Raw genomic sequence first — 57,671 nt, forward strand, 5'->3', positions numbered from 1 at the left:
CACCCCACGCACACTCTTCACCACCACAGCCTCCCAGCACGCCAAGACCACGCGCAGCAGTCAGCGGAACACGCCCCAACCCCAGCCCGGGCCGCGGCCGCGGCGAACGCCGAGGCATCCGCGACCGAGCGCGGTCGACGCGGAACAGCCCGCTCCCGACCGACGACCACGACCAGGAGCAGCGACCCAAGCGACCCGCACCGCCGACCAGGACCGGCGGCCGCCCGGGCATCAGCTTGATGGCACGCGCGAGCCATCCCCCGACCACCCCCACAACGACCGCAAGACGCGGCGGACGGGACAGCCCGCCGTAGGCGCCGCGTCAAACTGCTTGGAGCAGGTTGAGGTCGGCACCGGCGGCGACGAGGTCGGCAGTGGGGTCCGCGCCTCCGAAGTGATTGACAGGGTTGCCGACGGGCAGGCCGAGGAGGTTGCCGTTCACCGACCCCGGGCCCGCGGTGGTGGCTCCGACGGCGTGGGCACCGGCGCCGTGGTTGGCGCAGTCGGTGCCGAAAGCGGGAGAGAGGAAGTCCCCGACACCTCCGGCGGCAGCGGGAGTGGCAGCCAGGACACCGCCGCCGGCGGCGGTGACAGCGAGGGCGAGGGCGGTCAGTGCCCGGTGAGAAGTCATGGGCTGTCAACGAGCGCAGCGGCAAATTGGCACGTGTACGCACCAATCCCCGGATACAGCAGGCCCAGCCGTGCACCTCGACCCCCACGGGCACCTCGACCGGGACCATCTCCCAGGCCTCGCCCAGACCCAGACCGGACCACGGCGAGGCGGACGTCCACAGGCGGCCAGGACAGCGGCGAGCCGCACGGCGCCCGAGCAGGACGGACCCGGCGCAGCGGACGGCCCGCGAGCAGGACACCGACCAGCCGCCCCGGACAGGACCGCCGACACCCGGCCTGACAAGATCACCACCCGGTGCGCGTCACACCCCATTGCCCGTGACGCGCACCACCCCGGCGGCGCGGCATACCCAAGCCGAAACTCCCGAAAACCCGGCAGAAAACAAAACCCGGCAAAAAACACGCCCAAAACACTTCCGGAAACCCGCCCAAACAACCCGTCAAAACCCCACCCCGACACGCCACACCAGTTGCATGGCATGCCCACGGCGAACACCCGCAGCAACCAAACCAGGCGCCGCCCCACACGAGCGAAACCGGCGGAACCCAACACGCGACCCACCCGACATTGGTCCAACCCAACCCAGGCAAAACCCGCAAAACACCAAAACACCAAGCTGACCTCACGCAGGTCACACCCCGAAAAAGGCGCCGGGACGCAGCAGCATGGACACGACCTCCTAATTGATCGTTTCAGAATGACTTTCGAAGGCGTCGGAGGCAGATGATGCTGCAGGCGAGGTCGAGTAGTCCCTGATGGAGATCGGCGCGTCGCTCGTAGCGGGTGCGGAGGCGCAGCAACAGAGAGGCGTCCCGGCTGGTGGGCGTCCACGAGCGGACTGGACGCGAGTGGCGCAACGGCCGGACGGACCCGAACAGGTTCCGGGCGCCCGCTCGACCCGAGCGGGCGCCCGCGTGCGCGTCCGGGCCCTCCCGGTACCTGCGCGAGGACGAGCGCATCCACATCGCCGACCGGCTGCGGGAGAAGGCCACCATCCGCGCGATCGCCGCCGAGCTCGGCCGCAGCCCGTCCACGGTCAGCCGGGAGAACCGGCGCAACTGCCATCCCGACAGCGGCCGTTACCGGCCCCACGCCACCCAGGCCCGCGCCGATGCCCGCCGGCCCCGGCCCAAGCCCGGCAAGATCGGGCAGAACCCGCAGCTGCGGGAGTTCATCCAGGACCGCCTGGAGCGAAAGTGGAGCCCGGAGCAGATCTGCCAGGCTCTACGGGACACCTTTCCCGAGCGGCCGGAGATGCACGTGGTTCCCGAGACCGTCTACCAGGCCCTCTACGTCCAAGGACGGGGAGAACTGCGCCGCGAGCTCGCAGCGGCCCTGCGCACCGGACGCGCCCGGCGCAAGCCGCACCGCCAGGCCGCATCTCGCCAGCCCAGGTTCGCCACTCCGATGGTCATGATCAGCGAGCGCCGGCGGAGGTCGAGGACCGGGCCGTTCCCGGGCACTGGGAGGGCGACCTGATCATCGGCCAGGACGGCGCCTCCGCCATCGGCACCCTGGTCGAGCGCGCCACCCGCTACGTGATGCTCCTGCACCTGCCGAACGGCCGCACCGCCGAACACGTGCGAGACGCCCTCGTGGCAACCGTGCAGACCCTGCCCACCCACCTGGTCCGCTCGCTGACCTGGGACCAGGGCGCCGAGATCGCGGCCCACGGCTCGTTCACGGTGGCCACCGACGTCCCGGTCTACTTCTGCGATCCGGCCAGCCCCTGGCAGCGCGGATCGAACGAGAACACGAACGGCTTGCTGCGGCAGTACTTCCCCAAGGGCACCGACCTGTCCGCCCACGGCCCGGAGCACCTCCTGGCAGTCGCCGCCGAACTCAACGGCCGCCCACGCAAAACGCTCGGCTGGGAAACCCCAGCCGAGCGCTTGCATAAACTGCTCGCGGCCTGATCAAACCGACCACGTGTTGCAGCGACCCCTAGAAACCGCCAAGTTCGGCGGGGCTCTGATCTCTGCCACACATTGATCTGTTGCTGTAGTAAGGGTACGTCAGCCGCCAGAGCCGACCCTCACCCTTTCAACCTCAGCAGGTCAGGCGGGGAATCCCTGCGGCGTCGAGCAGCTGATGCATGAGGGGCGGCGGCAGCGCCGGATTGGCCGCCGCCCGAATCGACGTCTGCGAATCCTCGTCCCCGAGCAGTTCCGCCATCCGCCCGTAAGGCAAATTCGGATGCGAGGCAACAGAGCGTCGAAATCGGACATCGGAATCGTGACTGAGGCGCAGCAACAATTCGGCCGGGGCCTCGGGGTCATGGGTAGCGAGATACCGTTGTGACGACTCAGGGGCATCGCCGAATCGCCGCGCGAGCCCGACGCGCGGAAAGTTTGGATGATCCAGAAGCATGCTGCTCAGCGGACCGGTCCAACGGCAAAAAGTTTCGAGAACAACCTCGCCATCGACGGTGGGCTGGTTCTCGCAGAGCAGGATGCGTACCGGGAAGTCGTCATCGCGGCCAAGGAGATCAATAACGTCCTGAGGCAAACGCCTGTTACAGGCGGCACTGCGACGGAGCAGCGCGTTCGCGGACGCTGCGCACCGCCGTAGCACCTCGACATCAGTCGAATCAAGAACCCAAGGCACCGCTCTGAGTCGATCGGATTCCGACACGCGATAGTCGATCTCTGCACGCTGTTCCTCTGTCAGATCCGGGCGCGAAGCAAACTGTAGGCGAACTGTGTGCTCCGGGTCGTCAGCAAGGAGACGTGCCGTGTCCAGCGCAACCGTTGGATTGCCGGCAATGGCGGCGCGTTCATGCTTGTCACCAGTCACGGCCAAGCGTCGCGCCGTCGCTGGGTTCAACTCGGCCCTCATGAGCACCTGAGCACGCTGGACAGGCACGTCATCTGTGAACAGAAGGTACAGATCAGTGGCGTCGGCATCGTGAATGCTCGCCTCCTTCGCAGCGTCGCCCCGCACAGAGGATGCAGGGTCCACCAACAGCAGTCTTCGGCGCTTGGGATCGAGATACTCCCAGGCCCGACATGCAGCACGGCGCCGCTGGGGGTCGGCGTCCAACGCCAACGCGGCTAGTGCACGGGAAGGCGGGAGGCTCTCCTCCGCTCGTGAGCGTACTTGCGCATCCCGGTCGCGAAGCAAGGCATGCTGAGCCCACTCCGGCAATGAATCCACCGGGTTCCTGAACCACCGCGGTCCAATCGCCACTGCGGCTCTCACTGTCGGATCAGGATCATTCACAAGCCGTGCTCGGCAATCACCGGAAGCGTACTTGTTCTCTGCGAACGCCGCACGCAACTTCACGTGTGGAGAAGCCACGATCCCATCGACGACCTGATCGGGCAACAACCGCCAGGCTAGGGTTTCCCAGACACCCGATGCCTCATCAGAAAGGAACCGCAGCAGCACATCCGCAGGAGCTGCCGGATTTTTGACGATTCCACGGATCATCTCATGGTTCTTCATTAGCGCTCCATAGGACTATGGCAGGTCAGCGAACGGGTTTGCTCCACCAACCCACGTGATGCGGTCTCGGACTGACTTCGGTGCCGCCTTGATCTGCCCCAGCTCCCATCCCGTGAACTGATCCGACGGGTTGCCTGCAAGGTCGCTTGCACGCATACTATCGGCCCATTCTCTCGCACCTGCGGATCCTCCTTCGACATCACTGAGGTCGAATACGAGGTTCGTACCACTATCCGGCTTCAGGGCAGCCCTGAAATGATTGAAGAAGTCAGCGTAGTCACCGGCCGGCCCGGACCCACCAAAGCCGTCGGAGTAATCGTGGAACGACACCGCGCCGGGATCACTGCCGAACTTATGTTCCGCAATTAGATGGGCCAAGCTATCGCCATCGACTCCGAGCACGATCGTCGAAGGACCACAGCCAGCGTTATGGACGAGGACAGATGTGCCGCCTGCGACCACATAGTACGTGTGGAGGTTGGCGACGGTGAGGTTGTAGGCCGATCGCGGGTTGGTGCGGTAGGTGCTGACCTGGAGGACCGAGACGGTCTTACCGTCTGAGGTCAGCAGCTGTTCGCCGGTTTTGACGTCTCCTGCATCAGTCCAGCGCAGTGTGGTTTCGTCCCAGTAGGGGTGGCCCTGGGTGGAAGTGATGGTTGATGTCTTATTTGGATTGGTCGGATCAGCGACTGTCAGATCAGTGAAGTCGCGGTCGTCTGATCCTGTGATGGTGTTGGTTACCGGTTCAGCACTGGTGGTGCCGGATTCTGGGTCGGTGGCGACGACCTTGTCCCCGGGTCGCACTTCGCTGATGGGCTTGACAGTCCCGTCGGCGAGGAGGACTGGCGTGTCGTACGGGAAGCTGTTTCGACCGCCGCATGCCAGCATTCGCGCCGCGGTTGCGGTTGTCGCTACTCCTGCGCCTGCGAGGGCTGTGCTGCCTGCTGCGGCATCGCCGGATATGAGGTCAGCGGCGATTGCGCTGCACTCGATGATGGCGGCGAGGCATGTCGGGGCCACGGCGGCGGCAACAGGAGCGGCGACGACTGCGAGGCTGATGATCGCGACCGCGCCCACGAGCACCTTCTGCCAGCCAGCCAGCTTGATGGCGCCGTAGTCAAGCTTCATGTAAGTCGACGGGTAGTTCCAGTTCGTCGACTGCAAAGAAGGTTGTGGACAGTTCCCAGTTCCCATGGCGTAGTGGCAGGCGGGCGGTTTCGGGATTGGGGTCCGGTCCTTGGCTATGGCGGAGCGGGACGGGTGGCTGAAGTTGATGTACTGGGTGGTGGTGACGAAGTCGTTTCCGTCCACCGCTGCGGAGATGTTGGCGTACTGCCAGTTGCCGGGGCCGCCGGCCCAGAGGTCGATGCTTCCGTCGACGTGGGCGCAGTCTCCGCTGCACTTGCCTTCGGGGCGGAGTCCGCTCGGGTCACTGAGGTTGACGGGGTTGTTGTTGCTGTAGGCGTAGGCGTTCCACTGCTGTGGGGACGCGAGGTCGATGATCGGGTCGGGGCTGAGGAAACGGCCGGTGGTGGGTTGGTATTGGCGCGCGCCGAGGTTGGTGAGGCCGGTGGTGTCGTCCTTGGTGCCGCCGACGTAGCCGTGGTCGCCGGCCCAGGTGGTGGGCTGGGTGCCGCGGGGGTTGCCAAACGGGTCGGATGGGCGCCGGGTCTCGGTGAGGGTGGTGCCGTCGATGGCGAGGGTGCCGGTGCCGTGGTGGTCGGCGATCTGGTAGGTGGAGTTGCCGCCCTGGCGGACCAGGGTGGTGGCGCCGGGGATCTGGTAGTAGCGGGTGCCGGTGACGGTGTTGGTGTTGGTGTTGTAGACCAGTTCGTCACCACCGAGGGTGATGGTGGTCTTGCCGGGGTCGCGGCGGATGAGCTGGTTGCCGCCTGCGTCGTAGAGGTAGGTGGTCGAGCCGGGTGTGCCCGTCTTGGTGTAGGAGGTGAGCTTGTTCTCGCTGTTCCAGGCCAGGGTGGCGGTGCCGGAGGTGTCCGTGACGGCGGTGGTGTTGCCCGCCGCGTCGTATTGGGCGCTGCTGCCGGTGGTGCCGGTGGGCGCCGTGGTGGTGGAGCCTGCCAGGGTGTGCGGGCCGCCGGTTCCGCCGCCCGTGTTGGCGGCGGTGGTCGGGGTGTTGACCGTCCCGGGGGCCGGGAAGGCCTGGGTGGTCGTGCTGTCCTTGCTGGTGTCACCGGACGGGTCGTGCTGGACGAGCTGGGTGCGATTGCCGGTGAGGTCGTAGCCGTAGCTCTGCCAGTAGGCGGCGGGGCCGCCGACCGTGGTCCTCATCGGGGCCTGTACGCCGCTGGTGGGCGTGGAGTTGGCGCACGCGCCGATCCCACCGACCGTGGGCTGGGCAGCCTGGGTGAGCGCACCGGTGTCGGTCCAGGCGTTGGTCAGCCGACCGAGGTAGTCGTAGCCGAAGCACTGGAGGTCGGTCGACGACGGGGTGTTGTCCGGGATGTTGCGTACCCCGGTGAGCTGTCCGGCCGGGTTGTAGGTGTAGGTGAGTTGCTGGACCGCGCCGGTGGCTGCAGTCTGCTTGTCGACGAACTGCGACACCTGTCGGCCGGTGGGCTCGTCGTAGGTGTTGGTGACGACGATCTGGGTGCCCCACGGGTTCATGGTGGAGCGGATGTTGCGGCCGTAGGCGTCCCAGTCCGAGGACAGGTCATAGGTGGCGCCTCCGCGGGCGCCGTAGGAACGCAGCGGTCCATTGCGGTCGTAGGTGTAGTCGACAACCTCGTTGGGAAGGTCGCCGACGGCCGATCGGCTGTCGGTGATCACGGCGCCCGTGATGGGGTCGTACTTCGCTTGGTACGTGTAGGTGAAGGGGGTTGTGCCCTGGCCGATCTCGGTGCCGGGGATCGTGATGGTGGTCTTGGTCGGGTGGTAGACGGTGTCGTACGCCAGTACGGAGCTGGTGTAGGCGATGCCGGAGGATCCGTTGACGTAACGGGTCGAGGTGGCGGGCTTGCCCTTGGCGACCGTGTCGTAGGTGAAGCCGGTCAACTGGTGGTCCGGGCTGACCGATCCGGAGTAGGTACCCGTCACACGGCCGAGCAGGTCGTAGCTGTAGGAGACAGTCTGGCCGCGCGCGTCCGTGACAGTGGCCAGGCGACCGTCGGGATCGTAGGTCTTGGCGCTGGTTCCGGCATCCGGGTCGGTCCCGGTGACCTCGCGCCCACGCTGGTCGTAGCCGTGGCTCCAGGTGTTGCCGGCGGCGTCCTTCTGCGTGGCGAGGTGGCCGTCGGCCGTGTAGGTGTACGAGGTGACGTCCGCGTCGGCCTGGTTGCCGGTCGCGGTGGCAGTCCGGTACTGCCAGAGCTCGGTCTTGTGGCCGCGTGCGTCAGCGACGGTCGAGGTCGGTGTGGCGCCCGCGGGCGGGGTGACATCGGTCCGGTCGACGCCGGGATAGGTGGTCGTCGTCGTGGTCTGGGTGACGCCATAGGCGACGAACTGCCTGGTCACGGGGCGGCCGAGGCCGTCGTAGACGGTGTAGGTCTGCGCCGGGACCTTCTGCGTGGTGGTCTGGAACGCCGTGGTGCTGGGCGCCGCGTCGTTGTTGTACCAGGGGCTGTTGGCCCTGGTGACACGACCCTGCGAGTCGTACACGGTGTCGGTGATCAGGCGCCCGGTGTAGGCGGACAGCGCCGGGGTCGCCTGAGACTGGACGATCCGCCCTGCGCCGTCCATGATGTCGATCTTGACGGCGTAGACACCCTCCATCAGGAGGTCGGAGGAGACCACGGTCGGCGGTGCAGCGCTGCCGTTGGCCACGCCCGGAAGCGTGTAGGCGAAGGTCTTGCTGGCGCTGGCCTTGGTGTCCCGGCCCGGCAGCCATACGGCGGTCGCACGGCCGAGTGCGTCGTACGCCTCGGTCGTGGTCCGGCCGTTGACGTCGGTTGCCGTCAGCGGCAGCGAGCGCGCCGTGTCGTACGTGGTGGCGGTGACCCGGCCGGCGGCCGCGTCGCTCGCACCGGCGGGTGCCGGGCTGGTGGTGGTGACGCCGCTGGGCAGTTCACCCGGGCCCGCGGACGTGTAGGCCGTGGTGACGGTCGCGCCGTTCGGGTGCGCGCTGTCCTTGGCGTTGGGGTCGGTCGTGCTCGCGGTGCGTCCGTAGCTGTCGTACGTCGCGTTGGTCGCGCTGAACTGTGGAGTTCCTGCGGAGTCGAAGTGGTCGAGAGTCAGGGCGCTGGTCGCATCGTGCACCGTTCCGAGCTGTCCGAGAGCGTTGCCGTCGTAGAGGGCTCGTGTCCACGAGACCGTGTTGGCGGCCGTCGGTGTGGCGGTGCAGGCGTTGGCACCGGAGACCGAGATGACCTCGGACTGCAGGGCCGAGACCTGCGGGTCCGAACCGGCCGCGTAGGTGGTGCGGGCGCAGATGTCCGGCAGGCCGTCCGCGGTGTCGATCGAGGTGGCGGTCCGGTTGCCGTGGGCCGGGTCGGTGGTGGTGGTCCTGGCGGTCGTCCGCCAGGTGCCGTCGGCCTTCAGCGACCGTGACGTGGCGGTCGCGCTGGTAGACGTGTACCGGGCGATGAGAGCTGGCATGCCGCCGCTCTGGTTGTGCGTGGCGGTGGTGACCGGGCCGCTCATGCTGGTGACCGAGTATCCGACAACGTTCCCGCCCGCCTGGGCGTAGGTGTCCGACTCCAGGACCTGCCCGGAGAGCCAGTCGGAGTCGGTGGCCTGACCACCCATCGGGCCGGTGACCTGGACGCTACGGCTGGTGCCGTTGGCCAGTACGTCGCCGTCCATGCCCTGGTAGTACGTCGTCGACCTCTGCGACCGCGGCCCGTCATTGCCGCTTCCGGAGACAGCGGTGACGCTCGCATAGCCGCGGAACTCGTCCCAGGTGCGGCCCTTGTCCTGGACCGATGCGGAATCGTTGCGGTGCCAGGCGGCCTTGCCGTAGGTGTAGTTGGTCACCATCGGCACCGAGCCGGGGGTTGCCGGGTTCATGGTGACGCTTGTGACCGGGTACTTCAGGAACCAGTCGTCCACTGGTGCCGAGCCGACGATGGAGCCCGGAGGGTTCCATTTGACGTTGTAGCAGGAGCGGGTGTCACGGTCGGCGGAGGCAGGCATGACGTTGTTCGCCCGCGAGCAGTCAGCGGCAGCGTAGTTGACGCCGATAGTGCTGCCGGTCTCCGTGGTGATCAGCTGGATACGCGGCCGGTTGTAGGCCGGTGGGGCGGGGACCAGGTTGGTGCCGTCCACGCGGTTGGGCAGCAACTGGGCGGTGAAGGACACCGGGGGCAGTGTGATGGAGCCGCCGGAGGCTTGGGGGTCCTGGCCGGTGCGCTGGATGGAGGCGAGCCAGGGAACCTGGGTGTTCTCGGTAGCGTTCTGTACGTTGATGAACGTGTGGTTGAGCGCGTAGGAGTCCACGGTCTGGTAGGTGCCGTTGACCTTCACCTGAGTGGCGATTGAGGCCAGCCACTTGGTGGTCCAGAACGTCGGCCCGTAGTTGGTGCACGGGCTGGTGGCGTCGCACTGCTGGTCCAGCGGGACGTCGGGCCAGTTCGCCGCGTTGGCCGCGGTGCGCTGGGACGGGTCGCAGGCTGCGGTGGAGGTGACGCATCGTTCGGAGGTGTTGAAGACGATCTTCGCGGCGGGGTTGTAGGCGCCGTTGTTATTCAGCTGGTCCGAGAGCAGTTGGCCGTACCCGATGGTGGCGGGTACGCCGGCGCGGGTGTACGCGGTGCTGGTGCCGTTACCGTTGTTCTGGGCGCCGCCGCGGGAGTAGTAGTTGGTCTCGGGGGTGTAGGTGTAGGTGGTCAGGTTGCCGTGTGGGTCCACGACGAAGTCGAGGTTCCAGCGCCAGGCGCTCAGGCACCACGATCCCTTGCCCTTGGCCGGGTCGTAGCAGGGGTCACCGCTGTTGGGCGAGTAGACCGGGACAGTCCACGCCGAGCCGCTGTCCGCGCCCAGCGTGGTCGGGTTGCCGTTCGCGTCCGGCAGGTGGTTCAGCCCGAAGTAGTAGACGGTCCCCGCGGTGTCGGTGAGCTTGATGTAGGAGCCGTTCCAGGTGCCGTTGGTCGCACCAGTCAGGAACTGCACCTTGCTGCCGTCGTCGCCCTTCAGCCGCCAGGTGCAGGCCGACTGCTCCATCGCCGCCGGCGCGCCGGACTGGCAGGAGGCGTCGTCGGGTACCAGCTGCCCGGAGTGCCCGGAGAGGGACAGGGTCAGGTTCGCGCCGCCCCAGCACTGGTCACCGGAGCCAGTGATCCCACCCAGGGCGCAGGGCTTGGATGAACGCTCCACGAAGCCGGCACTGAAGTCCCAGCCGTCGCCGATCCAGGAGGCCTGGGAGTTCGTCGACGAGGTCCGGCCGTCCACCGAGGATGAGTCGTAGGACAGCGCCACGTTCGGCGCCGGTCCGGCGAGCGCCGCCGGCATCTGTACCGGATATCCGTACGTAAACGCCCCGGACGAGCCGCCGGCGGTCCATGCCTGGGAGGGGCCGAGCGGGGTCGCCGCGTAGGTGCCAGCCCCGCTCGACGCCCCCGACACCACGCCGACCGTGGTCGAGGTGGTGGTGGAGCCCGCGTACACCGCACGGATCGCCCCCGGGGCGGCGCCGGTGGCGGTCCTGGTGGCCGGGGTGGTCGAGGCCTTGGCCTCGCCCGTCCCGGTCAGCGGGACGTCGGCGACGAGCTTCTTCGTCGACGCGTCGTAGTGCGACTCTAGCGGCGTCTGCCTCCGGCAGTCGGCGACCTGCGGCGTAGTCGTCGCGCAATCCGGCAGAACCACTAGGTGGGCCCGCGCCGCCCAGTTCGCGCCGAACGCGGCATCCAGACTCGTGGCGTCGACGCCCAGGCGGACTGGTGCGTCATCACCTGATCCGGGTCGTGTGAGGGTCACCGCCACGCCGGGGATCCCGGCAGCCGCCGAGGCCTTGCTGTCGGCCACATCGACCTGGATCGTCTGACCCGCAGCCGAGGAGCCAGCCAGCGGCGCGATCGTGACTGGGAGACCCGCGGCCTTGGCCTCGGAACCGGCCTTCGGCTTCTCACCCTCGCCGAGAGGGTGCGCCTCGGGTGCGGAGCCGAGCGTCACCTCCGTGTGACCGGCCGGGACCGCTTTCGAGTCCTTCGGTGGGGCCCACGTCGGCGGCACCGGGTGCTCCGGCTTCGGGACGGGAACCGGCGCGGCGTCCCGCCCGGCGACCGAAGGTGTCTTCGGCAGGGCGGTGTTGGGCGGCGACCACTCACGCGAGTAGTCCGGCCCATCGGCAGCCGCGGCGATCGGCAGGGGCGCGAGCAGCGAACTGATGACGGCGGCCGTTGTGACGGCCGCGAGCCGTCCGCGAAGTCTCCCCCTCCTGCCCTTTGCCCTCTCGGAGTCTGATCGTTGTATAACTGACACTCTCTTACATCCCCCAAGCATTGGTCCCCCCGGCTTACGGGAGGCGCGTCCGTATCCGAACCGGCGAATGCTAGCGGCACTTGATGACGGACAGTCAAGAGACTACCCGTGGTGAGAACTCTCACGGAGGTGCACGAAGCGGCTAATTCGCACCAATCCTGGACTTCGTCATCGAATTTGAACTGGCCGATGTCAGTGCGTCCCCCTACGGTGCCTCTGGCCTGTGCCTACGCAGGCTCACCGTGTTTTTTGGGGGGAGATTCCCGTTTTGAACAGAAAGCGCCGCTACAACGGCGTGCCGCTCAAGGCATTGACCGCGGCAGCCGTTCTCGCGCTCACCACCGGCCTCTCAGGCCTCAGCGCCCACGCCGCAGACGCACCGAACGTGCCGACGCAGGCCGCGATCGACGCCGCCACCGCGCAGAAGATGCAGGAACGACCGCCCGCCAACGCGACCGATCAGGCCATCGCCCAGGCCAAGGCCACACAAAAGAACGTCCCGGTCGACTCGCTCACAACCGAGTACAGCGAGACCGTCGCCACCCCCGATGGCCACCTCGCACTGACCAGCCACCTGGAGCAGCAGCGCGTACGCCGCAATGGCGTCTGGCAGGGGCTGGACGCCACCCTGGTGACCAATCCGGACGGCACGTTCTCGCCCAAGTCCGCGGCGGGTCAGGTGGCGCTGTCCAAGGGCGGAAACGGGCCGCTGGCGACCCTGACCAGTTCGGACGGGAAGAAGCTCGCACTGTCCGCCCCGTTCGCGCTGCCCTCGCCCACCGCCAGCGGCGACAGCCTGGTCTACCCGTCCGTCATCCCCGACACCGACCTCAAGGTCACCGCCACCAAGCTCGGCGGTCTGACCACCGTCCTGATCGTCAAGACCCAGGCAGCTGCAGCGAACCCGGCCCTGAAGAACCTGCACTTCGGGACCACCCTCGACGGCGTCTCCGTCAAGACCGACGAGCACGGCAACGTCACCGTCGTCGGCGCCGACAGCCAACCCCGCTGGGTCTCCCGCACACCGCAGATGTGGGACAGCACCACCGCACCCACCGCAAGCGCCCCCGCGACCGTGACCAAGACCGCCCTGACATTCAGAGCAGCCGCGGCAGACACGCCCGCACCCGCACCGACGGATCCGGGCCAGGCCACTGTCGGCAGTTCCGACGCCGGCCCTGGGACGGCCGCCAAGGTCTCCACCATGCCGGTCAAGGCCGACAACGCCGGCATCGACCTCGCCCCCGACCAGGACCTCCTGGCCCACGGCACCGCCCCGTACTACATCGACCCCGACTACCTGCCCTGGACCCTGACGGGCAACTCCTGGACCTGGGTCCAGTCCACCCACGACAGCCCCGGCAACTGGATGCGCCAGGGCAGCAGGGACGCCGACCACCCGGGCGTCGGCAAATGCGGTATCTACCCCGACGGCAACAACTGCTCGCCCGCTGACATCGAACGCAGCTTCTACCAGTTCGACATCAGCGCGCTCGGCGGGGCAGTCATCAACTCAGCAACGATGACCATGCAGGAGTACGTCTCCGCCGACCATTCCTGCACCAACAAGTACCCGCTCAACCTCTACGTCACCAACGGGCCGATCGGAAACGGCACGACCTGGTCCAACCAGCCCGGACAGCAAGGGGGCCAGCTCGGCGATACGGCCTGGGTGACCGGCTCCGGCCAGGATCCGTGCCACGACAACGTGCCGTTCAGTTTCGACATCACCGGCGCGATGAAGCAGTACGTCAACTACGGGCAGCTGACGTTCGGCCTCTACGGTGACGAGAGCAACCAGTACGCCTTCAAGCGGTTCACCTACCAGCCCGCGCTGTCCGTGATGTATGACCGGGTGCCCAATGTCCCGACGAACCCGTCGGTGTGGCCCGCGCCGACGACGGTCAACCCCGCGGCTACCAATCAGGCCTGTGGTGACGGCAACGGCAACGACTGGGCCTGGCTCGGCGCCGGCTCCGCCCAGAACAACGCCGTCTGGCTCAACGCCACCGTCTCCAGCCCCGTCCAGTCCCAGGCCGCGACCTGGGACCACATCTGGGACTACAACGTCCCCGGTGTCCCCGACGTCGCGTCGGGCATGACTGCTCCTGTCAGCAACGGCGGCGTCACGAGCTTCCAGGTCCCCGCCAACGTCATCCAGGACGGCCACGCCTACGGCTTTGGCATGCTGGCCAACGACACCGTGCGCAATATGCCGTCGTCCGCCTCCACCCCGGCCTGCTACTTCAAGGTCGACCTCACCCCGCCGACCGTCACCTTCCCCAGCACCGTCGCCGATACCAGCAAGCAGTTCCCGCCCAGCGGCAACGGCCAGACCCCGCAGATCTACGCCGGCCAGAGCGGCGGCATCCCCTTCACCGCCACCGACCCGAACCCCAGCGGCGGCTACACCTCCGGGGTGGTCTGCCTGCGCTGGAGCTTCGATCCCCAGCTCGTCGACTCCTCCTGGCAGTGCGGCGCCTCCATGCCCACCGGCCAGATCCAGGTGACCGCCGGACGCTGGGGCACCAACGTCCTCTACGTCCAGGCCGAGGACAACGCCGGCAACCTCTCCCCGATCGCCCAGTACGCCTTCTACACACCGTGGAACCCCAACAGCCCCGCCCCGACCTTCGGCGACGTCACCGGCGACGCACTGCCCGACATCCTCACCGCCGACCCCGCCGGCGACCTGCGCGCCTACAGCATCCCCGCCACCCAGGCCAAAGCCCCGCTGGCCGCCCCCAAGGCCAAGTCTCCCGGCGGCGACTCCTGGGCCAACTACCACACCACCCACCGCGGCAGCCTGCGTGACAGCAACAACGTCGACGACCTCATCGTCCACAAGGATGGAGACAAGAACCTCTGGTTCTACCAGAACCCCGGAAACGCAGGCGTCACCGGCGCTTTCGACGCCAGTAGCAGTCTGGCCAAACCCGGTTGTGACCCGAAACTGACCGACTGCACCGGCTACAACGCCACCGACTGGTCCACCACCTCGCAGATTGCCGCCAGTGGTGACCCCAGCACCACGAAGCTCAACACCGGCAAGAGGTTCCTCAACCGCACTGGCCTGTTCACGGTCGAGGCCAGCCCTGACGGCACCGGCGCCCTCTGGTTCTACCCCGCCATCGGCAACGCGGTCTTCGGCTCGCCCACAAAGCTCGCCGCCACCGGCTGGAAGGGCTGGGACCTCATTTCCCCCGGCGACTGGACCGGCCAGGGCCGTCCCGGCCTGTGGGCCCGCAACCAGGCCACTGGTGACCTGCGCGGCTACACCTTCACCGCTGGCAGCCTCACCTTCAACGACGACTTCGGTAGCACCAGCTACCCCACCCTCACCGGCATTGCCACCGACACCAAGATCGGCTACGGCGTCACCACCGCCAACTGGCCCGTCATCGGCTCCGACGGCGACCTCACCGGAATCGGATCGCCCACCCTCTGGGCTATGACTCCGGGCGGCGTCATCCAGATCTTCACCGGCCACTCCACCACCACCGCCCCCTACTACACTTGGACCAACGGCTGGGTCAACGTCCTGAGCGTCTACGCCGACAACAGCCCCATCACCTACACGGCTCAGACCGGCAAGTGCGTGGACATCGCCGGCGCCGTCAACGCGAACGGCACCGCCATCCAGCTGTACGACTGCAACGGCAGCAACGCCCAGAAGTGGACCTTCGAGCCCGACGGCAGCCTCCGGGCCCTGGGCCACTGTCTCGACGCCACCGGGCGCGGCACCGCCAACGGCACCTCCCTGCAGATCTGGGACTGCGGCAACGGCGCCCCGCAGCAGACCTTCGTCCCCCGGCCCGACGGCAGCCTCTACAACCCCGCCTCCGGCCGCTGCATCGACCTCCCCGGCGGCACCACAACTAACGCCGCCCGACTCCAACTCTGGGACTGCAACAGCACCCCCGCCCAGAAGTGGACCACTCTCGTACGAAGCTGAACCCGTGAATGAGGCGATGAGCTGACCAAAAGGTGCCCCTGACCGGTCCTCGGCCAGGGGCACCTGCGCACCCGAACTCCGGTTACCTCCCGCTCGACATGCACCTGCGCGTACACCCCGGGCCTGCAGCGGGGTCCCCATCGCAGTGCCCCCCCTGCGGCGTCGCACTCCGCGCACCTGACCCGGACGCTCCCTTACGTATCGTGATCCGGGCGGTTGCGACCCGGGCCGCACTGTCGCACCACCGTCCGATGCGCAGCCGGCGGTTGCGCCGGCCGTCGCAGTCGCAGCACCCGGCGGTGCAGCACGCACTGCTGCTGCACCGCCAAGCCCGGCCTCGGGCGGCGGGGGCTGTGGAGGATCAGGGCTGCTTCCTTGCACAAGGCGCCTTGGCATGTCCAGCAGACGGCAGGCGTCAGCTCCCGTAGCGCGACGCGTACGCCTCGACTGAAGGCGTCGGCCCATGGCCGTACTCACTCGCGCCGGCCGGTTCAGGCAGGTGACTCACCGTCCGGTAGGGCTGCGGAGCTGGAGGGCCGACGCCACCCGCTGCGCTGGGCCGCATGGGCGGGAGCAGCGGGGCCGTTCACGGTGTGGGGGCCGTCAGACTCCCGTGAGGGTGAACGTACCCATACCGTCCTGCCTGCCACTGGAGTACTGGCGGATCAGCTCGCCGTCCGCGTAGCGGTCGTAGCCGATCATGGAGCCGGTGTATTTGTTCTGTATGCCGATCTTCGAGCTGCCGGGTACGTCGCGGTAGATGTAGAACCGCTGGAGGTCATCTTCCGCGCAGTTGGCCGTTGTCAGGTAGGCCTGTTCCTGGTTGGCGATGTTCGCCGGGATGGTCGCGCATCCGCCGTTGCCCCAGTTCCACAGGGACGCCTCGATGATCCCGTTGCGCTCGGTCACTTTGCACAGCCGCCAGTTGTCCAGGTGGGCGCTGAAGAATGTGGATTCGCGCAGGCGGATGCCGTCGTTGGCCAGGAGCGGTGCGCTCCAGTTCAGCACCTTGCCGGGGACGTCGATCCTGTAGGCACCGGGTTGGCAGTTCAGGGCGGCGAGCGTGGCGGCCTGGGTGGTTTCGGTGGCTGTTGCTGCGTTGTCGGCGCCGTGCTTGGCCTGGTCGGCCTGGCCGGGGGGACGGGTCCGGTCGGGTGTTTCGCGGCGGCGGCGGCGGGAGAGCCGCAGTCCAACAGGCCCTGGGCCTTGGCCATGATGCTGTTGGCGGGGACCTTGTCCTCGCAGCGCACCGCGCCTTCTTCGAGGGTGGTGAAGGTGGTGTAGCTGCCGGTGTCGGGGCCCTCGGTCCACCTCAGGCCGTACGTGCCGCCGCCCAGGTCGGTGCGGTTGCAGTTGAGGCTGCCGTAGGTGCCGGTGACCTTCTTGGTTCCTTCGTAGAGGCCGTAGTAGCCGGGCTGGCGGAAGTTCCAGCTGATCGACTTCGAGGTGTTGCTGGTGTGCGTGTAGTTGACCTGGACGTTGAGGCCCAGGCTCGCGCCGACGGTGCCGAGGGCCTCGATGGCGAAGCTGCCCTGGACGCTGGTGTTGAGGCCGACGGAGACCGAGATGGATTCCTGGACGTTGGTGGAGACGGTCTGGGATCCGGTCGATCCTTCGGTGACGTACCAGCCCTTGAACTGTCCTCCAGCCAGGTGATGACCCGGTCGACGGTGACTCGGTCGAGGTGCTGGGTGAGCTGGAGAACCGCGTGGTGGTCTTCTTCGGTCAGCTCGCGCCGGCTGGCGCGGCTGAGCGCGGTGTAGAGCGAGTCGGCGGCCGGACCGGCCGCGCGGCGCAGTTCGATGTCGGCTGCTCGGCGGGCGGCCTCGGCGGCTTGGGCTGCATGGTCGGCCTGCTCTTGCCGGCGCCGGACGGTGAGCTGCTGTTCCTGGACTGCCGCGTCGTGCTGCGGGTCGTAGGTGGGCTGCTGGTGCTGTTGTGCGTGGGCGAGGATCCGCTGCCACTCGTCGAGGTGCTCCTGGGCTCGGCGTAGGCCCAAGGTAGGCCCCTTCGCTGTCGCAGGTCCGATCGCACTGCCGCACGTCGATCCAGGCGGTGTCCACGTAGTGCTGCAGTTGTTCGGGTGTCTTGCCGGTCGCCCGGCGGCGGACCTGGTGCCGGGCCGAGGTGAGCAGGTCGGGCGTGGAGGCGGGGACGTCCTCGTCGAAGTCGTAGTCGTCGGCGGCGTACACGGCATGTCCTTCACGGTCGAGTGGCTGGACGGGGCGACGCGGGCAGCGCCTGACGGCGGCGCTGCCCGTGGTGCATGGCTTCAGTCCACGGAGAACTCGGCCCGTACGAGGCCGGTGAAGGTGACCTGCAGGCTGCGCGCGCGCCCCGGCCGCCCGCGCAAGCCGCTCCCCCAAGCCGACCGGCGGCAAGAAGAGCACCGCCGCCAAGACCGGCGCGACGACGAAGACCACGAAGCGCGCCAGCGCCATCGGCAAACAGCAGCTGTCCCAGCTCACCAAGGCCGAGCTCTACAAACGGGCCACCGACCTCGACATCCCGCACCGATCCGCCATGACCCGCGACGAACTGCAGCAGGCCCTCGAACACACCGGCCGGCCACGACGCAAGGCGTCCTGACCACCCTCCCCCGCCGAACTCCCCGCGCAGTTCGAGCCGCAGGCCCGTGGTGGGCGGTGGGCGCCCGTCTGGGCGGGCACGCCCCGCACACCCGAGTGCGCCGTGCCCTCACCGGCCAGCTCCAAGCAAGTCGAGTGGGCGACCATCATTCGCAGCGACGCCCTGGCGATGCTGCGCGACAACCCTGGGGAGCGGTCTCCTATCCGTACTATCGGGGCGCCGCACCCTGTGTCGTCTACTCTGAGCGCCGGATGGATCACGCATCTGGCGTGCCGGAGGAGGGGGCTGAGGGAATGGCGGAGACAACAGGGGCAACGGGGTTCGGGGTGAACCCGCAGGATCTGCGCGACGCAAGCGCCGCTGGGCGTGCGGTGGCGGCGGGCATGCGGCAGGACCTGACGCAGGACTTCGGCCAGATGCCGGACCTGGGCCTGCCGAACTGGGTGTTCGCGGGCCCGGCCAAGGCCGCCGTCAAGGACCTGGGGGACCACATCGAGCGCGTCACCACCACCATGCTGGAACACGCCGCCGGTGTTCTGATCGACATCGCGAACTCCTACAAGACCACGGACGCGAACGTGGCCTCGTCGCTCGCCGTTCCGGCTCCGGGGGGCCAGGGCTGATGGTGTACTACTGGGGGATGCTCAGGGCGGCCGATCTTGGCGGTCTCAGGGCGATGACGAACGCCGTGTCTACGTTCGAGGGCCACTTCAAGACGCGAATCACCGAGTGGCAGAAGATGCAGCGGGACCTGGCCTCGTGCAGCTGGCACGGGCCGGCCTCGGATTCGACCGACACCGCCTTGCAGGAGCGCACCAACCAGCTGTTCCTGGTCGACCAGTCGATCGAGGACCTGCGCGTGGTTCTGACGGACGCCATGGACACTCTCCTTCTCCTGCAGGCCCGGCAGAAGGCGCTGATCGAGAACGCGGCCGCCAGCGGCCTTCGGATCGCGGAGGGTGACGAGAACACCGCGCCTGTGGTGGAGATCCTGCCGCCTGGCAAGGGTGATGAGGCCGCGCGGCACGACCCCGAATGGGTCAAGGCCATGGAGGCGGCCCGGGACAAGCTCGCGAAGGCGGTCGAAGACCTAGGTGGCGAGGTGAAGACCATGGACGACACCGTCACCGCGGCGCTGGGGCGACTCGACAACACTTACCTGGGCGCCGGGGACTTCACCCCGGAACGGCTCGCCGACGTCCAAAAGGACATCGACCGACTCGACAAGGACACGAACCTGAAGATCGGGGCGCCCCCGGGAAGCGCTGGCGGGAACCGGCAGTGGTGGGACTCGCTGCCCGAGTCCACGCGCCAACAGCTCCTCCATGACCACCCCGGCCAGATCGGCGCCCTGGAGGGACTGCCCGCCCAGACGCGGGACGAGGCCAACCGGCTCTACCTTCCCCAGCTGCGCGACCAGATCGCGCAGAGCCTGGCCGGCACCGGCCCCCAAGTGCACGCCAGCCAGACCGATCTCGACGGCCTCAACGCCTTGCAGAAGCAGATGGACACCGTCACGCACCCGCCGCAGCTCCTGCTCAGGGTCGACACCCCGATGAACCAGCCCGGCCCGCCGGCCGCCGTCATCGCCTACGGCAATCCGGACACGGCCACCAACATCGCTGCCTACGTTCCGCCGAACCCGGCCGCGGGAACCGTGGCCAGCGATGCGGCGACTGCGCGCGCCCTTGCCGTGGCCGCAGGAAAGGCGGATCCCACGAAAACCACGGCGAGCCTCGTCTTCATGAACCTGGGTCCCGCTGGCGACCCGGGCCTGACTCCAACCTCGGTGCCGGGGCGCCCGCTGCGCCAGTCCTTCACGGCCTTTGGCACGTACCTGGGCCTGGCGGAATCCCATCAGGGCAAGGGCGCCACGGTGAGTGAGATTTCCGCCGTCGCGAAGGGGCAGGGCTCCGGGTACGCCGTCGCCCGCACCCCCTTGGACAGCTACCGAATGAACTTGCAGGACCCGTGTACGCCTGACGCGGTCGTGGCCAGGACACCGGGCGGCCCCGAGGATCCGGCCTCCCGCCACACCCTCGTCAACGCGATCGTCGGCCGCCGGTAAGAGGACGCGGTGGTTCCCGACGGATGGCCGGTAAGCACCACCCTGTTAGCAGGGGACCGAGGGCGAGAGACCTACGGGATCCGCTTGCAGACGTTTCGACCGAAACGTCTGCAAGCGGATGTTCGAGCCTTGCGTCGCCGTTCCACGGAGGCCCCCTTCCGGTGGCCGGACGGCTCACCCGACCGACGCCGTGACCGCCTCAACCCTCGCCTTCCAATGGGGCGCCCCCGGCCCCGGCCTGGATGGCGGACCCGGGCGCGTACGGCGAGGTGCTGGCCGCGCACGCGGAGGCCTACGGCCCACCGTGGTGCCGCTGGGCCACCTCGACCTCAAGCCCGAGCACCTGCGTCGGCGGGCCGACGGCGAGGTGGTGCTGCTCGACGGGGAGGAATTTCGGGCAGCCGGGTCGTGTACAGGCCCAGCCGCCCGAAGGCTTCACCGTGCGGCGCCCGAGCCGTGGGGGTGTACGTGCCGGGCGGGGTGGAACAGGCGTAGCCACGCGCCCTGTCGGGGCGCTCGGCCGGTTCAACGACCGAGTCGCAGCTGGGCAACGGGCATCAGCTGGCTTCGGCGGAGGTTCGGAGTTTGTCAGCGGGCTGCGGGTCGATGGCGCCGATCGGGGTGGAAGTCAGGCTCCCCTCGGGCCAGCCAGTCTACGGTGCGGTGGTGGCCAGGGTGTCGTCGATCAGGACCTCGGAGGCGGGATCGCCAGCCGCGGGGGCGGGCTTGATCGTGTCCAGTGCGCCGCCGATCGCGTCGTAGGCCGTGTTTTGCAATTGATCTTGTGGTGGGTCATTGCTCCTCGGCTCGCAGCCACAGGATCAGCGAGGCGAGGACGACGCCGGCCCGATAGCGGTTGGCCAGCTTGTCGAATCTGGTGGCCACTGCCCGGAATTGCTTCAGCTTGGCGAAGCAGCGTTCGACGACGTTCCGCCCCTTGTAGGCGGCCTTGTCGAAGGCCGGCGGTCGTCCGCCGCGGCTTGCGCGGCGGACGCGGCCGGCGATCTGGTCCCGGCGTTCGGGGATGGTCGCTTTGATCCGTCGGCGCCGTAGCAGGCTGCGGATCTTGCGGGAGGAGTAAGCCCTGTCGGCCACGACCCGGTCGGGTCTGGTCCGCGCTCGCCCGGCCCCGACACGTGGGACGCGGATGGCGTCGAGGACGGCAGGCAGCATCGTGCAATCGGCCGTGTTGCCCGTGCTCAGCACGATCGACAGCGGCAGGCCTCGACCGTCGACCGCCAGGTGGATCTTGGTGGTCAGCCCGCCCCGGGACCTGCCGAGCGCCTCGCGGCGCGCAACCGCTGCCGGATCATCCGATTCGTCCTCGGACTGGCCCCCTTTTTGCGGGCCCCGGCCGCGTGCTGGTGTGCCCGGGCGACCGTGGAGTCGATCGAGACCGTCCACTCCACGGTGCCCACCGCGTCGTTGCGGGCCTGGACCTCCCGCAGTAGCGCGGCCCAGGTTCCGTCCTTCTCCCACTGGGCGAAACGCCGATAGACGGTCTGCCACGGACCATAGCGCTCGGGCAGATCACGCCACGGGGCGCCCGTACGCAGCCGCCACAGCACCCCGTTCACCACCTGCCGGTGATCCCACCAAGGACGCCCGGCACCATCCCGCTGCGGCAGCAACGGCTCGATCCGAGCCCACGCAGCATCCGTTATCTCTCCTCGACCCACCACAAGATCAATTATGAGACACGGCCTAGTACTCCAGCTGTAGATCGTGAGGTTGCTGGTCGGACAGGTGCGGAGGACGGGTGCGGCCACCGTTAATCATTGTGAGTTGTGTGGACTTACGAAGAGACGGTGGCCGCTGGCCACAGCATAGATCCAGCGCGTTGGCGGGAGGCGTTCGAGGATCTGCTGGGGCGGATCGCGGGTCGGTTCAAGCGGGTTGAGCCCCGACGCCGGGCGGGACGGCTGGTGCTCGGGCTGCTGTCGGAACTGCCCAGGAAGAACTGCTGGACGATCGCGGAGTGGGTTGGGGAGGCCGGCCCGCATGGCATGCAGCATCTGTTGTGCCGGGCTGCCTGGGATGCCGACGCGGTCCGCGATGACGTGCGCGAATACGTCGTCGAGCACCTCCGCGACGAGGACTCAGTGCTGGTCGTCGACGAGACCGGCGACGTGAAGAAGGGCACGCACACCGTCGGTGTCCAGCGCCAGTACACCGGCACGGCCGGACGGATCGAGAACTCCCAGGTCGCGGTCTACCTCGTCTACGCCGGGGCCCGGGGGCACGCGGCCGTGGACCGGGAGCTGTACATCCCGCGCTCCTGGACGTGCGACCCGGACCGCTGCCGGGCCGCAGGGCTCAGTGAGGACACCGTCTTCGCGACCAAGCCGGAACTGGCCCGGGTGATGATCGAACGGTTCCTGGATGCTGGACACCGCGTCGGCTGGGTCACGGGGGACGAGGTCTACGGCGGCAACCCGAAACTGCGGACGGCTCTGGAGAACCACGGCATCGGTTACGTCCTCGCGGTGGCCTGCTCGGCCGAAGTGCCCACCGCCGCAGGCACGTTCCGCGCCGATGCCCTGGCGCGGAAGGTGCCCAGACGGGCCTGGCAGAAGCTCTCGGCCGGGCCCGGCGCGAAGGGGCAGCGGTTCTACGACTGGGCCGTCATCGACCTCACCGAAACGGCACCGGGCCGCCACCAACTCCTGATCCGCCGCAACCGCACCACCGGTGAACTCGCCTACTACCGCTGCCACTCCATTACTACCGCTGCCACTCCATCACGGCGGCATCCCTGGCCACCTTGGTCAAGGTCGCAGGTTCCAGATGGCGGGTGGAGGAGACATTCCAAAGCGAGAAGGGGCTGGCCGGGCTGGACGAGCACCAGGTCCGCCGCTATCTCTCCTGGGCCCGCTGGGTCACCCTGGCCATGCTGGCCCACGCGTTCCTCGCCGTCGTCCGCGCCCACGAACACGCACGCCACCCCGCACCGGACGACCTGATCCCGCTGACCTGCAACGAGATCCAGCACCTGTTCATCAGTGCCGCTGTCCGACCCGATCACGGCCCGGCCCACCGGCTCCGCTGGTCCGCCTGGCGGCGCCGCCATCAAGCCCGCGCCCGCGCCAGCCATTACCGCCGGCAAAGCCGGATGGCCGCTACTTGGGGGACATGACCTCGTAGAGGTTTCCGGCGTCATCGGTGAAGTACAGGCCGCGAGGGCACAACGGGTGGTCGATCCGGCCGTTGTCGGGCTCGCTGGGATCGTTGCCATAGGGCACCCCGGCAGAGTTGAGCCGGGCGAGGATCTCGTCGAAGGACGACGGGTCCACGTCGAAGGCCAGGTGGTGGCCGACCGGATTCTCGACGGACATGAAGTCCAGCGTCAGGGAATCGTTGACCTGCACTGGCGCGAAATGCCTGTCTGCGCCTCGATAGTCCAGTCCCATGACGGAGGCGAAGAGGCGCGCTGCTGCCTCGTTGTCGATGGCTGGAACGATGGTGTGGTTCAGCGTGATGGACATGCTCTGTCTCTCAGATCTCGACTGGCTGGGACAGGGCGCCGTGCAGGAAGACGTCGACGAGGTCGCGCACTCCCAATTGCGGCGCCGGATCCGTCGGCTCGCCTCCGGTTGGCGGCCTGCCGGCCCCGACGAACAGGAGACCTAGGAAGATCAATGCTGCCTGCTCGGGAGGCAACCGCAGCGACTCCCGCTCAGGCTCGAAGAGTTCGGCCAGCGCCTCTCGAACGGGCAGGGAACCGGCCGCACGATCAGACGGGGCCCCTGCGTTGCCGGGACGGCCACTTCGTCCCCGCCCGCCCGTCGCATGAAGCGCCCCGACCACCGCGCCGACCCGGTCAAGGTGGGCGTGCAGCGCCGAGGCAGCCTCGGTCAGCCGGTCGGCAAGCGGCTGGTCCATAGATACCAGGGTGAGTTCGTCGAGGGCGTGGGCAGGACTGAGTGCCTCGGTCACGCACGCGTCCAGGAGTTCCTCCTTGTCCGCGAAGACGCGGAAGATGGTGCCCTCCCCGATGCCTGCGGCCCGGGCGACCTGGCGTGTCGTCACCGCGCTGCCGTGCTCGATCACGAGGGGAAGCGCGGCACGAACGATCATCTCCCGGCGGCTGTCGGGGTCCATCGCCGGTGCTCTTCGCCGACTGGGTGCGGTCGTCATGGAGACAAGTATCGGAGTGAGTGCTCACTCCGGTCAAGGAATCGTCGCCACGAAGCGTCAACTCTGCTCGATCACGCTGCCAGACACCTGAAGTTCACGATCTACAGCTGGAGTACTAAGCAGCTCAGGGCCTGACCTCGCGGGTCAGGGCGGAGCCCCAGGGGCACCAGTGCCCCCCGGGGAGGAAAGCGCCGCCGACCTCGTCCAGGTGGTCGTCCACGTACTCCGGGTTGGCGTCGCAGACCTCGATCGCGACGTCGAAGAACCGGATGCTGTCCGGGTCGAGATGGAAGTCGAAGTCCGGGTTGTAGGACTGCCTCCTCTTGATGATCCGGCCCATCACATGGGTCTTGTCCTTCTCCTCGCCAGCGAGCACCCGGCGGGCGTGGGCGATGAGCTCGTCATCCCTGATCTCGAAGACGAACTCCTTCCCCTGCCTGGGCGGGCTCTGGAAGGCGAAGTACGCGGTGGCCATGGGTGGTTCTCCCTGTGTCGGCAACGGTCTTGACAGCGTTGCCAGTCGATCACGACCCGTGCCCGCGCCAGGGAAAGTCCACGCCAGTGATCACCCCATCGGGTGAGCCCGCCCACTTCAGACATCTGCAGCTCGACCTGTGGCTATCAGAAGCTGTTGTCTTTCCGACAGTGACGGATGCGTTTCCGCTGGTCAGGCATAGTGCCGGTGCCTCGGCGGCAGAGACGGGGCGTCGTGTCGTGTCTTCGGTGGAGGTGCCGGATGCCGTCGGTGATGGGACTGCTGGAAGAGCGTGAGCGCGCTGCCCGGCGGCGGGTGGAGGCCCTGCAGGCCGAGCTGCAGGAGGCGGAAGCCGCGTGGGAACGGTTCGTGATCGCCCGTCAGACAGTGGCCGAGGTCCTGGTAGAACCTCGTGCAGTCGAGAAGGCGCCGCTGGCCGAGGTGACCGGTCAACGGCCTGTGCGGGTCGCAAAGGCAGTGCCCGGATCGGTGGTTCCTGCTTGGAGGGAAGGGCTCGCTCCCGATGCGCTGGCGCCGGACTACCAGCGGCTCGTGGAGGTCCTGACGGATCGGGGCGGGGAGGCGATGGACTGTCGCCAGCTCGCGGCGGCTTTGCGCCTGGAGGTGGTCTCGGCGAAGGTGGAGGGAGTGCGGTCGAAGGTGAAGCGCTTGGCCGCGCGGGGCTGGCTGGTCGAGGGTCGCCCGGGGATGTTCAGCGTGCTCGCCGGGCGAGCCGGCGGCTCATGACCCTGCTCATCGACCACCGGTTCATCGCCTCGGAGGTATCAGCGCGGGTCTCGTAGTCGCGGGTCAGGCGGCGTGAGTGCATCAGCCATGCGAACGTCCGCTCGACCAGCCACCTCTTGGACAGCACGGTGAAGCCGGTGGCGTCGTCGCCGCGTTCGACCACGCTCAGCGCGATCCGCAGAACGTCGCGGGCGAGTTCGACCAGGCGACCGGTGTAGCCGCCGTCGGCCCACACCATCGTGATGCGCCAGCGACGCTGACGCAGCCGCTCCAACAACGTTCCGCCGGCCTCGCGGTCGCTGACGCAGGCCGCGGTGACCAGCACCGTCGGCAGCAGCCCGAGGGTCTCCACGACGACGTGCCTCTTGCGGCCGTTCACCTTCTTCCCGCCGTCGAAGCCCCGGCTCGCGGCCGGCACCGACGCCGCCGCCTTCACCGACTGGGCGTCGGCGATGCCCGCGGTCGGCTCCGGATCGCGGCCCGCCGCCTCGCGGACCCGCTCCCGCAGCCGGTCGTGGAACTCGTCGACCAGGCCCTTGTGGCGCCAGCGCCGGAAGAACGCGTAGACGCGGTCCCTATTAGTTACGTGGAATCAAGCGCCGCAGGATGCGTCTCGTATCCTGCGGCGTCCCACGTACTGAGGAGACCTGTTGAGCAACGCGGTGGTGCTGGAGGAGAAGTGGCCGGTCCTGCGCCGGCACGACCGGGCAGCCGAATGGCTGCGGGTGTGGACGGATCTGGGGCGGGCTCCGCGGACGATCGACGCGTACGCGAGAGGTCTGGCCGAGTACCTGCTGGTCTGCGAGCGCGACGGCGTCGACCCGGTCACCGCGAACAGGCTGCACGTGGCCGCGTTCGTGAAGGACCTGAGCACACGGCCGAGCCGCCGCGGCCCCAACGTCATCGCGATGGACTCCGGCGTCGGCCTGGCGAACGCGACGCTGCAGCAGCGACTGGTACCGGTCAGGCTGTTCTACGACTACCTAATCGAGGAGGGGCTGCGGGAATCTAACCCGGTCGGCCGCGGCCGCTATACACCCGGTCGGAAGTTCGGCGGCCACCAGCGCGGCCTGGTCCCGCGCTTGACGAAGCTGCCGTGGATCCCCAGCGAACAGCAGTGGCTCGACCTGCTGGACCTCGTACGTGACGAGCCGACACGCAATCGTGTGATGCTCGCCCTCGCCTACGACGCTGCCCTGCGACGCGAAGAGCTGTGCTCGCTGCGAACCGACGACCTCGACCCCGCGCATCGGACACTGCGGATCCGCGCCGAGACCACGAAGACCAGGCGCGAGCGCGTCGTTCCGTACTCCGCAGCCACCGGGGTACTGCTGTCCGGCTACCTCGCACACAGGGCCACAATCAGCAGGGCTCGCGGCCCACTGTTCCTGTCCGAGTCGCGCCGCAACTACGGCCAGCCACTGACCCTTTGGACCTGGTCCAAGGTGATCCGGCGCCTCGCGCTCGCCGCCGACCTGCCCCGCTTCTCGACCCACACCACGCGTCATCTATGCCTGACCGATCTGGCCCGGATGGGCTGGGAACTGCACGCCATCGCCGCCTTCGCCGGACACCGCAGCACCGAGTCGACCATGACCTACATCCACCTCTCGGGCCGGGAGCTGGCCGAGAAGCTGAACCGCGGCATGCAGCAGATCCACTCCTGGCGCGTGGACATGCTCACCCGGACCACCCAGACCGGTGGGACGGTCGTCGAGTGACCGCGCGCCCGAGCTCGACGGCCATACGGCCGACCAACACGGCGTGGTCATGGCCGATTGACCTCGAACGCTACGACCGACACGGCCTGCTCACCGAGGCGGAGGCGGAGGTGCTACGGACGCTCGGCATCGACCAGCTCCGGCGCCACGACCTCACCGTCGACGCGGTGCCCCTGCGACCAGTTGCACGGCTGGTCCGGCCACTCGCGGACGCCTTCGCCGCCTTGCACTGGCCGCCGGGCGACCGGCACCAGCGCCGATACGCACGAGACGCGGCAGGACTCGTGCTCCTACGGTGCGGCGAACTCCGGCGGGCCTTCTGGGGCTGGTCCGCACAGGATTGGGCAGATCTGATAGACACGAACGGCGCCGAGTTCCGCCGAACGTGGGGCGGGCAGATAGGCCCCAACGCTCGCCCGTTCGTGATCGCTTACGCCTATCTCATCGGCGAGTTCACGGCTTTCGACCAGCTCGGCCGGTTCATGCGGCCGAGCCTGGCCCGTCGGGTCTTCGGGGCCGAACTCGTTGACTTGGCTATCCAGAAGATCTGCACGATTCTGGCCGACTGGGGCTATCACCGCGATGCCGAGAAACTGGCTTCGGCGGTCTGCCAGGTGCTTCTGTTGAACCGCAGCCCCCGTCTGAAGGATCTGTCCACCGAGGCCCTGGCCGCGCTGCGCGAAAGCCCGGCCATGAGCGGGCAGTGGGGCACCGACCTCTACGGCATCCACCGGGCCATCGCCGCGCTCGGCCACGCAGACCCGCCGCCGTCATACCGTCAAGCCGGTCCCGCCGCGATGGAGGGAATGCCAGCCGCATGGGCGGAGTGGGTCGAGCGTTGGCACGCGACGTCGACGCTGACCCCGAAGATCCGCAGAAGCTACCGCAGCGTGCTCGCGAAGATTGGCCGATGGCTGGCCGCCGAGCACCCCGAGACCACCGAGCCCGGTCAGTGGACACGCCAGACCTGCGCGTCCTGGGTCGCGGCGGTGGACCGGATGGCCGTCGGCGACTTCTCCCAGTGGACGCACGGCATGCGCTCGCAGGGCCGCCTCGGCAAGCCGCTCACCGCGGAGTCGAAGGCCGGCTACCTCAAGGTGCCCCGCGCGTTCTTCCGCGACCTGCACGAATGGGAATGGATCCCACGCCGGTTCGACCCCGCCCACGCACTGCGGACGCCCCGAAGCGTCCGCGCGCTGATGGGCCCCGACCCGCGGGTGATCGCCGACGACCTCTGGGCCAAGCTGCTGTGGGCCGGCCTGAACGTCGAGCCAGGCGACCTGCCCACCACGGACGGCCGCACCTACCCGGTCGAGTTGATCCGGGCCATCACGCTGACCTGGCTGTTCGCCGGACAGCGCAGTGACGAGATCGCCCGGCTGCGGGTCGGGTGCATCCGCTGGCAGCACGATGGGATGCCTATCCCCGGCGACTCCGGCGAGGTCCTGGCCCGCGACGCGGTCTGCTTGCTGGACGTCCCCACCCACAAGACCGGCACCGCCTTCACCAAGCCCGTCGACCCGCTCCTGGGCCAGGCCATCGAAGCCTGGCAGGCCGTCAGGCCTGCCCAGCCGCCGATGCTCGACCCCAAGACCGGCGAATTGGCCGACTTCCTGTTCGCCCACCGAGCCCGCCGAGTCGCCAAGTACTACATCAACACGGCGATCATCCCGATGCTCTGCCGCAAGGCCGGCGTCCCCACCGCCGACGTCCGCGGGAATATCACCAGCCACCGAGCCCGGTCCACCATCGCTAGCCAGCTCTACAATGCCAAGGAGCCCATGACCCTCTTCGAACTGCAGGAATGGCTCGGTCACCGGACCCCCGAGGCAACCGCCCACTACGCGAAGATCACCCCGAACACCCTGGCCAGGGCCTACAACGACGCCGGCTACTTCGCCCGCAACGTCCGCACCATCGAGGTCCTTGTCGACCGCGACGCCGTCGCCTCCGGTGCCGCGGCCGCGGGCGAGCCCTGGCAGTACTACGACCTCGGCCATGGCTGGTGCACCTACACCTTCTTCGAACAGTGCCAGCACCGGATGGCCTGCGCACGCTGCGACTTCTACACCCCGAAGAACTCCACCAAGGGCCAACTACTGGAGGCGAAGGACAACCTTCAGAAGATGCTGGCCAACATCCCCCTGACCGACGACGAACGCGCCGCGGTCGACGATGGCCAAGCCGCCCTGGACCAATTCCTGGAACGACTCACCGACGTCCCCACCCCAGCCGGGCTGACACCGCGCGAGATTGGCATCCCGGCCACCGCGACGCTGCTGCCGATCGTTGAGGTGACATCATCTGGGAAGATGCCAAACTCGCACGTCGCAAGTCCGCTAATCTCCGGGGATGAACGACAGCAACGCTTCCCGGACGGCGTCTGAGGACCCAGTAGCAGCCCAGTGGCAGCGGGTTCGGGAGATGAGCGAGAACCTCATCGACAAGGATCTCGTCGAAGCAGCCTACGCCAATCCTGCTCTCCGAAGCCTTTTCCCGATGGTCGGCCACGGATCGCTGCAGTTCAGCCGGTGCACCCGCTTCCCTTGGTCCCAGGACTTGCCCTCGATCTTCCCCATCGACGGTGAACGGTTCCGCGTGCTACGACTGCACGAACCACAAGGCTCCGGGCGGGAGCGGATCGGCGGAGCCTTCACCGCTCAGGAGGCCGTCGAAATCGCTGCCGCACACCTTCCAGCAGGCTGGGGCCCCGCCGTGGATGGCAAGCCTGACATCCTCGAACCGCTCAGCTGACAGATCTCCGGACTTGACGAATCTGATTCCACAGAAAGGCGGGGAAGTCCGCCGGCATCGCCCTCCAGGTGATGCCGCCCGCGACCAGGTAGCGCACCGCGTCGACCAGCTGCCGGTGGCAGTACCCCTCCGGCTGCCCACCGCGGCCCTCCAGCCAGGCAGGCACGGGCACCGGTCACCGGGGCGGGCTGCGCGTCGGGCGGGGGGCGAATCGGGTCCGGCACCGAAACCAAGGTGAGCCCCCGCCGCAGGTCGGGGTTGACCTGGAACTGCGGAGTCCGGATGCGGCCGTCGGCGCGGTCGCAGGTGAGTGCGCCGACGGGCCGGTCGTCCGCGGTGGACCTATTCCTGCTCGCCGTCGATGCTCGCCCGTCGGACGGCCCTCTGTTCCACCGGGTCGTCCGGCGCGCTGTCACTGTCCGTGGCGGGGGCGCCCGCGCGGGGTCGGCGGCCGGGGATGCCACGGGGTGTCGCGCTCCCTATCGTGAGGAGTGAAGGGCTCGCGTTCCGGGGGCGGACCCGACAGCCCCGGCCGTGTCAGCCCCGGCCACCGAATCGCCACCGGACCGCCGCCGGATCCCGTCGCGGCCTCCACCGCCCCTCGCGGCCTCGCGGCCCGACGGCGCTACCGGGCCGACCGTGCGACCGGCCGGCCCCGATCCGGCCGGTACCGCTTCACACTGCTCGGAGGACACCTCCGGGAGGAGGCAACCACGATGAACATGCCAGGCTTTGCCGCCGAGTCGTCGATCGGCCCACCGGGCGGGTACTACCGCACCGGCGCCCACCGCCAGGGCCCGCCGTCCGGGGGCCGGGGGGTGGCTCCGGCCCGGGCCCTCGGATCCGGGCTGACCGCTTCCGGGCTCGACTGCATCCCCAACTGCGTCTGCATCACCGCCGAGGGCTGCCCCTGCTGCGACTCGGGCGGGTTCCCCGTCGACGAGAGCGCCCTGCGGTTCGCCGTGCCCCGCGGGACCCAGGTCGCCGCGCCCTGGCGCCGCCGCGGCACGCCCGGCCGGAACTCCTCCGCCTCCGCCCGTCAGGGGCTGGTCCGTCCGGCGGGCTGCAGCTACTCGTACGGCGACTGCGCCCCCTCGGGCGACGTGTCGTGCAAGGTCGGCGCCAGCGGCGGGATCTGCGTCGGTCCCGGTTACGCGCCCGTCGAGGTGACCTGCGACGACGGTGGCGTCGCCTACAGCGAGGCCGCCTGCGTCGTGTAGCGGCGAGCGGGCCCGGCGGCCGCGGGTCCCCTGACGCTCGCGTCAGGGGGGACCGGCCGCGCTGGGCCCAGCTGCCCCTGGGCCGCCTGCGCTGCCCCCTACATCGGGAAGTTGCCGTCGGTCGGCACGCAGCTGCCAATCTCGTCGACGCTGTGCCAGCCGGTGACGGTTCCGTCGTCGTCGCGGTCGACGGTGATGACGGTGATCACCCCGCCCATGCACCAGGTGCCCCCGTACGCGCCCTGGACGGCCGCCCGGTGGACGGTGGGCGCCTCGGCGCCTGCGGTTCCGGCGGTGGTCTGGCCCCTCCCCCGGTAGTGACCGCGGGTCACCGCCGTCGCCCGGTCCGCCGTGAATCCCGGAAGCATGACGCTTCTCCTCTCGCTGGTTCGGTTCGGCCTGCGTCCCGTGTTGCCGTTCGTCCCCTCGTGCTCGCACCTCGCCCTGGTTCCTCCCGGCGACGTCCTTCGCCTCGTCAGCGCTCGTAGTACGACTGGAGCCGGGTGATCAGGAAGGGGAACCGCTCGGTCACGTCGACCCGGACGAAGGCCTTCTCCGTGACGTCCGTGTCACGACCGGTGTAGGAGAAGACCACGTCCACGATCGTCCGGCCGCCCCCGCCCATCCGCGACGGCCGGACCTCGACCGCGCTCAGGGACTGGTTGCGGCCGAACGCCTCGGCCGCGCGCGCGTAGATCGCCGGGTACCGGACGGCCAGGTAGTTGACGGCCCGGTGCTCGTCGGCGGCGCCCGCGTTGTCGGAGAGCTGCAGGACCAGGTCGAGCACCTCCTCCGCGGTCGAGCGGTAGCGGTCCTCGTCCTGACCGTCAGGCACCGGCAGGCTACCGAGCAGCGTCCGGCGGTCGAAGGAGTAGATCTGGTCGAAGGCCACCACGGGCACCATCAGCCCGTTGCAGGCCTCCGGCGGGGCGATCGGGCCGGCCGTGCCGATGACGACGTCGAGGTCGCCCGGGTCGGGCCTCGGCCGGACGGCCTCGACCAGCTGGGAGAGGTCCATCGGGTCGCGGGGGTACAGCAGGTAGGTCTCCAGGCCCTGGATGGTCAGCACCCAGCACAACTGCCGTGCCAGGTAGCGGTTCCCGGGCTGGGCGAGCACGTTCTGGAGGGCCTCCCGGTCGGTCAGCCCGGTGACCTCGGACCGACCGGTGACCTGGGCGAACTCCTTCTCCGCGCCCAGGGTGGGGAAACGCGGCTCGATGCGCCCCACCGCGTAGACGTGTGCGGACCCGGTCCGGAACGGGACCGTTCCGCCGCAGCCGGGGCAGCCGGCCGGGGCCGGCTGCGAGGCGGCGACGGACACGGGAACCACCTCGGCGCTCTCGTCCGCCCGCACCTGCGGGCCGCCCGTGCCGTCCGCTCCCGCGGGTTCGTCGACCCGCTCTGTTGCCGTGCGCTCGGTACCCAACTCGTCCACCGGTCCACTCCGTTCTGCTGCGGAATCGGCTGTGTTCGTCGTTCCTCCGCCGGCGGGCGCTCAGCGCGGCGAGCGGCCGCGGAAGCCCACCCACCGGTTGAGCGTCTCGGCGCGTCGGCGACACCCTCCGCAGGGCCGGATGCCGACCGTCGAGGTCGCGCGTTTGATGACGTCCCCCAGGCCGACGTCCTCGTCGGTGAGAAATCCCGGCAGTCGCATCCTGGGCCGGTCCTGCTTCCGGCCCGGCTTCCGATCCGGCTTCCGGTCCGGCTCGGGGGCGGCCGGCGTGGGGTCGGTCATGGGGACCTCCTCGCGGTGGTCGTCCCGCCGGTCCAGGCCGCCAGCCGGTCCCGGGCGCGCGAGGCGTCCAGCAGAGCCGGCCAGAGGGTCCGGCGGGAGCGGGCGGTGCCGGACAGCGCCCGGCGGACATCCGCCGCGCCGGCCCCCGGGAACTCGGACCACAGGAGGGCGACGGCGCCCGTCACCAGGGGCGCGGCGACGCTGGTGCCCCGGATCGGCGGCTGGCGCTCGCCGGTGGCCAGGCCGAGGAGGCCCTCACCGGGGGCGCTCAGCCCCGAGCGCCCGATCGTGGCGCCGAGGTTGGAGTATGGCGCCGGGCGGCCGTGGCGGTCGCAGGCGGCGACCGGGATCACCGCCGGGTGGCGGGTGAGCACCGAGCTGCCGACCACGCCATGGTTGCCGGCCGCGGCCACCACGATCACTCCCCGCCGGGCCGCGTGGTCCAGGGCTCCGGTCAGCGCCCGGCTATCCCGTACCGCGGACCAGCTGAGGTCCGCGCTGATGTTCACCACCCGGGCACCGGCGTCCACGACGGCGGCGAGCGCCTCGGCGAGCTGGTCGGGGCCGGTCAGCGGCGCGGCGGCGCCCGGCCCGGGTTCGGCGAAGACGGGCCGCACCAGCAGGGTGCAGTCCGGGCAGATGCCGGGTACCGCCGTGCCGCGTCGTGCGGCCAGGATGCCGGCGACGAAGGTGCCGTGCCGGCACTGCTCGCTTCCCGGTTCGGCACACCCCACCGGGGTGTCGCCGGAGAGCCGGCGCAGGCGTCCGCCGCGCAGGCCCGGGTGCCGGAGGGCGACCGGACCGTCCAGCAGGGCCACCACGGTCTCCGGCCGCCCCCGGGAGCGGGCCATCAGGGCCCCGAGGGTGACCAGGTCCAACGGGCTCGCGCCCCCGGCACGCGATGCGCTCGACGGCTCGACGATCCAGACTCGCCGGGCACCGCCGGAGACGGTTTCCGTACGGATCGTGCCCATGTTCCTACGGTAGGACGGGCCTCGGGCGCCGGCACGTCCGCCCGCGGGGGGCGGGACGTGCCGGGGCACGTGGGAGCGCTGCGCCGGTGTTGACCGACAGTGACGGCCAGCGGTGGACGGGGCTGCCCTATCCAGCTGAGGCTGAGTCGGGATGAGGGAGAGCTCGTAGGCGGTGATCGCGTCCGTGAGCCGCTCAGCGGTGACCTTGTGGCCGGCCTTCTCGATCGAGCCGATGACCTGGCGGGCGGCATCCTGGCCGCGGGTGCGCAGGAAGGCAGCGATGGCCAAGGCCTGCGACTCGTTGGGGGAAGGCAGTACCCCGGCGGCCACGACTTCGGAGACGATCGGCGCAGCCTCGATGAGCTGCCGCGCCCGGCGGTATCGGATGCGGTAGCGGTCCCAGACGTACTCGCCAAAGGAGAGACCAGCCGACGCAGTGAGGCCGTTCTGATCGATGTGCCCCAGGATGCTGCCGACCACGATGACGTAGCGGGTCTGGGCGGACTGGACTTCACCGTCCAGGCGCTCGGCAGCGGTGTGGACCGTCTCCTCCAGCTGCTTGAGCTTCTCGGCGTCGGTGCCGGTGAGCTTGCTGAAGTCGACAGGTGCGGGAATCCCGTCTACCCAATTGGCTTCCATCTCCTGTTTGAGCGCGGCCTGATCGGAGGACATGGCGTTGGCGAGCTTGCCGACGTTCAGGCCCGCGCTGGTTTCGATGTCGAACTTCTTGCACGAACCCGAGAGAAACGATCACGTTGCGGAAGATCTTCGTGGCCTTGTCGCTCGGCGCGTACCAGGAGTGAGATGTCCCGCCAGGGAAGCGACTTGCGCTGCATGCGGAGACTCTTCCGGCCGCCCTTGACGAATCGGCTGATCCGCTCAAACAAATAGCTTGCCGATCCGGTGGTTCCGTGTCACTGTTCCGCTTGGATCAACAGTCGGACAAAGAGAATTGGTGCCGTGGGGAATCACTACGAGGAACAGTGTCGCCGGTCCTTGGCCGAAGAGCAGGCGAAGAGCCTTGCCGAGACCAACAACTGGGAGCACGTTGACAGGCCTCAGGTCCACCAGGACTGGGACGTGCTGTACCGGGAGATCGCGGCCTGCCTGGACGGCTCCCTGCCCGGGGATCCCCAGATCCAGGACCTTGTCGGCCGGCATTTCGACATAGCCTGCCGGTTTTACGCCCCCAGCAGGCAAGCGTACGTCGGGATGGCTCTCTTCTACGCGGAAGACGACGCCATGCGGGAGTTTCACAACTCCTACCATCCCAGGATGGTGGAATTCCTGGGCGAGGCGATGAGGATATTCGCCGAACGGGGAGTCGGCTTCACTTCGTAGTGCTCCAGCCGCAGACCTGGTCTTGTCCGTTGGCAGCGCAGGGCTCCGGCGTTCCTTGTGGCGTCCGGCTCATGACGTCCTGTCGGGCAGGTGGATACGGGAACGGAAGCAGGCACGGATAGCCGCGCGGCACGACGAAGGGGCCCGGCGCAATGCCGGGCCCCTCGCCGCATTGTCGTGCCGGGTCAGGCAGCGCCGGCGCCCCAGACGGTGTCGACGTCGGAGCGCAGCTCCTCGTGTGCCCTGGCGTCCCCTGCCAGCTTGCTCTCCGAGACCTTCAGTCCCGCCCACTTCCACGCGATCTTCGCCAGGCGGGTGGTGCCACAGCGGTTGTGCAGGTAGACGGTCGTGCTCCATACCCCCGGGTCGTACGACCACGCGATACAACCGTCCACGCCCCGGTGCCTGCTGCGGGTCCGGGCGTAGGCGGCGGGGCTGGACAGGCCGACGGCCAGCAGCGCCGCGGCTGCCACGACGGCGAAGCGGGTCAGACGCAGCGAGCACCCTCCTCGTATCGACGGGGGACTACTCGCTGCCGAACCCTGAAGGGTGTCAAAACTCCGATCCGGCCACTGGTCTGGGCGCTTCCCACGGCGACCGGGAAGGCGTGTCGATGCAGCGTGGTACACGTTGAGCAGCCCGCCGAGTACTCGACGGCGCCGAATGGCAGTGCCAGGCAGCGGAATGACGTTGGGTGCGTTGCCCGGGGCCCGCAGCTCCAGACTGCGGTGGGCGCGGCCGGGGTTGTAGTGCTCGGTGTACTCGGCGAGGACGGCGCGCAGGTGCCGTTCGCCGGTGATGAGCAGTCGGTCGGTGCATTCGGGGCGCACGGTGCGTATCCACCGCTCCGCGAAGGCGTTCGAGCGCGGGCTCTGCGGCGGGGTCGGGATGACGGTCGTGCCGTTGCCGGCGAAGACGGCGTCGAAGGCGGCGATGAACTTGGTGTCGCGGTCACGGATGAGGAACCGGAAGTCGCCGGCTCTGTCGCCCAGGTCCACCAGCAGGTTCCGGGCGAGCTGGGCCACCCACTCCCCGTAGGGTGCGCTGTGACGCTGAGGACATGGACACGCCTGGTCTTGATCTCCATGACGAAGAAGACGTACAGGCGGTTGAGGAAGACGGTGTCCACGTGCATGAAATCGCAGGCCAGCAGCGTGTGAGCTTGGGCATGCAGGAAGGTCCGCCAGCTCTGCCGGGAGGCGCGCCGGGGTGCGGGTGGCAGTCCGAGGCGGCGAAGGACTCGGCGGATGGTGCCGACACCGCCCGCGACCCCCGGCGCGGTGCCGCCGAGGACGAACGCGGTGAGCGTCTCGTTGACCGCCATCGCGTGCTGGGCGCCGGAACGGCCTGCGCCCCGGGCCGTAGAGCCCATGTCGGAGGGGGCAGGCCGAGCCACCTGCCCGGCCCGCCTCCAGTCCGGCCGTTCCCTTCAGCCGCCACGTCTTGTGGAGGTTGCGGGTGTTGCCGTCGGAGGCGACCGGACCGTGCAGCGCGAGATCGCGCAGCGCCTGACGAATCACCGTGTTCGACGCCGCCCCAGGGCGCAGCAGGCGCTGGAGCTGGTCGGCGGTGGCGACCTTGAGGACGCCGAGCGCGCCGAGGACGTCGGCGCGCAGCGCGGTGGTCGAGCCGTTCGGGTTCGCGGCACCGCGCCGGTAGGCGGTCCGTCCCGGCCGGAACGGCTCGGCCCACCGTCGCCACCCCCGAGATCGCGACCGGACACACCGACCAACGCCACCAAACGGAAGCCCAGGAAGGTGAGTCGAGGTGGGGAGTTCGGCCCGGCACCCCCATGGCGCGATGGGCGATGCCGGAGCCGATGCTGTGCACCGCCGTGAGCGATCCAGAGCTGCCCAAGGGACACGCAGCGGAACCCAAACGGGACGGGTTCCAAGCGGCGCTCAGCGCCCAGGAGGGCCGGACGGATCTGCGGTTTCTTGGCTGTCACGCCACCTCGGCCATCGGTCAGGTCGCGGCGAGGGCGGGGAAGAGCCCTGGGGCAAACAGCCCCGCAGGGCCGAGCATCTCGCCGAGCTCGACTTCGATGAGAACCCCCTGGTCCTTCTTGACGAAGACGATGGTCTTGGCGTCGGAGAAGGCGGTGGTGAAGCCGTCAGCAAATCCGGTGTCTTGGAGCGTTGGCCAGGTCTCGGCGTCGCCGAGCTGAGTCACGCGAAGCTGGGTGCTGTCGGGGTCACCGGTCTTCGCCACCCGGGTCCCCATGACGAACCAGAATTCGTTCTGGGCCGGCATGTGACAGACGGCGTCGAAGCGGTTCGGGACGTCGGAACCGAACGCGGGCCAGCAGCCTTGCCCTCCGACTTTGCCGGGGCCCCACAGCACACGGATGCCGGTGGGGTCGCAGCGTAGTGCCTGGTCGCCGCGGAAGAACCAGAAGCCGCCCTGTCCATCCCCGCAGACCGCATCGACGCCCTGGGCGAAAGCTGTGTTGCCGAGCGCCGGCCAGGCGCCGGTTACGGCGCTGTGGTCGGTGTACCAGGTCACCGAGTTTCCGTCGCCGGTGGTCGCTGCAGCGAAGCTGTCCTTGAAGAACCAGTAGCTGTCGCCTCTCCTGCACAGCGCGTCGGCGCCGCGTAGGAACTGGCCGGGGCCTGGGTGAGGGGCGAGAAGGAGAGGACCAGTGTGCTCAGGTTCGAGGAGACGCCGTTGTTGCCCTCCGGCACGTAGAGCGCTGAGATGCGGTGGTTGTAGATCTCGAAGTCGTTGATGTCGATGCGGGCGCTCTCGTCCTTGAAGTCCGTGAACTCGCCGCCGATGTTCTGCCCGCAGTGGATCTGCTGGCCGCCGGTCGATCCGAACTGCACCTGGAAGACGCCGTCGCCGGTGATGCACGAGAAGCGGTTCAGCATGTCCTCGGTGCCGAAGTGGAAGACCCCGCCCGCGCCGACCGGCCTGTCGTTCGGGTTGTCGGAGCCGCCTCCGTCGCCGTAGTACGGCTGCTGGGTGCCGCTGTGGTCGTATTCGAGCTGGAACCCGTCCACCCGGTCCCAGCCCCACAGGTGCAGGGTGGTGATGATGCCCTTCGGGTCACCCGGCGCGGCCCAGTGGTCGTAGAAGGTCTGGTCCTTGGAGAGGCCCAGCGGGCCGAGGTAGATCTGCCGGTCGCGGTAGTCGGGCTGCGGGAGGGACTTGTCCGGGTGCATGCGCGGCCAGAAGTAGCGGGAGAAGTCCAGGCAGGCGAGGAAGAACTCGCGGTCGTACTGCAGGCAGTCGTAACAGGTGTTCCGTGTCTGGGTCGGGCTGCCGAACCTCGCGGAATCTGGCTACGGCCGTCGGTGAACTGCTTCTCCACGTAGGCCAGGTAGCTGCTCTCCGGGTCACCGTTGGGGTCGAGGACGGTGCGCAGTTCGTTGCGGTAGAGCTCGACGGTGCTGGGTCTCAAGTTCATCTGGTGCTCGCCGTAGGCAAGGACGTCGGTCAGCATCAGCAGCTTGAGGTTGGCCAGCTGGACGAACAGGGGGCACAGGGCGACCGGGCAGTCCTGGTGCCGGAACTGCGGCACGGACTCGTTGATGGTCTCGTACACGTGAGTCCAGGTCCGGGTGATCTGGGCCCAGTCCTTGCCGCCCTTGACCCTGGCGAGCTCCAGGTAGTCTGAGGCGGCCCGCTTGATGCCGACCAGTCTCTCCTGGACGACCTTGTACCGCTCTTCGGAGATCTTCTGGTCGATCATCCGTGCGATGCGGTCCTTGAGACTGTCCCAGGTCGCATCGGCCAGGAACAGTTCGTCGAAGGCGATGCTGAAGTACTCGGCGGCGAACGGGCCCACGCCCGGGACCGTGGAGATCGCCGCGTAGGCGGTGCCTTTGAGGACTTCCAGAGAGATCTGGTCCGCACTGGGCACGGGGGCTCCTTCTCGTTTGGCGTCGGGGACTCCGCAACAGGGTCGTACAGCAACCGCCCTTGCCTGGTAAGGCACGCAGACATCACCCCGGCGGACAGGAGTGCGCTTGCCTGCCTCCGTGCCGGGCCGTGCTTTCATGCGCTCGGCCGTCCGCGTGGCACATCCGGCCGGGTGAACGGGCGTTGCCGGGAGACGGGGCGCTGAACACGGTCCGGCCGCGGCATGGGCGGGGCGGGCACCCCTGCCCGTGCCGGCCCAGTGGCGAACGTCTGGGGCCGGCTGAGTGGTTGGCGACGAAGCGGCCGAGCTCCCCGTCGTTCTGGTGCTCGGCATCGAGGCGATCGCGTGGGACAGGTGGCTGCTGCGGCGTGACGAAGGGGCCTGGCGCGGTGCCGGGGCCCACGCTGCCCGCCGCCGGTAGTCCGCGGCGTCGCGGGATACATCCCGGTATCGAACAGCCCAAGTTTCCCGGGTCGTAGCGGAACGCACACGGTTCGTCATCGAACGGGCGCTAGGTTGCGGAGTGGCTACTCCCCAAGCGGGTCCGCTCCGCCATGGGCGGATCCGCCACGCGCAGGAAGGACCCACGGCGATGAACCGAAGCCGCCGAACCCCCACCACGGCGCTCCTTGCCGCACTGTTGCTGACCGGCCTCGCCACCGGAGCCGGCCCGGCCCGCGCCGACGCGCCGGGCAACCCGCCGACGGCCGTCGCCCCCACCGCTGGCCCAGACACCGCCCCGCCCACCGCTGCCGACCCTGCCGTCCACGACGCGCTGGTCGCGGCGCTCCGACAGGCCCAGGCCGACCGTCCCAACGCCCCACTGCGGCACATCTGTTACGCGACGAACGTGCACAACATCGGCTGGCAGCAGCCAGTCTGCGACGGGCGACCCAACGGCACCGAAGGGCAGAGCCTGGCCATCGAGGCGATCGACATCATCGCCACCAACATCGGCGGCGTCTGCGCGAACGCCCATGTGCAGAACATCGGTTGGCAGGGCTGGCGGTGCGGTGGCGACGGCACGGACATCCTCGTCGGCACGACCGGGCAGTCGCTGCGGATGGAGGCTCTCGCGGTCAGCGTCGCGACCAACGGGATCTGCGCCGACGCCTACGTGCAGAACTACGGCTGGCTGGGCTACCAGTGTGCGGCCGCCAAGCAGGTCGCCGTCGCCGGCACCACCGGCCGGGGACTGCGCATGGAGGCAATCGAGATTGTCGTGTGACCTCTCATCGCCGACCGTGGTGGCTAGGGCCAGGGTTGCGCGGTCGTGGGTGGGCACAGGGGTCTCCTGGGTCCGGTGCGGGGCCGCATCCACGTGGTCGGTGGGCCGGGAAAAGGGGCCTGACGGCCCTCGGCCGAGAACGGACAGCGGGCGCCTGCGGCGCCACCCGAGCAGGTGCCGGCAGCGCGCCTGCGGCGGCGGCGCCGAGGCGGCGCAGCACCGGCCGAGCGGGGGCAAGGCCGCAGGGCGGGGCGCAGCCCCAGCGCCAAGTGACCTCTGACAGCGAAGTCGGGACGGTTGTCACCGAAGTCGGGACATCGCAGTTCTCTGACGACGAGGTTGGGAACTGGCCAGTTCAGAGCGGTAGAGATGGCTGCCGAGACGGGCGCCGGGTCTTCCGGCGCCAGGTGGGAGGTGGTGGTGCAGCAGCTCGCCGCCGCCCACGGTGATCGGGATCAACGGACCGTAGGCTGACTGCAACGTCGAGTGCCGCCGCCCGAACTGATGGTTCGGGCGGCGGCACTCGACGTCGGGGACTGCCTCGTGCGGGCCGTGCAGGCTGCGGGGCCCGGTGGCCGTGGCGGCCACGTTCTGCCGCCTTCGACGAGTCGGTGGTCCGGCTCGCGCCCGAGCGTTGTCAGCCGTTGGCGGTTCGGGGCTGGACGACGCAGTCGGGGCCGGGGGTCATGACCGTCTCGTGTCCGTCCTCGGTCCTCACGCGATAGGGGGGCGTCCCGTCGGGCCCGAGGACCTCGATGATCTCCACGACGTGATCCCGCTGGCCGACAACCCTTCCATGAACCACGAGGCTGTCTCCCTTGCTGGCCTTCACTCGGCGACTCCTCTTCGGTAGGCGTATCCAGGGCGGTAATGATCAACTTCACCCTAGCCGCAGGGCGCCTGCCTGCACGCAGAGCGACCGGTCGTCAACCGTCAGATACGGCCAATGTCGCCGGTTCCCAACTTGGCTGTCAGCGAACGCCGACGAGGACGCACCCCGTGGACACCGGGTTCCCGGCCCCCGGAGGCCGTGCGTCACGGGACGGGTGATTCGCACACCGTGCCAACCCTCCGAGCATGCGACCGGCGCCCCCGGCCCGCCGGGCCGTGCCCCCGGCACCCCCGCGGAGGCGGCGGCGCCCCCGCCGGCCCGTGCTGTCGTACGCCTGTGGTACTGCTGGGGCGTCAGGGATGGTTGGTGGTCGATCGGAGGGGAAGAGCCATGGCCGAGCAGCGCGTCGTGATCGTGACCGGAGGCGGGACGGGCATCGGAGAGGCGACGGCGCGGCTGTTACGGGAGGGCGGCGACGAGGTCGTCGTCTCCGGGCGTCGCCCCGAGCCGCTCGAGCGCGTCGCCCGGGAGACGGGCGCACTCGCGCACCCCGCCGACACGACCGACCCCGAAGCCGTGCGCGGCCTGGTGGAGAGCGTCGTCGCCCGCTACGGACGCCTCGACGGACTGGTCGTCAACGCCGGGGTCGGCCGCGGCGGCGGCGTCGGCGAGATCACCGACGAGGACTGGGACCTGGTGCTGCGCACCAACCTCACCGGCCCGTTCCTGACGATGCGCGCCGCCCTGCCGCACCTGCTGGAGGCCCGCGGCGCCGTCGTCGCCGTCGCCTCCGTCTCGGCTCTGCGCAACGGCACGGGCAACGCCGCGTACGCCGCGTCCAAGGCGGCCCTGCTGCAGCTGTGCAGCTCACTGGCGGTCGACTACGGCGCCCGGGGGCTGCGGGCCAACACGGTGTGCCCCAGCTGGGTGCGCACCGAAATGGCCGACCGCAGGATGGCCAGGTTCGCCGAGGAGGCGGGGCTGGGCGAGGGTGGGGCCGGCCGGGACGCGGCCTACGCCGAGGCCACCCGGCTGCTGCCCGCGGGCCGTCCTGCCGATCCGCGCGAGGTCGCCGAGGCCATCGCCTGGCTGCTGTCACCGGCCGCCTCCTTCGTCAACGGCGCGACCCTCACGGTCGACGGCGGCGCCACCGCCCTGGACCCGGGCACCGTCCCCTTCGGCCATCGGATCACGCCCCGCGGGCCCGCCGCCTGACGGCAGGCGCCGCCCGCGTGCGCCGACGTGCCGGAAGCCCCCGGTTCCCGCAGCCTGGAACGGACCCACCGTCGACCGGCCACCCGCACGCCCCCAAGGGCGGACCTGGCCGGGACAGGAGCGAGCGAACGATGAAGGCAGTCCTCTTCCGCCGGTTCGGCGGCCCGGAGGTCCTGGAGGTCGCCGACCTCCCCGAGCCGCATCCCGGCCCCGGCCAGGTCCGGATCGCGGTGCGCGCGGCCGGCGTCAACCCGCTCGACTGGAAGAAGCGCCGGGGCTTGATGGGCGGCGACCTCCCGCAGACCCTGGGCCTGGAGGCGGCGGGCGTGGTGGACGAACTCGGCGAGGGCGTCACGGACGTGGCCGTCGGCGACCGCGTCTACGGCCACGCCGCCCTGAGCACGGGCCAGGCCGAACTCACCGTGCTCGCCACCTACGCGCCGGTCCCGCCCCCGCTCGGGTTCACCGAGGCCGCCGGACTGCCCACCGCCGTCGAGACGGCCACCCGCACGCTCGACCTGCTCGGCGTCGCCGGCGGCACCACGCTGCTCGTCAACGGCGCCTCCGGCGGCGTCGGCAGCGCCGCGGTCCAGCTCGCCGTGGCGCGCGGCGCCCGCGTGATCGGCACGGCGAGCGCGGCCAACCACGACTACCTGCGCTCCCTGGGCGCCGAGGCCGTCGGCTACGGCGAGGGCCTCGGCGACCGGGTCCGCTCCCTCGCCCCCGACGGCGTCGACGCCGCGCTGGACGTCGCCGGCAGCGGCGTGCTCCCCGAGCTCATCGACCTCGCCGGCGGGGCCGGACACATCGTCACCATCGCCGACTACGCCGGGGCCCGGGAACACGGGGTCAGATTCAGCAGCGGCGGGGACGACCGCGCGCTCCACGCCCTCGACACCGTCGGCGAACTGATCACCTCCGGGCGCTTCTCGCCCCCCGTCGCCCGCACCTTCCCCCTCGCCGAGGTCGCCGAGGCCCACCGGCTCAGCGAACAGGGCCACGCCCGGGGCAAGCTCGTCCTGCTGGTCGACTCCGCAGCGGAGACCCGGCGATGACCCCGCCCGCACCACCACCAGCCGCGCCCGCAGGAGCGGCCCCCGGCCCGGCCGGACGCACCGTCGTGGTCACCGGGGCCGGCCGCGGCATCGGACTCGCCATCACCGAGGCCTTCCTCGCTGCGGGATCCCACGTCGTCGCCGGATCCCGCAGCCGCACCGAAGAGCTCGACGCCCACCTCCGACAGAACGCGGACCTCACCGTCGTGGAGGTCGACCTCGCGACGCCCGACGGCCCCGCCGCCCTGGTCGCCGAGGCCGTCACCCGCCACGGCGGCGTCGACGTCCTGGTCAACAACGTCGGGGCGGTGCGCCCCCGGACGGACGGCTTCGCCGGCGTGACGGACGAGGACTGGGACTGGAGCCTGACCGTCAACCTGATGGCCGCCGTCCGCGCCACCCGGGCAGCCCTGCCGCACCTGCTCGCCTCCGGTGACGGGCGGATCGTCACCGTCTCCTCGGTCAACGCCCGCCTGCCGGACCCGCTGGTCATCGACTACGGCGCCGCCAAGGCCGCGCTTACCAACTTCTGCAAGGCGCTCTCCAAGGAAGTGGGCCCGCACGGAGTGCGGGTGAACACGATCGGTCCCGGCCCGGTGGAAACGGCCCTGTGGCGCGGCGCGGACGGCGTCGCCGCCACCGTCGGCCAGTCCCGCGGCATCGACCCCGGCGACGTCGCCCGGGCCGCCGAGGCCCAGGCGGCGACCGGCCGCTTCACCCGCCCCTCGGAGGTCGCCGACCTGGTGCTCTTCCTCGCCGGCCCCGGCGCGGCGAACATCACCGGCGCAGACTTCGTCATCGACGGCGGCCTCGTCGACGCCCTGTAGCCCCCGGCGCCAAGCACCCCCCGCCGCCACTCCGCCGGTGCGCCGCGACCGGGCCGCGAGCGCGCACCCGTGCCACACCCGCACCACCGGCCCCGCGGCCGTGCCCGGCGGCGGGTGACCCGGCCCCGCAGCGGTACGACGGGAGGCACGACGGCATGTCCTTCGAAGGCGCGATCCCCGACGTCTACGAGCAGTACCTCGTCCCGCTGCTCTTGCGCCCCTACGCCCGGGACCTGGCCCGGCGCCTGGCGCAACTCCACCCCAGGGACGTGATCGAGACCGCCGCCGGCACCGGCGCGGTCACCCGCGAGCCGGCCGCCGCCCTGCCGCCGGAGACGTCGATCACCGCGACCGACCTCAGCCGGCCGATGCTCGACCGTGCCCAGGCCCTGCCGCTCGACCGCCCGGTGCGCTGGGCCGAGGCGGACGCCATGGCACTGCCCTTCCCGGACGCCTGCTGCGACGCCGTGGTCTGCCAGTTCGGGGCCATGTTCTTCCCCGACCGCCCCCGCGCCTTCGGCGAGGCCCGGCGGGTGCTGCGCCCCGGCGGCGTCCTGCTGTTCAACGTGTGGAACACCACCGCGGCGAACGAACTCGTCGCGGTCACCGAGCCGGCGGCCGCCGGACTCTTCCCCGCCGACCCGCCCGATTTCCTCAGCCGCGTCCCCTACGGCTACCACGACCCCGCCACGATCGCCCGCGACCTGGCGGCCGCCGGCTTCACCGACACCCCGCGGATCGAGACCGTCACCGCACCCGGCCGCGCCGACTCGGCACAGGACGTGGCGACGGCCCTGTGCCAGGGCACCCCGCTGCGCACCGAGATCGAGGCCCGGGGCACGCACGGCCTGGACGAGGTGACCCGGGCGGCCGCGGCGGCGATCACCGAACGCTTCGGCCCCGGCCCGGTCGAGGGCCCGCTCAGCGCCCTGGCGGTGACCGTCACCCGCTGACGGCCCGGACATCACTCCTGGAAGAGGGCCTCGACGCCGTCGCCGCACAGGATCAGTTCGCCGATCACCGGCCGGTCGCAGCCCTCCAGGCGGACCAGGGAGGAGAGCGTGACCGGGAAGGCCCCGTGGACGGTCCAGGTCACCCGCGGGGCGCCCGCCCCACTGTCCAGCAGCGAGACCGTCACGTCCTTGCGGTCGGCGGTCTCCGGGCCGACCGAGCCGATCCACTCCCACAGGGCCCGGTAGCCGTCGGGCGAGCCGTGGCGCAGCGAGACGGAGGTGGGCTTCCGCCCGCCGGGCGACTGGCGCACGACGTCCTCGCCGCCCTCCCGGTACACGACCGTCTCGAACTCCAGCCCTAGGCCGGAGAGGTCGCCGAACAGGTGGTCCTGCCCGGCGACGGTGAGCTTGTAGCGGTAGACGGGCGTGGACATGGAGGGCTCCTGGTGTCGGCCGCACAGCGCGGGGACGCGGTCGGCCGCCGACCGCCGCAGCCGACTGTATGTGACGGCCCGTCAAGCACCCGTCACACGGCCCGTCACACGGCCCTCACACGGCGCCCGCGCATGCGAGAGGACCCGGGAGCGTAGCCAGCTCCCGGGCCCCTGTTTGCCGCCCAATTGCGCACACCGACACGTTTAAGGGCCGTGGATCAGATTGAAATCGACGCGTTCTACCTTTGAACTACCGTGCCACGGAGCGGCACAGACGGGACTTGAACCCGCATTCGTCGATATTCGTCCACACCCGGTCGATCCGGTGTTCGGCGGCGAATGCTGAGACTGGAGCGAGAGTCTGAGATTAAGGGGGCTGCCTCTGCCGCTTGGGCTACCCCGGCCGGTGGTGCCGGGGGAGGGATTCGAACCCCCACTGTGACCCCTCGGTCAGCTTCACTGATCAGTGTCAGCTTTGCGCGCCGTGCAGCGCACCCGTCCGGCTCCGCGGAGGGTGACGCCCGGCGCACCCGCCCGGCTCCCCGGGCGGGCGATCGTGAGGCTACCGGAACAGGTAGCCGAAGACGGCGTCACCCACCCGCTGGTCGGTGACCTCGATCGCGTTGGCCTCCTCGCGGGCGAACTTGACCGCCTGCTGGAGCTTCTCCACGCGCTCGGCGAGTTCGTTCACCCGGCGGGCCGGCAGTGCGCCGGAGAACTTGACCGTGGTCCAGTAGCCGACCGCGATGTCCTCGTAGTAGACCTCGACCTGGGCCGGGTGCTTCTCGGTGGCCTCGGCCTTGACGTGGTTGCGCGGCACCTTCTTGGTCCGGATGGTGCGCACCGGCTCGGTCTTCCAGGAGTCCGTCGACGGGTCGAGGTTCCACGACTCGGAGGCGTCCAGCACCGGGAGCTTCTTCACGAAGGTGAAGAGGTCGGTGAGCTGCTTCTCCAGGAACAGCAGGTACGGCACCGGCACCTTGGCGAGGAGCACCTGACCGTCCACCACCACGTCGGCGCTGGCGCCGACGTTGGCCCAGTCCTTGGTGGCCGTCACGTCGAAGAGCCGGGTGAGGGTGGTCGCGGTGGACCGCAGGATGTCCTCGGCCTTCAGCTGCACCCGGGTCGACTCCGGCGGCAGCTGCTCGCCCTCCTCGTCCTTGGGCTGGTAGGTGCGGGAGATCCCGGCCAGCAACGCGGGCTTCTGCAGGTCCTGGTGGGCCTGCGTCAGTTCCTGGAAGGACTTGGACTTGACGCCCTTTTCGACGGCGATGATCTGGTTCAGCTTTGCCACGGCGAGGACGCTACCAGCCCCGAACGGACGAGCGACACCCAATTTCCGAGCGGGGCGGCCGGGCCCGAAGGTCGGGCGAACGTCCGGCCGACGTCGTAGATAGAGCGTTCGTTCTAGTGCGTGCTACGGTGATTCCATTAGAACGTTCGTTCCAGCCGAGAGCCGGGGCGGGCGACGCCCCGGCCTGCCCGCCTCCGGAGCGGGCCGGGGCCCCACAGGGGAAGGGAACCCAGGAACGCATGGACGTCCAGCGCATCACCGCGAACGGCATCGACTTCGCCTACGTGGAGCAGGGGGAGGGGCCGCTGGCCCTGCTGCTGCACGGCTTTCCGGAAACCCCGGACATGTTCCGCCACCTGATGCCGGCCCTCGCCGCCGCCGGCTACCGGGCCGTCGCCCCGTACATGCGCGGCTTCGCGCCGAGCGCCGTCCCGGCGGACGGCAGCATGCGGATGGCCGACCTGATCGCCGACGCCAACGCCCTGCACGAGGCGCTGGGCGGCGACGGGAACGCCGTCCTGATCGGGCACGACTGGGGCGGGTTCACCACCTGGGGCGCCTCGGTGCACGCGCCGCAGCGCTGGTCGAAGATCGTGGTGGCCGACGTCCCGCCGCTGCGCTTCTACGAGCGCAAGGCCGCCGACCCCGTGCAGATCCACAAAAACAGCCACTTCTACTTCTTCCAGATGGGCGTCGCCGACCAGCTCGTCCCGGTCGACGACTTCGCCTACCTGGACTGGCTCTGGCAGCACTGGAGCGGCTCCGCCGACCCCGGGCTGGACACCACCGAGTTCCGCGAGGCCGGCAAGAACGCCCTGCGCGCACCGGAGAACCTGCGCTCGGGACTCGGCCTCTACCGCCAGAACTTCCCGGCCGCGACCTTCGGCACCGACCGGTGGGAGATGGGCCCGCTCCTCGCCGAACTACCGACCCAGCCCACCCTCTACCTCCACGGGAGCGAGGATCCGGTGATGGACGAGGAGGCCTTGGCGGACCTGCTCCGGACCCTGCCGGCGGGCTCGGACGGCGTCCTGCTCCCGGGCGTGGGCCACTTCCCCTTCGTCGAGGCGCCCGACGAGGTGACCAAGCGCGTCCTCGCCTTCCTCGGCTGAGGGCGTCCCCGGGCGGCTCGCCAACCTGCGCGTTCTCTTAGGGACATGGCAGGAGCACCTGAGCACGGAACCGGTCGTCCAGTTCGACCGGTCCACGCTCGACGCCATGGGCTGAGACCCGGCTCCAGGACGCACACCCGGCGATGGCCCGGCCGGTCACATGCGGCCGGACCATCGAGTATGTCCGAGTCGGCCTACGTCGGGAACCCTCCCATCGTCGGCACGGCAGACCGCCAGCACCGCCTACTGCCCAGGAAGCGGGCCTGTGGACCCTCACCCAGCGCGATAGAGTGATCACTGCCCTGCGGGCGCCACGTCTGCGGGGTGGATCAGGGGGGTTCACACATGACGGCGCGGAGAATACGCACGTACCTCGCGGTGACGGCCGCCGCTGTCGTGCTGGTGACGGGCTGCACGGGCGGGGCCACAGGAGACGCTGGGGGTACGCCAGTTGGCGGGGCGTCTGCCGCATCGCCTGCCACACCGTCGATGACGTTGTCGCCGACGTTCAAGGGCTACGACCCGCCGACCAAGTTCTCCCAGGGCAAGGAATCAGCACCCTTGGCGGACGAAGTGCGTGCCACCGACGTCCTCCTCGATGGCACGGTCTACTACATCGCCGGCAACTACGGCCTTGAGGCTGACGCCCTGTATGGACACAAGATGGTTGGCATTGCGAACGCCACGCACGGCGGCAACCTGCACTCGCCGCCGGTCCTCGCGCAGGCCGGCGGCCAGCGGATGGTCCTGACCGCGGTCCGGATGGTCATCCAGGGCCAGGGCACATCCGTGGACCGCACCGCTGTCGAACTGGTCGCCCTGTCCACCTCCAAGGGCTCGGACTCCTGGACCATCCCGATCGACCTCCCGCAGGACTACACCGGCATCAGGTCCCTCACGGTGCTCGGGGTCCGCGGCACGACCGCGGTCATCGCCGGGGCGGACGCGGACCACGGCCTCGTCTGGGCCGTGGATCTCGCCACGAAGAAGGTCCTCTGGACCCGGAAGAACTTCACCGGCGCCCAGCTCACCGACGACCAGGTCGTCGGTCTCGTCTCGCCGGAGTACACCAAGCACCAGGTGTCGGCTCTGAAGATCGCGGACGGAAGCGCGGCCTGGACCGCGGAGCAGACCTACGACCTGCTCGACACGACCCTCATCCCGGCCGGACCCAACCGACTAGCAATCCAGGGGCGCAGCTTCGTCGGTTTCAAGAGCAGCGCCTGGATCCTCGACAGCACGACCGGCAAGCAGATCTTTGAGTTCAGCGGCGGCTCGACGCCTTTCGGCTGCGCCTACGACGAGCGATCGGTGACCGTCTGTGCGGACAAGGACATCGCCTTCGCCTTCGACACGGCCAGCGGGAAGACCCTGTGGCGCCTGCCCGATGACGCCAAGACCCGGATCGCTCCCCGCGTGACCACCGCATGGCACGGCGTCGTCTACGGCACGACCCAAAGGGGCCCGGTGGCCCTCAACGCCATCACCGGCCAGGATCTGCCCAGCCCCCCGACACTCGCCCCGCTCATCGTCAACACCTACATGGGCATCGGAAGCCCCGACGCCGACGGCACCGCGCTCTCGGTCTACCCAGCAATCGGCTTCTGACCACCAAGCCCGCCGGCCCCGGAACGGCGTGGTCTCGCCCGGCCACTCGGTCTTGGACGAAGCGCAGCTGTGGCGGCGCGGGCAGCACCGCCAGGTGGGCCGGCTCCGGTGGGGTGCTGCTGCTCAGCGTCGTCGTGCACCAGCCGATCCTGCCCGGCAGACCCGGCTCCGGCCAACCGGATTGTCGGCCCGGCGGCCGCGGCTCCGGCGCCGCTATGGCCGTGGCCGTGGCCGTGGCAACCGTGGTCATGGTCGGGGAGGCGTTGGCCGGCGAGACGGTGGCCGGCGTGGCAGGTTCCGCCCCTGCGCTCTCCGGGAAAGAGCCCGGTGCTCTGCTGCTGAGCTACACGCCGATGCGCGCGAGCGCAGAGGGGCGGCGGGTGTGGGGACAACACGATTCGCAGGTCATCGGCGCACCTTGCCCGACCTCGCGCCGGGCGAGCGGATGCCGCTGGTTGCGGTGTGCGCGCTCGCGGCCGCCATGCCGTCCTGCATGCCCCACGAGGGCCTGGGCCCGCGCACCCGCGCAGGCCCTCACCCCACTCCCAACCGCCGGCACCGCCCGGGCGAACGACCGTTCCGAGCCGCTCACCACCCGGCCCCGTCATCCGCTCCCTGTTCCCCGTGGAGCCCGCCCTCGTTCGCGCGGCGCACGCCCTCGCCGAACGCCCGCCTGCGGGATTCACCCGATCGAGTGCGCCGCCTTCGGCCATCCGCGTCGTCCCCGGTGACAGCATTACGCCTCATGGACTACCAGCAGTGCGGGGACATCCTCGCCGGGCTGCACCGGATGCCGTCGGCGGAGCGCGTCGCGAGGCGCGGCAACCTGTCCGCGCTGCTGACGGCACTCGGCCACCCGCAGGACGGGCTACGCGGAGCCATGGTGGTCGGGACCAACGGCAAGGGCTCCACCGCCGCCTTCGCGGTCGCGGCGCTGTCCGCGACCGGCCAGCGAGTGGGCAGCCTGCCGAGCCCGCACCTGCAGGAGCCGCGGGAGCGGGTCCGGGTCGACGGCCGGCCGGTCAGCCGGGCCGAGTACGCGGCGGCCTGCACCGAGGTGGTGGCGGCGATCGAGGAGCACGACCTGCCGCTGTCCGCCGCCGGCATGTGCACCGCGGTCGCCGCCGTCCACTTCCGACGGGCCCGCGTCACCCGGGTCGTCGCCGAGGCGTCCATCGGCGGACGCGGGGCCGCGGTCCGGGCCCTGGACCTCGACGTCAAGGTGATCACCGGCGTCGGGCTGGACCACACCGACCTGCTCGGCGACACCCTGGCCCGGATCGCCACGGCCAAGGCCAGCGCGGTGCGCGACGGCGAACACGTCGTCCTCGGGCACCTGCACCCCGAGGCCCAGACGGCCGTCGAAGAAGTCCTGGCCAGCCGCACCGGTCTGACACTCTGGCAACTCGGCCGGCAGATCCACTGCACCGCCCGTCCCGGCGCCACGGCCGGCGCCGTCGTGCTCGACGTCGCAACGCCGCGCGGCGAGCACCGCGCCCTGCCCTGCCCGCTGCCGGGCACCCACCAGCATCACAACCTCGCCCTCGGCCTCGCCACAGCGGCCGCGCTCGCCGAGCGCGGCCACGCCCACACCCCGACGGACGAACTCCTGCGCCCGGCACTGGCCGCCACCCGCTGGCCCGGCCGGCTCGAACTGCTCACCGATGCGCGGCTGGACGGCTGGCACGGCCGGGTCCTGCTGGACGGAGCCCACAACCCGCAGGGCGTGGCCACCGTGACACCCGAGATCGAACGCATCGCCGGAGCGGCCGGCAGCACCCGCACCCCGCCGGCCGCCGTCGTCTTCGCCGCCATGCACGGCAAGGACGCGCCCGGAATGCTCGCCCTGCTACCCCAGCCATGGCCGCTGGTCCTCACCCGCACCGGCTCACCCGACGCCGCCGATCCCGCCGCACTGCACGGCCAACTGCCCCCCGCCCGGCGCGCGGGCGCCGTCACCGCCCCCGACACCGGCACCGCGCTGCGCCGGGCGGCCGGCCTGGTGGGCCACGGCGGCCTGATCGTGGTGCTGGGATCGCTTCGGCTGGTGGGTGAGAGCCGCACCGTGCTCGGCCTGCCCCCGGCCTGAGCCCCCGGACGTCGAGAGCGCCCCCACGAGGGGATGGGCCCTGCCCGACTCCTGTACTGGTGGGGGCGCGTGCTCATTCGCGCCGAGCGCGGCATCGACCGCCAGGGCCGGTATGCCGGGGCAGGCGTCGGTCGACGTGACGTGAGAGGCTCGCGCCATGGAACAGCGTGTACTCGGCCGTACCGGCCGTCCTGTCTCGATCATCGGACTCGGCACCTGGCAGCTCGGTGCTGACTGGGGAGACGTGCGGGAGGAGGACGCCCTGGCCGTGCTGGATGCCTCCGTCGAGGCGGGTGTGACGCTCTTCGACACCGCCGACGTCTACGGCGACGGCCGCAGCGAGCGGCTGATCGGCCGCTTCCTGAAGGAGCGCCCGGACGCGGAGGTGTTCGTCGCCACCAAGTTCGGCCGCCGGGCCGAGCAGCTCCCCGAGAACTACCACCTCGCCAACTTCCGCGCCTGGGCGGACCGTTCACGGGACAACCTGGGCGTGGAGCAGCTGGACCTGGTGCAACTGCACTGCCCGCCGACGCCCGTCTACTCCTCGGACGAGGTGTTCGACGCCCTGGACACCCTGGTGGCGGAGGAGCGGATCGCCGCCTACGGGGTGAGCGTGGAGTCGTGCGCGGAGGCGCTGACCGCGATCGCGCGCCCGGGCGTCGCGAGCGTTCAGATCATCCTGAACGCGTTCCGGCTCAAGCCGCTGGAGCGTGTGCTGCCCGCCGCCGAGGCGGCCGGGGTGGCGATCCTCGCTCGGGTGCCGCTCGCCTCGGGGCTGCTCTCGGGCCGCTACAGCGAACAGACCGTCTTCGCCCCGGACGACCACCGCACCTACAACCGTCACGGCGAGGCCTTCGACCAGGGCGAGACCTTCTCCGGCGTGGACTTCGCGACGGGTGTCGAGGCGGCAAGGGAGTTCGCCGCCCTCGCACCCGAGGGCGCGACCCCTGCGCAGACGGCGCTGCAGTGGGTCGTCCAGCAGCCCGGGGTGACGACGGTGATCCCCGGTGCCCGCAATGTGGCGCAGGCACGGGCCAACGCCGCGGCCGCCGCACTGCCGCCGCTGCCGCCGGCCACGCTCGACGCCGTCCGGGAGCTGTACGACCGCCGCATCCGGCAGCAGGTGCACGGCCGCTGGTAGCCGCGGGCCCGGCCGGGTGTGGCGGAATCCACCGGGCGGTGGTCCCCGCGGCGCCGGCCAACCGCCGCCCCACCGGTTCCCGCGCCGCCGGGTCGGCGCGAGCGGGACGCCGGCCACGCGATGCGTCCCGGAGCGGCGACGCCGGACTGCCGCCTCCACCGCCCGGGAGGACCGGGCGCCGGGGGGCGGCGTCGGGGGGTCAGGCGCGGCCACGCGGGCCCGGCCGGGCGGACTGGTCACCCGCTACGCGCTGGCCAAGATGGAGAACTCCCCCGACCTTCCCGACCACGAGACGGCCCTCTACTTCTCCTACGACACCCCCCACCAGGGCGCGTGGTTCCCCGTCGCCCTCCAGGGCTTCACCCACTTCGCGGCGGAGAACTTCGCAAACCTCCCCGTCGTGGGGCCGAAGCTGCGCGAGTTCTCCGAACTGCTCAACAGCCCCGCCGCCAAGGAGATGTCACGCTGGCACCTCGCCAAGGCGGACGGCACCGCGGCGCCGGAGCGGGCGGCGTTCCTCAAGAACCTCCAGGAGGCCGGCGCCTGGCCGCGCGTCCGCAAGATCGGTGTCGCCAACGGCGTGGGCACCGGCCGCGGCAACGGCGTCAAGGCCGGGGTGACCGCGGTGAGGGGCGCCGGCACGACGCTGCAGGACACCTGGCTCAAGACCCAGTCCCAGGGCGAGCAGATCGTCGCCCACCTGCAGAAGAAGGGCGGCGCCCCGGTCTCCGTCAGCACCAAGGGGCTGCCCGAGATCGACGGGGCCCCCGGCGGTCTGTTCACCATGCCGACCGAGAACGGCGACCCCGGCAGCTTCGACCTGGCCGAGCTCCTCATGAAGGCCCTCGGCAACAACGTGGACCCGGAGGTCATCCGCACGTCCTGTTTCATCCCGGCCGTCAGTGCCGTCGCGGTCAGCGACATCGCCGACACGGAGGCGCTCCACAAGCCGATCAAGGCGGGCGCCGGCGAGCTCGACGCCTTCATGTGCGCCAGCCGCAACGAGGGGCACACCACGATGACCGAAGAACTCGGCGATTGGATCGTGAACGAGATCAGCACCAGCGTCTGACGATCCGTACCAACGTCAAACCGGCCTGTGTGTACGGGGGTTGGTCCCCTGCACAATCGAGGTGGCGCCCACCCCACCCCGATGACCGTTCCGGAAGCCTGCGACGCCTGAGGACACGGTCACCGGGGTGCGGGGGAGCATCACGGCGAGGTGCTTGCCGGCCCTCGACCCCGGAGCGCGACTATCCGAGAGTCCACCGCTGGTTGCCGCCGCCGTGGCACGACCAGAGTTCAGCCAAGGCGCCGTTGGCGGTGGAAGCTCCGGTCACATCCAGGCACAGGCCGGACTGGACGCCCGTGATCGTGCCGTTGGAGTTGATGTTCCACTGCTGGTTGGCCTGGCCGTTGCAGGACCAGACGATCGCCTTGGTGCCGTTGACGGTGCCCATGGCGTTGGCGTCCAGGCACAGCACGCTGCCGCCCACGGTCACCGTCAGCTGCTTCGACGCCGTTCGGGTCCAGGTCTGGTTCGCGGCGCCGGTGCAGCTGTAGATCTGCTGCTGGGTGCCCAGCGTGGTGGTCGCGTTCGGGTCGTCCAGGCACTTGCCCGCACCCACCGCGTGCAGCGCGCCGGTGTTGCCGCCGGCGGAGGGGGTGCCGTCCAGGCCCATGAAGTGGATGGCGTCGGCGGCCATCGCGGTGCCCTTGACGGGCAGTTCGTGGCCGGCGCCAGAGATGCTGTACGCCTCGACCTGGGTGGTGCCGGCGCCGTTGTTGTACCGGGTGCGGGTCCAGTTGGCCGCGGGGGTGTCGGTGGACGACGGGTTCTGGCTCACCCCGAGGACGTCGGTCCACTGCTTGATCTCTTCGGCGAGGTTGTTGTAGTTCACGGTGGTGTCGTTGGTCCCGTGCCACAGCTGCATGCGCGGCCGCGGGCCGGTGTAGCCGGGGTACGCGGTGCCCCGCACCAGGTCGCCCCACTGCTGCGGGGTCTTGTTGACCTGCCCGCTGCCGCAGGGCCCGTTCCAGCCGCGCACCGTGCCGGTGGCGAAGCAGTGGTAGGGCACTCCCATGAACGCGGCGCCCGCCTTGAACACGTCGGGGTAGTCGGCGAGCATCACGTTGGTCATCATGCCGCCGGACGACTGCCCGGTCACGAACACCGCGTCGGGGTTGCCGCCGTAGTGCTGCTCGGTGTAAGTGATCATCGACATCAGCCCGACCGGGTCACTGCCGCCGTTGCGGGTCAGCGCCTGGTCGGAGGAGACGTCCCAGCAGGCTGCGCCGGGGGTCGAGGGGTAGATGACGAGGAACCCGTACTGGTCGGCCAGCGATGCGAAGTCCTGGCTCTGATACAGGTAGGGCCCGGAGCCCTGACACCCGTGCAGGGCGAGCAGGATCGGCGGGTTGGCCTTGACGTTGTTCGGCACGTACAGGTTCATCTGCAGGCCGGTCGGGTTGGTGCCGAAGTTGCTGATCTGGGTCAGCGAGGCGACGGCGGCCTGGGGGGCGGTCGGCAGGCTCACGCTGACCGCGATGCCGAGCGCGGCGGCGACGCCGAGCAGGCGGGTCTTCAGGTACCGGGAACGCAGCGTGGAACCTCTCTTCCTCCGTCGGCTCTTGGTAGATGGGCGAGGGAACATGTCGATGCTCTCTTTCAGCCGTTGCCTCTGACCGGACCACCTGTCCGGACACCACCCAGTTGTCACCGCCCCTGGAAAGGTTGCACCGGACCGCGAAGATCTTTTTGGGCACCGCGAGCCGGCCGACGATCACGCCATCGGGCGGCGGCGGCCGCGGCCGAAACTAGCCGTCAGGCCGAGAACTCACATGAACTCGCCCTGGGACAAGTCTTCGGGGGCTGCGGGACGCTCATTCAGCTTCTTGAGCTGTCTCGGCTGAACGAGAGTACGGCTGTCTCTCTGCCACGTTCATGCCCTGGGGTCCGGGACTGTCGGGCCATCGGGTACGGTCACGGTTTCATGTCCGCTCAGTTCCGGTGACGGTCCTTTGGGATCGCCAACACGGGAGCGGTGATGAGTCCCCCCGAACCGTGAACAACCCCTAGCTAGGGAGCTTCCTCGTGCACCAACTCCTGCGCCGGAGCCTTCCGGCTCTCGCCGCCCTCGGCATAGCCGTCGGCGCTCCGCTGCTCACCGCCGGCACCGCCCAGGCCCAGGCCGAGCACGGATGCGGCACCGTCGGCGTAGAGTTCTCCGTCGACGGCGGCAAGGGCTGGATCTCCGACGGCCGGATGTCCCAGCCGCATGGCACCATCCAGGTCCGCCTGGTCGGCGAAATCGTGGACGGCTGCGACTACCGGGTCTCGCTGGCCTCCTACGAGACCCAGGGCCCGACCTGGGCCACCTCGGGCAAGCAGACCCTCCTCGGGTGGGCGACCACGACGCTGCGCAGCGGGAACCGCCAGGCGACCCTGGACGTGTCGGCCCACCTGCCGAAGTGCTTCGGTCAGATCGACCTGTACAACGGCGACAAGAAGTTCGACGGCGTCGCCAACCCCGCGCCGAGGTACCCGAACGGCGTCTTCACGGACAACCTGATCTCGGCCTGGAACGGCGGCAAGGCCTGCGTGCCGACCCCGAGCGGCACGCCGACCGTCCCGGTGCCGACCTCCTCGGCGTCGCCCACGTCCACCGCGACCCCGCACCCGACCGGGACGCCCACAGCCACGGCGACGCCTTCGGGCACCGCCACTGCGACGGCCACCGCCTCGCCTTCCGCCACCGCAAAGCCGTCGGCGCCGGCCACCTCGGGGACGCCGTCCGGCGGCACCCCGTCGACCGCCCCGGCCGTGCCTGCGGACACGACCGGCCCGATCGGCAAGCCGACCGTCAATCCGGTCTCGACCACGCCGGCCAGCACCCTGGCCAGCACGGGTGGCAACAGCAGCCAGATGATCGTCTACGGCGCCGGTGGGGCCGCGCTGCTCGCCGTCGGCGGGGGCGCGCTGGTGATCGCCCGCCGTCGGAGCGCCCGCCGCTGACGCGGCACCGCTGAGGTACCCAGGACGCCCGCGGTCCCCGGACCACGGGCGTCCGTCGGCCGTATCCCCGGACAGTCCGGAACCTGCGCCGGTACTCGTCGGCGTCGTGCCGTGCCGGCGACGGCGCGGCGGGCCGCATTGGAGGAGATCGGCCCGGCCTACGCCGTGGTTGAAGACCGGGACCTGGTCCATGTCCAGCTCCCCCGCGCACGCCAGGACCGGCCCGGCGAGACTGTCCCGGGCCGTGACCGTGAAGACGCCGGTGTCGTCGATCGCTGCGCTCCCCTCGCGATGCCACTTTCCGTGGTCGTCGGCGTAGACGGGGTTCGGGCCGGCAGGCCCAGGGTCCTCGTCGTCGACGACCAGCCCACGAACCTGGTGGCCCTCCCGGCCGCCCTCTCGGCCGCCGACTCGGACGTTCTGGCCGTCGCCTCCGGCGGACCGGCTGCCCTGAAGGCGCTGCTTCAGCACAACGACATCGCCGTGACATGGGCGTGCAGATGCCCGCCATTGCGCCCTCGCCTGCTGTCGCCGGGCCCGAATCCGCAGGCGAAGCTGCCATCGGGCGGCGACGGGGCGACGAGCGTCACCGGCTGCGGGCCTTCGTCGAACGCCACCGCCCCGGCTGTCGCCACCCACCGGCTTGGCCGCACCGATTCCCCTCCGGCAGGCCGACGAGGCACGCGGGACCGGGAAACGGTTCGCGCTTTCCTCCAGCCATGCCGTAGTGTCGGACCTGCCGACGCGGGGTGGAGCAGCTCGGTAGCTCGCTGGGCTCATAACCCAGAGGTCGCAGGTTCAAATCCTGTCCCCGCTACCAACAAGCACGGGCCCG

At 69.9% G+C, this 57,671-nt stretch carries 43 protein-coding genes, 2 tRNA genes and 5 pseudogenes; 24 read left to right on the forward strand and 26 right to left on the reverse strand.

All coding sequences use genetic code 11. The features are described from left to right. Positions 1-322: 322 nt before the first annotated feature. Together ACZ6Z8_RS31145 and ACZ6Z8_RS31150 are read right to left on the reverse strand one after the other, a co-directional pair. Positions 323-631, reverse strand: coding sequence for a hypothetical protein (locus tag ACZ6Z8_RS31145; RefSeq protein WP_465613386.1), 309 nt, complete (start codon positions 629-631; stop codon positions 323-325). A gap of 695 nt (positions 632-1,326) precedes the next feature. Next, positions 1,327-1,428 (reverse strand): annotated as a pseudogene (locus ACZ6Z8_RS31150) (IS5/IS1182 family transposase); the annotation flags it as partial. Here ACZ6Z8_RS31150 and ACZ6Z8_RS31155 point away from each other — a divergent pair. Next, a pseudogene (locus tag ACZ6Z8_RS31155) lies at positions 1,418-2,550 on the forward strand (IS30 family transposase). The pseudogenes ACZ6Z8_RS31150 and ACZ6Z8_RS31155 overlap by 11 nt on opposite strands. A 133-nt stretch (positions 2,551-2,683) precedes the next feature. On the opposite strand, the gene ACZ6Z8_RS31160 reads toward ACZ6Z8_RS31155, so the two are convergent. Further along, positions 2,684-4,081 (reverse strand): hypothetical protein, encoded by a 1,398-nt coding sequence (locus ACZ6Z8_RS31160; RefSeq protein WP_465613387.1) that lies wholly within the window; start codon positions 4,079-4,081, stop codon positions 2,684-2,686. 15 nt (positions 4,082-4,096) lie between these two features. Further along, positions 4,097-11,143 (reverse strand): polymorphic toxin-type HINT domain-containing protein, encoded by a 7,047-nt coding sequence (locus tag ACZ6Z8_RS31165; protein WP_465613388.1) that lies wholly within the window; start codon positions 11,141-11,143, stop codon positions 4,097-4,099. Between the two features lie 577 nt (positions 11,144-11,720). Here ACZ6Z8_RS31165 and ACZ6Z8_RS31170 point away from each other — a divergent pair. Then, positions 11,721-15,407 carry a ricin-type beta-trefoil lectin domain protein gene (locus ACZ6Z8_RS31170; protein WP_465613389.1) on the forward strand — a complete coding sequence of 1,229 codons (3,687 nt, stop codon included), beginning with the start codon at positions 11,721-11,723 and terminating at the stop codon, positions 15,405-15,407. A 603-nt stretch (positions 15,408-16,010) separates the two neighbouring features. On the opposite strand, the gene ACZ6Z8_RS31175 is transcribed toward ACZ6Z8_RS31170, so the two are convergent. After that, positions 16,011-16,415 carry a hypothetical protein gene (locus tag ACZ6Z8_RS31175; RefSeq protein WP_465613390.1) on the reverse strand — a complete coding sequence of 135 codons (405 nt, stop codon included), beginning with the start codon at positions 16,413-16,415 and terminating at the stop codon, positions 16,011-16,013. A gap of 676 nt (positions 16,416-17,091) precedes the next feature. Between ACZ6Z8_RS31175 and ACZ6Z8_RS31180 the strand changes: the two genes are divergently transcribed. From ACZ6Z8_RS31180 to ACZ6Z8_RS31190, 3 genes are all read left to right on the forward strand, one after another. Then, positions 17,092-17,400: a hypothetical protein gene (locus tag ACZ6Z8_RS31180; RefSeq protein WP_465613391.1), complete on the forward strand. Its 309-nt coding sequence runs from the start codon at positions 17,092-17,094 to the stop codon at positions 17,398-17,400. A 979-nt stretch (positions 17,401-18,379) separates the two neighbouring features. After that, positions 18,380-18,619, forward strand: a complete 240-nt coding sequence (locus ACZ6Z8_RS31185) for a hypothetical protein (protein ID WP_465613392.1) — start codon at positions 18,380-18,382, stop codon at positions 18,617-18,619. Then, positions 18,619-20,064 (forward strand): hypothetical protein, encoded by a 1,446-nt coding sequence (locus ACZ6Z8_RS31190; RefSeq protein WP_465613393.1) that lies wholly within the window; start codon positions 18,619-18,621, stop codon positions 20,062-20,064. The genes ACZ6Z8_RS31185 and ACZ6Z8_RS31190 overlap by 1 nt, the downstream gene beginning before the upstream one ends. Positions 20,065-20,717: 653 nt before the next feature. On the opposite strand, the gene ACZ6Z8_RS31195 is transcribed toward ACZ6Z8_RS31190, so the two are convergent. Both ACZ6Z8_RS31195 and ACZ6Z8_RS31200 read right to left on the reverse strand, forming a co-directional pair. Beyond that, positions 20,718-20,840 (reverse strand): hypothetical protein, encoded by a 123-nt coding sequence (locus ACZ6Z8_RS31195; protein WP_465613394.1) that lies wholly within the window; start codon positions 20,838-20,840, stop codon positions 20,718-20,720. Between the two features lie 16 nt (positions 20,841-20,856). After that, positions 20,857-21,743, reverse strand: a protein-coding gene (locus ACZ6Z8_RS31200; RefSeq protein ID WP_465613481.1) for an IS5 family transposase whose coding sequence is annotated in 2 segments (ribosomal slippage) — positions 20,857-21,389 and positions 21,389-21,743 — 888 coding nt in all. Because the reading frame shifts where the segments join, the coding sequence is not laid out codon by codon here. A gap of 129 nt (positions 21,744-21,872) precedes the next feature. On the opposite strand from ACZ6Z8_RS31200, the pseudogene ACZ6Z8_RS31205 reads away from it, so the two are divergent. Next, a pseudogene (locus tag ACZ6Z8_RS31205) lies at positions 21,873-23,200 on the forward strand (IS701 family transposase). Here ACZ6Z8_RS31205 and ACZ6Z8_RS31210 read toward each other — a convergent pair. The 3 genes from ACZ6Z8_RS31210 to ACZ6Z8_RS31220 all read right to left on the reverse strand — a co-directional run bounded on the left by ACZ6Z8_RS31210 (position 23,184) and on the right by ACZ6Z8_RS31220 (position 24,676). Continuing rightward, positions 23,184-23,549 carry a VOC family protein gene (locus tag ACZ6Z8_RS31210; RefSeq protein WP_465613395.1) on the reverse strand — a complete coding sequence of 122 codons (366 nt, stop codon included), beginning with the start codon at positions 23,547-23,549 and terminating at the stop codon, positions 23,184-23,186. The pseudogene ACZ6Z8_RS31205 and the gene ACZ6Z8_RS31210 overlap by 17 nt on opposite strands. 10 nt (positions 23,550-23,559) lie before the next feature. Then, entirely contained in the window at positions 23,560-24,201 is a 642-nt protein-coding gene (locus ACZ6Z8_RS31215; RefSeq protein ID WP_465613396.1) for a TetR/AcrR family transcriptional regulator, read from the reverse strand. 124 nt (positions 24,202-24,325) lie between these two features. Next, positions 24,326-24,676: a BP74-related protein gene (locus tag ACZ6Z8_RS31220; protein WP_465613397.1), complete on the reverse strand. Its 351-nt coding sequence runs from the start codon at positions 24,674-24,676 to the stop codon at positions 24,326-24,328. 261 nt (positions 24,677-24,937) lie between these two features. Between ACZ6Z8_RS31220 and ACZ6Z8_RS31225 the strand changes: the two genes are divergently transcribed. After that, positions 24,938-25,423 (forward strand): hypothetical protein, encoded by a 486-nt coding sequence (locus ACZ6Z8_RS31225; RefSeq protein ID WP_465613398.1) that lies wholly within the window; start codon positions 24,938-24,940, stop codon positions 25,421-25,423. Here ACZ6Z8_RS31225 and ACZ6Z8_RS31230 read toward each other — a convergent pair. Beyond that, positions 25,389-25,988 (reverse strand): annotated as a pseudogene (locus ACZ6Z8_RS31230) (IS5 family transposase); the annotation flags it as partial. The gene ACZ6Z8_RS31225 and the pseudogene ACZ6Z8_RS31230 sit on opposite strands and share 35 nt — an antisense overlap. 85 nt (positions 25,989-26,073) lie before the next feature. On the opposite strand from ACZ6Z8_RS31230, the gene ACZ6Z8_RS31235 reads away from it, so the two are divergent. From ACZ6Z8_RS31235 to ACZ6Z8_RS31245, 3 genes are read left to right on the forward strand one after another with little or no spacing between them, the layout of a single operon-like run. Next, positions 26,074-27,144, forward strand: a complete 1,071-nt coding sequence (locus ACZ6Z8_RS31235; protein WP_465613399.1) for a tyrosine-type recombinase/integrase — start codon at positions 26,074-26,076, stop codon at positions 27,142-27,144. Further along, positions 27,141-29,531, forward strand: a complete 2,391-nt coding sequence (locus tag ACZ6Z8_RS31240; RefSeq protein ID WP_465613400.1) for a tyrosine-type recombinase/integrase — start codon at positions 27,141-27,143, stop codon at positions 29,529-29,531. The genes ACZ6Z8_RS31235 and ACZ6Z8_RS31240 overlap by 4 nt, the downstream gene beginning before the upstream one ends. Further along, positions 29,497-29,898, forward strand: a complete 402-nt coding sequence (locus tag ACZ6Z8_RS31245) for a DUF6193 family natural product biosynthesis protein (RefSeq protein ID WP_465613401.1) — start codon at positions 29,497-29,499, stop codon at positions 29,896-29,898. Before ACZ6Z8_RS31240 ends, ACZ6Z8_RS31245 begins: the two co-directional genes overlap by 35 nt. Here the strand turns inward: ACZ6Z8_RS31245 and ACZ6Z8_RS31250 are convergent. Further along, entirely contained in the window at positions 29,891-30,070 is a 180-nt protein-coding gene (locus ACZ6Z8_RS31250) for a transposase (RefSeq protein WP_465613402.1), read from the reverse strand. The two genes, ACZ6Z8_RS31245 and ACZ6Z8_RS31250, sit on opposite strands and share 8 nt — an antisense overlap. A gap of 544 nt (positions 30,071-30,614) precedes the next feature. On the opposite strand from ACZ6Z8_RS31250, the gene ACZ6Z8_RS31255 reads away from it, so the two are divergent. Next, a complete protein-coding gene (locus tag ACZ6Z8_RS31255) occupies positions 30,615-31,118 on the forward strand; it encodes a hypothetical protein (protein ID WP_465613403.1) in 504 nt (167 codons plus the stop codon). A 98-nt stretch (positions 31,119-31,216) separates the two neighbouring features. Here ACZ6Z8_RS31255 and ACZ6Z8_RS31260 read toward each other — a convergent pair whose 3' ends face one another. The 4 genes from ACZ6Z8_RS31260 to ACZ6Z8_RS31275 form a co-directional block, all read right to left on the reverse strand. Continuing rightward, positions 31,217-31,486: a hypothetical protein gene (locus ACZ6Z8_RS31260; protein WP_465613404.1), complete on the reverse strand. Its 270-nt coding sequence runs from the start codon at positions 31,484-31,486 to the stop codon at positions 31,217-31,219. 107 nt (positions 31,487-31,593) lie between these two features. After that, positions 31,594-32,553, reverse strand: coding sequence for a cyanobactin maturation protease PatG family protein (locus tag ACZ6Z8_RS31265; protein WP_465613405.1), 960 nt, complete (start codon positions 32,551-32,553; stop codon positions 31,594-31,596). Between the two features lie 60 nt (positions 32,554-32,613). Continuing rightward, positions 32,614-32,853, reverse strand: a complete 240-nt coding sequence (locus tag ACZ6Z8_RS31270) for a hypothetical protein (protein WP_465613406.1) — start codon at positions 32,851-32,853, stop codon at positions 32,614-32,616. Next, positions 32,850-34,466 (reverse strand): S8 family serine peptidase, encoded by a 1,617-nt coding sequence (locus ACZ6Z8_RS31275; protein WP_465613407.1) that lies wholly within the window; start codon positions 34,464-34,466, stop codon positions 32,850-32,852. The genes ACZ6Z8_RS31270 and ACZ6Z8_RS31275 overlap by 4 nt, the downstream gene beginning before the upstream one ends. Before the next feature lie 321 nt (positions 34,467-34,787). On the opposite strand from ACZ6Z8_RS31275, the gene ACZ6Z8_RS31280 reads away from it, so the two are divergent. Next, positions 34,788-35,168, forward strand: a complete 381-nt coding sequence (locus ACZ6Z8_RS31280) for a TipAS antibiotic-recognition domain-containing protein (protein ID WP_465613408.1) — start codon at positions 34,788-34,790, stop codon at positions 35,166-35,168. Positions 35,169-35,353: 185 nt separating this feature from the next. Here ACZ6Z8_RS31280 and ACZ6Z8_RS31285 read toward each other — a convergent pair whose 3' ends face one another. From ACZ6Z8_RS31285 to ACZ6Z8_RS31300, 4 genes and pseudogenes are all read right to left on the reverse strand, one after another. Continuing rightward, the gene (locus ACZ6Z8_RS31285; protein WP_465613409.1) at positions 35,354-36,193 is read right to left on the reverse strand and encodes an integrase core domain-containing protein; all 840 of its coding nucleotides are present in this window, start codon (positions 36,191-36,193) and stop codon (positions 35,354-35,356) included. Between the two features lie 940 nt (positions 36,194-37,133). Beyond that, the gene (locus ACZ6Z8_RS31290; protein WP_465613410.1) at positions 37,134-37,673 is read right to left on the reverse strand and encodes a hypothetical protein; all 540 of its coding nucleotides are present in this window, start codon (positions 37,671-37,673) and stop codon (positions 37,134-37,136) included. Further along, complete coding sequence (locus ACZ6Z8_RS31295) at positions 37,670-38,332, reverse strand: jacalin family lectin (RefSeq protein WP_465613487.1); 663 nt, start codon at positions 38,330-38,332, stop codon at positions 37,670-37,672. Before ACZ6Z8_RS31295 ends, ACZ6Z8_RS31290 begins: the two co-directional genes overlap by 4 nt. 119 nt (positions 38,333-38,451) lie before the next feature. Continuing rightward, a pseudogene (locus ACZ6Z8_RS31300) lies at positions 38,452-39,534 on the reverse strand (insecticidal delta-endotoxin Cry8Ea1 family protein); the annotation flags it as partial. Positions 39,535-39,625: 91 nt separating this feature from the next. Between ACZ6Z8_RS31300 and ACZ6Z8_RS31305 the strand changes: the two are divergent. After that, positions 39,626-40,261, forward strand: coding sequence for a hypothetical protein (locus ACZ6Z8_RS31305; protein ID WP_465613411.1), 636 nt, complete (start codon positions 39,626-39,628; stop codon positions 40,259-40,261). Between the two features lie 637 nt (positions 40,262-40,898). On the opposite strand, the gene ACZ6Z8_RS31310 is transcribed toward ACZ6Z8_RS31305, so the two are convergent. Further along, positions 40,899-41,093 carry a DUF1918 domain-containing protein gene (locus ACZ6Z8_RS31310; RefSeq protein ID WP_465613412.1) on the reverse strand — a complete coding sequence of 65 codons (195 nt, stop codon included), beginning with the start codon at positions 41,091-41,093 and terminating at the stop codon, positions 40,899-40,901. A 390-nt stretch (positions 41,094-41,483) separates the two neighbouring features. On the opposite strand from ACZ6Z8_RS31310, the gene ACZ6Z8_RS31315 reads away from it, so the two are divergent. The 4 genes from ACZ6Z8_RS31315 to ACZ6Z8_RS31330 all read left to right on the forward strand — a co-directional run bounded on the left by ACZ6Z8_RS31315 (position 41,484) and on the right by ACZ6Z8_RS31330 (position 45,143). After that, positions 41,484-42,308, forward strand: coding sequence for an SDR family NAD(P)-dependent oxidoreductase (locus ACZ6Z8_RS31315; protein ID WP_465613413.1), 825 nt, complete (start codon positions 41,484-41,486; stop codon positions 42,306-42,308). A gap of 131 nt (positions 42,309-42,439) precedes the next feature. Further along, positions 42,440-43,363, forward strand: a complete 924-nt coding sequence (locus tag ACZ6Z8_RS31320) for an NADP-dependent oxidoreductase (RefSeq protein ID WP_465613414.1) — start codon at positions 42,440-42,442, stop codon at positions 43,361-43,363. Next, positions 43,360-44,190: an SDR family NAD(P)-dependent oxidoreductase gene (locus tag ACZ6Z8_RS31325; RefSeq protein WP_465613415.1), complete on the forward strand. Its 831-nt coding sequence runs from the start codon at positions 43,360-43,362 to the stop codon at positions 44,188-44,190. The genes ACZ6Z8_RS31320 and ACZ6Z8_RS31325 overlap by 4 nt, the downstream gene beginning before the upstream one ends. Positions 44,191-44,345: 155 nt before the next feature. Then, entirely contained in the window at positions 44,346-45,143 is a 798-nt protein-coding gene (locus ACZ6Z8_RS31330; RefSeq protein ID WP_465613416.1) for a class I SAM-dependent methyltransferase, read from the forward strand. Between the two features lie 11 nt (positions 45,144-45,154). Here ACZ6Z8_RS31330 and ACZ6Z8_RS31335 read toward each other — a convergent pair whose 3' ends face one another. Beyond that, complete coding sequence (locus tag ACZ6Z8_RS31335) at positions 45,155-45,577, reverse strand: phage tail protein (RefSeq protein ID WP_465613417.1); 423 nt, start codon at positions 45,575-45,577, stop codon at positions 45,155-45,157. Between the two features lie 562 nt (positions 45,578-46,139). After that, positions 46,140-46,871: a DUF7873 family protein gene (locus ACZ6Z8_RS31340; RefSeq protein WP_465613418.1), complete on the reverse strand. Its 732-nt coding sequence runs from the start codon at positions 46,869-46,871 to the stop codon at positions 46,140-46,142. 239 nt (positions 46,872-47,110) lie between these two features. Between ACZ6Z8_RS31340 and ACZ6Z8_RS31345 the strand changes: the two genes are divergently transcribed. Both ACZ6Z8_RS31345 and ACZ6Z8_RS31350 read left to right on the forward strand, forming a co-directional pair. Then, a complete protein-coding gene (locus ACZ6Z8_RS31345; protein ID WP_465613419.1) occupies positions 47,111-47,983 on the forward strand; it encodes an alpha/beta fold hydrolase in 873 nt (290 codons plus the stop codon). Positions 47,984-48,472: 489 nt separating this feature from the next. Further along, positions 48,473-49,591 (forward strand): outer membrane protein assembly factor BamB family protein, encoded by a 1,119-nt coding sequence (locus tag ACZ6Z8_RS31350; protein ID WP_465613420.1) that lies wholly within the window; start codon positions 48,473-48,475, stop codon positions 49,589-49,591. Between the two features lie 279 nt (positions 49,592-49,870). On the opposite strand, the gene ACZ6Z8_RS31355 is transcribed toward ACZ6Z8_RS31350, so the two are convergent. Then, a tRNA-OTHER gene (locus tag ACZ6Z8_RS31355) sits at positions 49,871-49,944 on the reverse strand. 392 nt (positions 49,945-50,336) lie between these two features. Here ACZ6Z8_RS31355 and ACZ6Z8_RS31360 point away from each other — a divergent pair. From ACZ6Z8_RS31360 to ACZ6Z8_RS31370, 3 genes are all read left to right on the forward strand, one after another. Further along, positions 50,337-51,680, forward strand: coding sequence for a bifunctional folylpolyglutamate synthase/dihydrofolate synthase (locus ACZ6Z8_RS31360; RefSeq protein ID WP_465613421.1), 1,344 nt, complete (start codon positions 50,337-50,339; stop codon positions 51,678-51,680). A 157-nt stretch (positions 51,681-51,837) separates the two neighbouring features. After that, a complete protein-coding gene (locus tag ACZ6Z8_RS31365; RefSeq protein ID WP_465613422.1) occupies positions 51,838-52,821 on the forward strand; it encodes an aldo/keto reductase in 984 nt (327 codons plus the stop codon). Positions 52,822-53,080: 259 nt separating this feature from the next. Next, the gene (locus ACZ6Z8_RS31370) at positions 53,081-53,893 is read left to right on the forward strand and encodes a hypothetical protein (protein WP_465613423.1); all 813 of its coding nucleotides are present in this window, start codon (positions 53,081-53,083) and stop codon (positions 53,891-53,893) included. A 181-nt stretch (positions 53,894-54,074) separates the two neighbouring features. Here the strand turns inward: ACZ6Z8_RS31370 and ACZ6Z8_RS31375 are convergent, their stop codons facing one another. After that, positions 54,075-55,475 carry an extracellular catalytic domain type 1 short-chain-length polyhydroxyalkanoate depolymerase gene (locus ACZ6Z8_RS31375; RefSeq protein WP_465613424.1) on the reverse strand — a complete coding sequence of 467 codons (1,401 nt, stop codon included), beginning with the start codon at positions 55,473-55,475 and terminating at the stop codon, positions 54,075-54,077. 440 nt (positions 55,476-55,915) lie between these two features. Here ACZ6Z8_RS31375 and ACZ6Z8_RS31380 point away from each other — a divergent pair, with 440 nt between their 5' ends. After that, on the forward strand, positions 55,916-56,836 hold the full coding sequence (locus tag ACZ6Z8_RS31380; RefSeq protein ID WP_465613425.1) for an LAETG motif-containing sortase-dependent surface protein: 921 nt from the start codon (positions 55,916-55,918) through the stop codon (positions 56,834-56,836). A 464-nt stretch (positions 56,837-57,300) separates the two neighbouring features. Here the strand turns inward: ACZ6Z8_RS31380 and ACZ6Z8_RS31385 are convergent, their stop codons facing one another. Next, positions 57,301-57,453 carry a hypothetical protein gene (locus tag ACZ6Z8_RS31385; RefSeq protein ID WP_465613426.1) on the reverse strand — a complete coding sequence of 51 codons (153 nt, stop codon included), beginning with the start codon at positions 57,451-57,453 and terminating at the stop codon, positions 57,301-57,303. A gap of 126 nt (positions 57,454-57,579) precedes the next feature. On the opposite strand from ACZ6Z8_RS31385, the gene ACZ6Z8_RS31390 reads away from it, so the two are divergent. Next, positions 57,580-57,656: transfer RNA gene (locus tag ACZ6Z8_RS31390), tRNA-Met, on the forward strand. Positions 57,657-57,671: the final 15 nt, after the last annotated feature.

The organism is Kitasatospora sp. NPDC101108 (assembly GCF_055584725.1).

Coding starts and splice junctions, on each gene's coding strand:
- ACZ6Z8_RS31145 (WP_465613386.1), bottom strand. CDS start 631: ATGACTTCTCACCGGGCACTGACCGCCCTCGCCCTCGCTGTCACCGCC.
- ACZ6Z8_RS31160 (WP_465613387.1), bottom strand. CDS start 4,081: ATGAAGAACCATGAGATGATCCGTGGAATCGTCAAAAATCCGGCAGCT.
- ACZ6Z8_RS31185 (WP_465613392.1), top strand. CDS start 18,380: ATGCGGCAGGACCTGACGCAGGACTTCGGCCAGATGCCGGACCTGGGC.
- ACZ6Z8_RS31190 (WP_465613393.1), top strand. CDS start 18,619: ATGGTGTACTACTGGGGGATGCTCAGGGCGGCCGATCTTGGCGGTCTC.
- ACZ6Z8_RS31210 (WP_465613395.1), bottom strand. CDS start 23,549: ATGTCCATCACGCTGAACCACACCATCGTTCCAGCCATCGACAACGAG.
- ACZ6Z8_RS31215 (WP_465613396.1), bottom strand. CDS start 24,201: ATGACGACCGCACCCAGTCGGCGAAGAGCACCGGCGATGGACCCCGAC.
- ACZ6Z8_RS31220 (WP_465613397.1), bottom strand. CDS start 24,676: ATGGCCACCGCGTACTTCGCCTTCCAGAGCCCGCCCAGGCAGGGGAAG.
- ACZ6Z8_RS31225 (WP_465613398.1), top strand. CDS start 24,938: ATGCCGTCGGTGATGGGACTGCTGGAAGAGCGTGAGCGCGCTGCCCGG.
- ACZ6Z8_RS31245 (WP_465613401.1), top strand. CDS start 29,497: ATGAACGACAGCAACGCTTCCCGGACGGCGTCTGAGGACCCAGTAGCA.
- ACZ6Z8_RS31255 (WP_465613403.1), top strand. CDS start 30,615: ATGAACATGCCAGGCTTTGCCGCCGAGTCGTCGATCGGCCCACCGGGC.
- ACZ6Z8_RS31260 (WP_465613404.1), bottom strand. CDS start 31,486: ATGCTTCCGGGATTCACGGCGGACCGGGCGACGGCGGTGACCCGCGGT.
- ACZ6Z8_RS31270 (WP_465613406.1), bottom strand. CDS start 32,853: ATGACCGACCCCACGCCGGCCGCCCCCGAGCCGGACCGGAAGCCGGAT.
- ACZ6Z8_RS31275 (WP_465613407.1), bottom strand. CDS start 34,466: ATGGAAGCCAATTGGGTAGACGGGATTCCCGCACCTGTCGACTTCAGC.
- ACZ6Z8_RS31295 (WP_465613487.1), bottom strand. CDS start 38,332: ATGCACCCGGACAAGTCCCTCCCGCAGCCCGACTACCGCGACCGGCAG.
- ACZ6Z8_RS31305 (WP_465613411.1), top strand. CDS start 39,626: ATGAACCGAAGCCGCCGAACCCCCACCACGGCGCTCCTTGCCGCACTG.
- ACZ6Z8_RS31315 (WP_465613413.1), top strand. CDS start 41,484: ATGGCCGAGCAGCGCGTCGTGATCGTGACCGGAGGCGGGACGGGCATC.
- ACZ6Z8_RS31320 (WP_465613414.1), top strand. CDS start 42,440: ATGAAGGCAGTCCTCTTCCGCCGGTTCGGCGGCCCGGAGGTCCTGGAG.
- ACZ6Z8_RS31325 (WP_465613415.1), top strand. CDS start 43,360: ATGACCCCGCCCGCACCACCACCAGCCGCGCCCGCAGGAGCGGCCCCC.
- ACZ6Z8_RS31330 (WP_465613416.1), top strand. CDS start 44,346: ATGTCCTTCGAAGGCGCGATCCCCGACGTCTACGAGCAGTACCTCGTC.
- ACZ6Z8_RS31335 (WP_465613417.1), bottom strand. CDS start 45,577: ATGTCCACGCCCGTCTACCGCTACAAGCTCACCGTCGCCGGGCAGGAC.
- ACZ6Z8_RS31345 (WP_465613419.1), top strand. CDS start 47,111: ATGGACGTCCAGCGCATCACCGCGAACGGCATCGACTTCGCCTACGTG.
- ACZ6Z8_RS31350 (WP_465613420.1), top strand. CDS start 48,473: ATGACGTTGTCGCCGACGTTCAAGGGCTACGACCCGCCGACCAAGTTC.
- ACZ6Z8_RS31360 (WP_465613421.1), top strand. CDS start 50,337: ATGGACTACCAGCAGTGCGGGGACATCCTCGCCGGGCTGCACCGGATG.
- ACZ6Z8_RS31365 (WP_465613422.1), top strand. CDS start 51,838: ATGGAACAGCGTGTACTCGGCCGTACCGGCCGTCCTGTCTCGATCATC.
- ACZ6Z8_RS31370 (WP_465613423.1), top strand. CDS start 53,081: ATGGAGAACTCCCCCGACCTTCCCGACCACGAGACGGCCCTCTACTTC.
- ACZ6Z8_RS31375 (WP_465613424.1), bottom strand. CDS start 55,475: ATGTTCCCTCGCCCATCTACCAAGAGCCGACGGAGGAAGAGAGGTTCC.